Genomic DNA, 57,671 nt, shown 5'->3' with positions numbered 1-57,671 from the left:
GCTTCGGGCTGATGATAAGGATGGTCAGCGCTGCCACACACCGGGCACGGTTGATCGTCCTGCAACTGCCCGCGCAACTCTTCGACACTGGCGCTGCGGGCCAGACGCTGACGCTCCAGCAGTTCGCGGGTGACGCTCAGGGTCTGTTCGGCGACCGCCAATTCATTCTTGGCCTTGACACCGTCCTGCGTCAGGCGATCACGCGCCTGCTGGGCCGTGAGTTGGCGCTGGTGCAGTTCGGCGCTGCGCTTGTCCAGGTCTTGCTGACTGGCCCACAGCCTTGTCAGCTCCTCGAACGCACGGAGTTGTTTGCGGTTGTCCTGCAACAGGGTGCCGAGCAACTGGATCTGTTCGGCCACCGCTTCAGGCTCGGCACCGGCTTCTTTGTAGAGCACTTCCAGCTGTTGCTTTTGCGCGGTCAGTTCTTCGCTGGCGCGGGTAGCGTTTTGCTCCAGGGCGGTCAGTTCAGCCTGGCCTTTGTTCAAACGATTGCCGATCAACATCAGTTGTTGCAGGCGATCGCGGTAGGCATTCCACGCATCGCTCAACGGCGCCAGGTGAACGCTCTGTTCCAGCTCTCCGGCCATCCGTTGCAGGCGCACGGCCACTTGCTGCTGTTGCTCAAGCAGGCCTTGAATGGTGCTCTGCCCTTGAGCGCAGGCCTGTTCGGCGTGTTGCTTGAGGTCGGCGCTGGTGGCGGTTTCCTTGACCAGGCGGGCGAGGGTGCTCTGTTCTTCAAAGGCCTGTCGCAGCAACGGTGCATTGGCGGCGTGTTGGCTTTGCGCCTCGACCAGTGCAGCCTGCGCAGCGCCTCAGACTGGCCTCGAGTTGTGCTTGCCGTTCGTTCAGCGCGGTTTGCTGCTCGATGTGCTGCTGGATCTGCGCTGCCAGCGGCGTGAGCTGCGTGGTGAGTTCGGTTGTTCGTGCAAATTGATGGCGTTGCGGGGCCAGTTGTTCCAGACGCGTCAGCTTCAAGCGTTGGTCGGCAAGACCGTCCCAATGTTGCTGAGCACCGGTCAGCTGCTCGGCGGCGCTCTGCTGTACGTCCTGTAGTTGACGCAACTCCTTGAGCCAGGTGTGCTGCAACTCAAGTTGTTTGAGCTGCGCCTGTTGAGTCTTCAGCTGTTGCTGCGCCTCATTAAAGCGTTCATCCAGCTCGGCCCGGGCTTCGGGCGACAGTGGCGTTACGCCCGTGGCCTGGTCCTGCAACAGCTTGTGGGCTTCGCGTGCTTCTTTGGTCTTGTCGAACGCGCGGCGCCCGAGTTGGGTGTAGAGCGCGGTGTCGGTGAGCTTTTCCAGCAGTTCGCTGCGTTCGTTGTCATTGGCCTTGAGGAACGCACTGAATTCACTCTGGGCGAGCAACACGGCGCGGGTGAACTGCTCGAAGTTCAGGCCCAGTACGGCTTCGAGTTGGGTTTTGAACTCGACTTTCTGGCTCGCCAGCAGTTGGTCCTGATCGATGTCGCGCAAACTCTGACGACTGGCTTGCAGCTTGCCACCGGCCTTTTCCCGTGCGCGATTGGCTTCCCAGCGCGCACGGTAGCGGCGGCCATCGATGCCGACGAAATCAACTTCGGCATAGCCTTCACCCGTGCCGCGACGCAGCAGCGTGCGCGGGTCGCCGGTACTGATTTCACCGTCGGCGTCCGGCGCTTTAGCGGACACTTCGAGCATTGCTCAGGCGCGGCACGGCGCCAAACAGCGCCAGGCACAAGGCATCAAGCAGTGTGCTTTTGCCGGCACCGGTCGGCCCCGTAATCGCGAACAGACCGGCACTGGCCAATGGCTCAGCGGTGAAATCAATTTCAAACGGCCCGGCCAGGGAGGCGAGGTTTTTCAGGCGGATCGCGAGGATTTTCATGGCTGTTCGCTCTCCATCTGCACGTCTTGCAACAACTCGGCAAAGTCCTTCAGCGTTTGCTCATCGACCTCGCTGCCATAGCTGTCCTGCCACGCGCGGCTGAACAGCTCCTGCGGCGTGAGCTGATCGAGTTCGACCAGGGTGGTGCTGTCATCGACGCCATCGCGGCTGCCGTTTCCGGCGTATTCGGCGGCGATGCGCACCAGGCGCACGGCTTTGCCTTGCAGGGCAGTTTCAACCTGGTGGCGCAAGTCGGGTTGCGGTTCATCGAGACGCACCCGCACTTCCAGCCACGGCTGGCGCTGGATGTCGGCCAGCAGATCGATATTCGGCAGGTCGGCCAGTTGCAGGAGGATGTCCGCCAACGGCGCCGGGCCGATGCGTTGCAGGTTGACGGCGCGGGGAATCAGCTTGGGCTCGACGCTAACCAGGGTTTCGCCGTCGAGCGTGATGTCGAGGATCTGATGCTGATAGCCGATCTCGGAGAACGACAGCGGAATGGGCGAGCCGCTGTAGCGGATGCGCTCTTCGCCATTGACCTTCTGCGGCTTGTGCAGATGGCCAAGGGCAACGTAACTGATGCTCGGCCCGAACAGACTGGCGGGCAGGGCCTCGGCGTTGCCGATGATCAGGCTGCGTTCGGAATCCTCCGAGACCGAACCGCCGGCCATGTGCGCATGGCTGATGGCAATCAGCGCCTGGCCCGGCTTGCGTTTGGCGTTGGCTGCTTCGATCAGCCATTCATGCACCTGGCCGATGCCGCGCAAGTAGTTGTCGCCCAACTGTGCGCCGGTGACTTCAGCGGGGCGCAGGAACGGCAGCGCCAGGCACCAACCGGCAATTTCGCCGGAGGCGTCGGGCAGCGGCAGCAGCAGGCGTTCAGCGTCCAGTTGGCCGTCATCGAGCCACAGCACACGACCGAGGGCGTGAGTACGCAAACGCCGCATCAACGGCGCGGGCAGTTCGATCCGCGAGCCGGAATCGTGGTTGCCAGCGATCATCACGATGGTCAGCAAAGGTTGCTGCTCATGGGCGCTGACGATGAAATCGTAGAGGCGCTCCTGGGCTTTGACCGGCGGGTTGACGGTGTCAAAGATATCGCCGGCGATCAGCAGCACATCGGGCTGGTCCAGCTTCAGCTGGCGCAACAGCCATTCGAGGAAACAGGCGTGCTCAAAGTCGCGCTCCTGGCCGTGCAGGTTCTGCCCAAGGTGCCAGTCGGAGGTGTGAAACAGACGCAAGGCGTACTCCGTAGGAAATAAGGTGATGGCCGCGGGGGGAATGATGGCGGCTAAAGGGGAGGGAGTTTACTGGCAAACACAGCCGATGTGGCCAGCAACACGAAAACCCTGTAGCAGTTGGCGAAGCCGGCGTCCGAGTGCGCAGCAGTCGTAAATCCTGCAACGCGGATTGTCTGGCAAACCGCGTATGCAGACATTGCGACTGCTGCGCAGCCGGACGCAGCCTCGCGGGCTCGGCCGCTGCTACAGAGGGTGATTATTTGGGGTAAAGCGGCGGCAACCCACTATCACCCACCGGGTCGTGAACCCGTTCGGCAATCGGGATGGCCTTGATCGCGCGCCACAGTTCTTCGCCTTGCCAGTATTGGCCGGTTTCGCTGTAGAGCGCGCCGTTCAGGCCGTCGAGGGCATCGGACAGCGGCACGAAACGGGCGGCCATGTCGGCCAGGGTTTCCGGCTGTTGCCGGGCCCAGGCGTCGAGCGCCTGGCGGGTGGCGTGTGAGTCGTTGGCCTGGCAGGCGCGCTTGAGTTCGTCGAGGACGGTGCGCGGGCTCGGGCCGGTTTGTGTGGCGCGCAGGATCGCCGGTTGCCAGCGGGCACGCCACCAGAGGCCGAAGCCGAGCAGGGTGGTGCAGGCCAGGATCAGCGTGCTGAGTTTCCAGCGCCACAGGGTTTCGTTGTCGGCAGCGGAGCTGACTTGAGGCGTCCCGGCCGGCGCGTCGACCAGCATGCTTGGGTTGTTGGCGACTTGCAGGGTGCGCGCCGGCAGGCTGCTGTGTTCCAGATGATCTTCGAAGGTGTTCCACCAGACCACGTCCACCGTCGGCAGCTCGATGGCGCCGCTGCGGGCCGGAACCAGGGCTTCACGGTCTTCGCGAATGCCGATCAGGCCGCGCTCACTGTTCTCGTTGCTAAGCATCGGTTGATCGGGATAACGCCGCAAGCCGCTGACATCAGTGGCGGGCAAGGGCGGCAATTGCGAGCTGGCCTGGCCTTCTACCTTCAAGGTCAGGCTGCGGGTGAACGAATCGCCCACCTGTGCATGGTCCGGTTGCGGGTTCCAGCTTTCGCCCAGGCTCACGCTGCGGGCCGGCAACCAGGGCAGGTCCGCGGGGTAGAGTGATGGGTTTGGCCTTGACCGTCAGTAACGTTTGCGTGGAGCTGACACGCATCAGTTTCCCGGTTTTCGGCCCCTGTGCAGCGGCGTCCTGAGCGGGTTGAGTGTCGACCAGCGTGGCGCTGAATATCTGCGCTGGAATGGTCAGTTCGCCGCTGTGTTGCGGGTAGATCGCGTAGCGCATTTCGATCACGCCATGGCGCAGCCCGTTGATGACTTTTTCATAGGTGCGTGACTCGCCCAGTTGTTCGATACGCGCGTCGGGCACCTGCAACGGGGTCAGGCTGCTGTCGTCGTACAGCGACACCGAATGGTAGATGCGCAAGGTCAGGATCGCCTGCGCCTGTACGTACACACTGGTCTGGTCGAGGCTGACATCGATAAACACCGGCGCCAGTTTGCTCGCGGTGTCCTGGTTTTCGCTCTCGACCACTTGCACCGTAATGGGCTGGCTCTGCACCTCGCCCAGTTGCAAGGGTGGAATCGTCACGCTGCCGTTTTCCTTGGGCAGCAACGTGATAATCCAGCGCGTGGTCGCGCGGTTGTCGCCACTGAGGGTGTTCAACTGGTTGACCTGGCGGGTGTCGCGTACTTCGAACAGGGGTTCGAGCGGGGTCAGGTCCGGCTTGCCGAACTGTGTCACGTCGCTGGATTCCAGGGTCAGTTCGACCGTCTCGCCGGAGTTCAGGCGACTGCGATCGACACTGGCGACGAGCCCCGACGCCTGGGCCTGAAAGGTGCAGCACAACAAGGCAAGCATGAAGAGGGTGAAGCGGGTCATCGAGTTTTTCCCTGATCCTGATGTTGTTGCTGTTCGTACCAAAATTTGCGCCTGAGCAATTCACCCGGATCATCCGGGATCTTGCGTAACCATTGCTCCAGCGCCTGAAGCTGCTCGCCCTGGAGCGTGTCGCTGGTCGGGCGCGGTGGCGGTTTGGTGCTTTGCTCGTCGGCCAACTCGCTGCCCGGGACTTCATTGCCGCCGGGTTTCGGCGGCGTGGTGGTCTGTTGTTCGGTCTCCGCGGTGGCCGGTTGTGCGTCAGTTTGCGGTTCACCATTGCTCGTCGGTTGCGTGGCGGCGCCTGGCTGCTCCTGCTCGGCGTTTTGCGCCTCGCTGTCGTCGCTGGTTTCCGGCTCCACGGGCGCTGGGGTGTTTTTCTGCTTCAGCAGACTTTCCACCAACGCCTTGTTGGTCAAGGCCGGACGCAAATCCGGTTGAAGTTCCAGCGCCTGTTCGTAGGCATCCAGCGCGGCTTCCAGCTCACCGCTTTTGGCCAGGGCGTTGCCACGATTGTAGTGGGCATGGGCATCATTGCCTTGGGCGAACCGCTGGGCGGCGCCACTGTAGTCGCCGGCTTCATACAGCGCCACACCTTGCCACTGCGGGTCCTGAAAATACTGTGCCGCCCTGGCCGGGTGGTCTTGGTTGAGCAGGTGCAGACCCCGTTGATCCGGGCGCAACCACAAGTCCTGGAAGTCGAAGGCATAACTCGGTTGCGGCAGCATCAACAGCAATGGCAGGCAGAACAGCCAGCCGCGCCGTCCGGCACAGGCCGCCAACAGCAACAGTGGTAGCAACAGCCAGTAACCCTGGTCGGCCCAAGTGTCCAGTCGCAGCGTTTGCCCGTCGTTGCGCAGCGCACGCGGGCCATCGAGCAGGCCCAGTGCGCGCAGGTCTGAATCATCCAGACGCGCCTGGCGATACTCTCCGCCGAGATCGCTGGCAAAGGCTTTCAGGTTGGGGGTGTCCAGGCGTGGCACCAGAATCGCGCCGTCACTGTCCTTGAGGAAGCTGCCGTCCTCCTGAGCGACTGGTGCACCTTCGGCGGTGCCAATGCCCAGCATCAAAAACTGCGTCGAGTGCCCCGCCAGTGCCTGACGAATGCCTTGGCGTTCCTGTTCGGTCAGGGTCGAGCCGATCAGCAAAATCCGCCCGTCGCCCAAGGCGCCCTGGCTCAGCAATGCAAGGGCTTTGTTTACCGCGAGATCGGCGCGATGGCCGGCTTCGGGCATCAGTGAAGGTTTCAGCGCGTCCAGCAGGTTGCGGCTGGTCGACAGGTCATCCGACAACGGCACCAACGTGTGGGCGCTGCCGGCGTAGACGACGATGGCGGTCTGGGCGTCGCTGCGCACTTGCAGCAGGTCGAGCAGCTTGCGTCGTGCCTGTTCAAGCCGGTTCGGCGCAACGTCGGTGGCGAGCATTTCCGGGGTCAGTTCAAGCACCACCACCAGCGGGTCGGCAGGTTTCTGACTGGCTTGTTCGACCCGTTGCCAGCTCGGCCCCAGCAGTGCCAGTACGGTCAACATCCAGGCCAGTCCGAGGACCACCCATGGCAGTTTGCTGTCGCGTCCGTTGCCGCCACTGAGCAGGGCGGCATGGAAGGCCGGCGGCAGAATCATCTGCCAGCGCCCGGCACGTTTTTGCCGGTGCCAGAGTTGCCACAGCAACCAGCCCAATATCGGCAACAGCAACAGCCACCATGGGCGGAACCAGAAAGGCCAGAGCGCGCTCATCGGCGTCTCCGCGAGCGCAGGCGTTTGAGACGCTGACGCCAGTCAGGCAGTGGCGAGTGCAAGAACAGATCCTTGGTAAACAAGCGTAGAAACGGGTTATCCGGCCAGCGTTCGCGCACCACCAACAACATGCTCAACAGCAACGCCATCGCCAGCGGCCAGTGATACAACGCCTGCGCCGGACGGGCCTGGGTGGGTTGTTGCGTCACCGGTTCGAGTTTGTCCAGGGTGTCCTTGATGGCTTGCAGTTCGTTGCCGTCATGGGCACGGAAGTATTGACCGCCGGTGGCTTGGGCGATGGCTTGCAGGGCCGGTTCGTCGAGGTCCAGGCTCGGGTTGATGCCCAGAAAGCCCAGCGTGCCGCTTTCTTCCGGGTTGGCACCAATGCCGATCGGGTAGATTTTTACCCCTTCGTTTGCCGCCAGCCGCGCAGCAGTCAATGGGTCGATTTCGCCTCCGTTGTTGGCGCCGTCGGTGACCAGAATCAGCACACGGCTCTGTGCCGGACGTGTGCGCAGGCGTTTAAGGGCCAGGCCAATGGCGTCGCCGATGGCGGTGTTCTTGCCAGCGATGCCGATGCGCGCTTCGTCGAGCCAGACCCGCACGGTGTGCCGGTCGAAGGTCAGCGGGGCTTGCAGGTAGGCCTGGCTGCCAAACAGAATCAGTCCGACCCGATCGCCATCGCGGCTTTCCAGGAAATCACCGAGTAAATGTTGCACGAGGCTCAAACGGCTGACGTCTTCCTCCTGCCACTGCATGTCGGGGAAATCCATCGAGCCGGACACGTCCACCGCCACCAGCAAGTCGCGGCCACTGGCCGCAATCGGCAGCGGTTCGCCGAGCCATTGCGGGCGCGCGGCGGCGATCAGCAGCAACAACCACAGCAGCATGAACGGTGCCTGTTGACGCCAGGCCGGCAGATTCGCCCGGGCGCGGCGTCGAGCGAGGCCTTCGAGGTCGCTCAGGAAACTGACTTTAAGTGCCGGCTCGCCGCTGTCGGCGACCGGCAGCAACACTCGCATGAGCCACGGCAGGGGCAGCAAGGCAAAATCCACGGCCAGGCGAACTCAAACATGCTTGCGAATCCAGGTGTCGACGGCTTGGGTCAGGCCGGCGATGGCCTTGTCGTCGAGTTTGCATTCGGGTTTGTAGGCACCTTCGACCAGGACCATCCAGCGCGTCAGGCCGGCAGCCGGGCAGCGGTTGTCGAGAAACGCCAGCCATTTGCGCCCGTTGAGGGTGTGGCTCTGGCTGTAGGGGTAATGGTTGCGGCACAGGCGCTTGAGCAAGCCATTGAGTTGCTGTAGCCAGGCTCCGGCCGGCGCACCGTCGTAGGGTTTGGGCATCAGTGCCAGTTCGGCCAGCGCAGCGACACGCACCGGGTCCAGTGGCTGTTCGGCGCGAACGACGGGCTGTTTGCGCGCAAACACGTGTCGCAACCGCCACAGGCCAACGCCGATCAGCGGCAGCAATAAAAGTAATAACCACCAGCCCGGCGCGGGTGGCCAGAACTCGATGGGTGGCGGGGTAATCAGCGGTTGCAGTTGATCGAGACTGCTCATCGACCTTTCCCCGGTTTTTGTGGGTTCAGGTATTCGCGCAGTTGCTCGACCATCTCGGTCTGGGTGCTCAAGGGCATCAACAAGACGCGCAGTTTTTGTGCAAGCAGTTCCCAGCGAGCGATGCGCGCTTCGGCTTGTGCGCGATAGGTCTGGCGCAGGTCGTAATTGAGCGTGTCGAGCTCCAGTTGCGCGCCACGTTCGGCAAAACGCAGCAAGCCTGCGGCAGGCAGGGCATGGTCCAGTGGATCGGACAAAGGCAGCAGCAACAGGTCGCAATGGCGCGACAGCAGGCTCAGTTGTTGTTCCGAGCCTTCGGTCAGGGCGCGCTCGTCGCAGATGACGATAACCAGACTGCCGGGGCGCAACACTTCCCGCGCCCGACGCAGTGCCATGTTCAAAGAATCACGGTTCTGCTCGGTTTCGGCGTGCAGCGATTGATTGACCCGCACCAGCCGGTTGAGCAATTGCAGCAGGCTTTGTTTGCTGCGCCGGGGTTTGATTTCGTAGTGCTCGTTGTCGCCGAACACCAGTCCGCCCACCCGGTCGTTATGGCCCAGTGCGGCCCACCCGATCAGGCTGGCGGCCTGGGCGGCAAGGACCGATTTGAACATCAGGCCCGAGCTGAAGAACAGCCGGCAGCTTTGCTCGACCATGATGAAAATCGGCCGTTCGCGTTCTTCATGGAACAGCTTGGTGTGGGGCTCCTGAGTGCGTGCCGTCACGCGCCAGTCAATGGTGCGCACATCGTCGCCGGCCTGATAAACCCGCACCTGGTCGAAATCCACACCGCGTCCACGAAACTTGGAGTGGTGCAGGCCGATCAGCGGGCTGCGTTGGCTCGGCGTGGAAAACAACTGCACTTCACGCACGCGATGGCGCATCTCGATCAGCTCGGCGAGGCTGACGCGGATGCCCGGCTCGGGCGGCGCAAGGGCGTTCATCGGGGTCAAGCGACAGCTACGACGTCGAGAATCCGCTGGACCACCCGGTCCTGGTCGATGCCAGCAGCTTCGGCTTCAAAGGACAGGATGATGCGATGGCGCAACACGTCAAACAGCACGGCCTGGATGTCTTCAGGGCTGACGAAGTCGCGCCCGGCCAGCCACGCGTGAGCCCGTGCGCAACGGTCCAGCGCGATAGATCCACGAGGGCTGGCGCCGTAGGCGATCCAGTCGGCCATCTCCGGGTCGAACTTGCCAGGGTTGCGCGTGGCCATGACCAGTTGCACCAGGTATTCCTCCACGGCGTCGGCCATGTACAAACCGAGGATTTCCTTGCGCGCGGCGAAGATCGCCTGCTGGCTGACCCGGCGTTCCGGTTTGGTTTCGCCGTTCAGGGCTTCACCACGGGCCTGCTGCAGGATCTTGCGTTCCACCGTTGCGTCCGGGAAACCGATTTTTACGTGCATCAGGAAGCGGTCGAGCTGGGCTTCGGGCAGCGGGTAGGTGCCTTCCTGCTCAATCGGGTTTTGCGTCGCCATCACCAGAAACAGCGGCGAGAGCTCATACGTGCTGCGCCCGACACTGACCTGACGTTCGGCCATGGCTTCGAGCAGCGCCGATTGAACCTTGGCCGGGGCGCGGTTGATTTCGTCCGCCAGTACCAGGTTGTGGAAGATCGGGCCTTGCTGGAACACAAAGCTGCCGGTTTCCGGGCGATAGATTTCCGTGCCGGTAATGTCGGCAGGCAACAAGTCAGGGGTGAACTGGATGCGGTGGAACTGGGCTTCGATACCTTCGGCAAGCTCTTTGATGGCCTTGGTCTTGGCCAGGCCCGGGGCGCCCTCGACCAGCATGTGGCCGTCGGCAAGCAAAGCGATGAGCAAGCGCTCGATGAGTTTTTCCTGGCCGAGAATCTGCGTTGAAAGAAAGGTTCGCAGCGCGAGCAGCGCTTCACGATGTTCCATCGATGACTGTTCCTGGAAAGGGTGACCGAAGACGTCTGAATAACGCCAGGGCTGGGGGCGTTACTTTAATCCATCGCGGGGGGCGGCGACTAACGGCATTTTGTGCAAAGTGCGGGAAATGATTGGCGAAGGGTTGGAAGTTTTCAGGCTCGCAGGCTGGTGGCGTTCTTTCGGACGCTATCGCGGGCAAGCCCGGCTCCCACAAGTATCGGCGGTGCGCTTGCGATGCTTGCAACACCTCCGAACCTGTGGGAGCCGGGCTTGCCCGCGATGAGGCCCGCTCAGGCGCTATCAAAGCTCGCTTATATAAGTACCAGTCCCGTCAAGAATGTTACGCAGTGTTTCTTCTACTTCAGCCAGATCACTGGCATCGGTGTTGTGAATGATTTCCAGCGAGTCATCCCCATTCAGGGCATCCGCATCCGCCGCCGCGATTTCGATCAGCAGGCGGGTAGGGCTCAGAGTGACTTTGACCCCGTCCAGCGTCGAAGGCTCGCCATCGAGAGTAATTTCCAGTTCGTCTTCATCCGGGTAGCGGGTCATCAGGAACATATCGCCCTGAGTGCTGTGGCAGGCGAGCATGGCCATGTTGTCTTCCTCGTCATCGCAAGGGTTCACAATCAAGAGGTCGGTGGTCATTTGCATGGGCAATTCCTGGCTCGGCGAGCATGGTGAAGACGAACAAAGCGCAATTGTGCCAGTGGAAGGGAATTTCTGCTCGGTCGAGTGTCAGAGGAGGGGCGTGGACACTTGAAGTGTTGCTGGTCATTTCTGGTACGCGAGTGCCGTAAAACCGGGGATAAAACGCCCGTTTTCGGCCACGGCTGCTAGTGTTGTTCGAGGCGTGGGCCATTAGCTGCGTACCGATGACCGAATATGTCGCAGCACCGCAAGCACGGGCCTTGCCGCACTCGTTAAGCTGCGCAACGGATGAGCACCTGTAAAGACATTGCGCTGCATGCAGTCCAGTCGTTTTTGCAGATGCCCATTCATGGAAGGTGAATGTGACCTGAGTGTCTCGTCCAGCTTCACCCACCTGTCGCCCTGTTTCCTCTGCCCGAGAATCAGGAACCGGGTGACGGACCACCCCGAAAGGGGTTTTGCACGCGACGCTTCCATCAATAACAAGCCCAAGCGGAGTACCACAGATGGCGTTCTTCACCGCAGCCAGCAAAGCCGACTTCCAGCACCAACTGCAAGCGGCACTGGCACAGCACATCAGTGAACAGGCACTGCCACAAGTGGCGCTGTTCGCCGAACAATTCTTTGGCATCATTTCCCTGGACGAGCTGACCCAGCGTCGGTTGTCCGACCTCGCCGGCTGCACCCTTTCTGCGTGGCGCCTGCTTGAGCGCTTCGATCACGCTCAACCGCAAGTGCGCGTCTACAACCCTGACTACGAGCGCCACGGCTGGCAGTCGACCCACACCGCGGTCGAAGTGCTGCACCACGACCTGCCATTCCTGGTGGACTCGGTGCGTACCGAGCTGAACCGTCGCGGCTACAGCATTCATACCCTGCAAACCACTGTGCTGAGCGTGCGTCGCGGCAGCAAGGGCGAATTGCTGGAAATCCTGCCCAAAGGCACCCAGGGCGAAGGCATTCTTCAAGAATCGCTGATGTACCTGGAAATCGACCGTTGCGCCAACACCGCCGAGCTCAATGTCCTGAGCAAAGAGCTGGAGCAGGTGCTCGGTGAAGTCCGCGTCGCGGTCGCCGATTTCGAGCCGATGAAAGCCAAGGTCCAGGAAATCCTGACCGGCCTGGACAACAGCCAGTTCGCTGTCGACCCGGAAGAAAAAGGCGAAATCAAAAGCTTCCTGGAATGGCTGGTGGGCAACCACTTCACGTTCCTGGGCTACGAGGAGTTCGTGGTGCGCGATGAAGCCGACGGCGGCCACATCGTCTACGACCAGGACTCTTTCCTGGGCTTGACCAAACTGCTGCGTACCGGCCTGACCTACGATGACCTGCGCATCGAAGACTACGCCGTGAACTACCTGCGCGAACCGACCCTGCTGTCCTTCGCCAAGGCCGCGCACCCAAGCCGTGTGCACCGTCCGGCTTACCCCGATTACGTGTCGATCCGCGAAATCGACGCCGACGGCAATGTCATCAAGGAATGCCGTTTCATGGGCCTGTACACCTCCTCGGTGTATGGCGAGAGCGTGCGGGTCATTCCGTACATCCGTCGCAAGGTCGAGGAAATCGAACGCCGTTCCGGCTTCCAGGCCAAGGCCCACCTGGGCAAGGAACTGGCGCAGGTGGTCGAAGTACTGCCGCGCGATGACCTGTTCCAGACGCCGGTCGACGAACTGTTCAGCACCGTGATGTCGATCGTGCAGATCCAGGAACGCAACAAGATTCGCGTGTTCCTGCGCAAAGACCCGTACGGCCGTTTCTGCTACTGCCTGGCTTACGTGCCACGCGACATCTATTCCACCGAAGTGCGCCAGAAGATCCAGCAAGTGCTGATGGATCGCCTGAAAGCCTCGGACTGCGAATTCTGGACGTTCTTCTCCGAATCCGTGCTGGCTCGTGTACAGCTGATCCTGCGTGTCGACCCGAAAAACCGCATCGACATCGACCCGTTGCTGCTGGAAAAAGAAGTGGTGCAAGCCTGCCGCAGCTGGCAGGACGACTACGCCGCACTGACCGTTGAAAGCTTCGGCGAAGCCCACGGCACCAACGTGCTGGCCGACTTCCCGAAAGGCTTCCCGGCCGGTTATCGCGAGCGGTTTGCCGCTCACTCGGCTGTGGTCGACATGCAACACCTGCTGAGCCTGAGCGAAAAAAATCCACTGGTCATGAGCTTCTATCAGCCGCTGGGTCAGGTCTCCGGCCAGCGCATGCTGCATTGCAAGCTGTATCACGCCGATACGCCACTGGCGCTGTCCGACGTGCTGCCGATCCTGGAAAACCTCGGCCTGCGCGTGCTGGGTGAATTCCCGTATCGCCTGCGTCACACCAACGGTCGCGAGTTCTGGATTCACGACTTCGCGTTCACCGCTGCCGAAGGCCTGGAACTCGACATCCAGCAACTCAACGACACCTTGCAGGACGCGTTCGTCCACATCGTGCGTGGCGATGCCGAGAACGATGCGTTCAACCGTCTGGTACTGACCGCCGGCCTGCCGTGGCGCGATGTGGCGCTGCTGCGTGCTTACGCTCGCTACATGAAGCAGATCCGTCTGGGCTTCGACCTGGGCTACATCGCCAGCACCCTGAACAACCACACCGACATCGCTCGCGAGTTGACCCGGTTGTTCAAAACCCGTTTCTACCTGGCACGCAAGCTGTCCGGTGATGATCTGGAAGACAAGCAACAACGTCTGGAACACGCGATTCTGAGCGCACTGGACGACGTCCAGGTGCTGAACGAAGACCGCATCCTGCGTCGTTACCTGGACCTGGTCAAAGCTACTCTGCGCACCAACTTCTACCAGACTGACGCCAACGGCCATAACAAGTCGTACTTCAGCTTCAAGTTCAATCCGCACCAGATTCCAGAGCTGCCAAAGCCAGTACCGAAGTTCGAAATCTTCGTTTACTCGCCTCGCGTCGAAGGCGTGCACCTGCGCTTCGGCAACGTCGCTCGTGGTGGTCTGCGCTGGTCTGACCGTGAAGAAGACTTCCGCACCGAAGTCCTGGGCCTGGTAAAAGCCCAGCAAGTGAAGAACTCGGTCATCGTGCCGGTCGGCGCGAAGGGCGGCTTCCTGCCGCGTCGCCTGCCACTGGGCGGCAGCCGTGACGAGATCGCGGCCGAGGGTATCGCCTGCTACCGCATCTTCATTTCGGGTCTGTTGGACATCACCGACAATCTGAAGGACGGCGCGCTGGTTCCGCCGGCCAACGTCGTGCGTCATGACGACGATGACCCGTACCTGGTAGTCGCTGCGGACAAGGGCACCGCGACCTTCTCCGACATCGCCAACGGTATTGCCATCGACTACGGCTTCTGGCTCGGCGATGCATTCGCCTCGGGCGGCTCGGCCGGTTACGACCACAAGAAAATGGGCATCACCGCCAAGGGCGCGTGGGTTGGCGTGCAACGTCACTTCCGCGAACGCGGCATCAATGTTCAGAAAGACAGCATCACCGTGGTCGGTGTCGGCGACATGGCCGGTGACGTATTCGGTAACGGCCTGTTGATGTCCGAGACCCTGCAACTGGTGGCCGCATTCAACCACTTGCACATCTTCATCGACCCGAACCCGGAGCCTGCCAGCAGCTTCGCCGAGCGTCAGCGCCTGTTCGACCTGCCGCGTTCGGCCTGGTCGGATTACGACACCAGCATCATGTCCGAAGGCGGCGGGATCTTCTCCCGTAGCGCGAAGAGCATCGCGATCTCCCCGCAGATGCAAGAGCGTTTCGACATTCAGGCCGACAAGCTGACCCCGACCGAACTGCTCAATGCCTTGCTCAAGGCCCCGGTAGACCTGTTGTGGAACGGCGGCATCGGTACGTACGTCAAGGCCAGCAGCGAAAGCCACGCCGATGTCGGCGACAAGGCCAACGATGCACTGCGCGTGAACGGCAACGAACTGCGCTGCAAAGTTGTGGGCGAGGGCGGTAACCTGGGCATGACCCAACTGGGTCGTGTCGAGTTCGGCCTCAATGGCGGCGGTTCCAACACCGACTTCATCGACAACGCCGGTGGCGTGGATTGCTCCGACCACGAAGTGAACATCAAGATCCTGCTGAACGAAGTGGTTCAAGCCGGCGACATGACCGACAAGCAACGTAACCTGTTGCTGGCGAGCATGACCGACGAAGTTGGTGGCCTGGTGTTGGGCAACAACTACAAGCAGACTCAGGCCCTGTCCCTGGCGGCGCGTCGTGCCTTGCCGCGGATCGCTGAATACAAGCGTCTGATGAACGATCTGGAAGGTCGCGGCAAGCTGGATCGCGCCATCGAGTTCCTGCCGACTGAAGAGGCCATCAACGAGCGCGTTGCGGCAGGCCACGGCCTGACCCGTGCCGAGCTGTCGGTGCTAATTTCGTATAGCAAGATCGACCTCAAGGAGCAGCTGCTGGGCTCCCTGGTGCCGGATGACGACTACCTGACCCGCGACATGGAAACCGCTTTCCCGCCAACGCTGGTGAGCAAGTTCTCCGAAGCCATGCGCCGTCACCGTCTGAAGCGCGAAATCGTCAGCACCCAGATCGCCAACGACCTGGTCAACCACATGGGCATCACCTTCGTTCAACGACTCAAAGAGTCGACCGGCATGAGCCCGGCGAACGTGGCCGGCGCCTACGTGATCGTGCGTGACATTTTCCACCTCCCGCACTGGTTCCGTCAGATCGAAGCTCTGGACTACCAGGTGTCGGCCGACGTTCAACTGGAGCTGATGGACGAGCTGATGCGTCTGGGCCGTCGCGCCACACGCTGGTTCCTGCGCAGCCGTCGCAACGAGCAGAATGCCGCTCGTGACGTCGCGCACTTCGGTCCACATCTGGCAGCGCTGGGCCTCAAGCTCGACGAACTGCTGGAAGGCCCGACCCGCGAAGGCTGGCAGACCCGCTATCAGGCGTACGTCGCCGCTGGCGTTCCGGAGTTGTTGGCGCGCATGGTTGCAGGCACCACTCACCTGTACACCCTGTTGCCAATTATCGAAGCGTCGGATGTGACCGGTCAGAACGCAGCAGACGTGGCGAAGGCTTACTTCGCCGTCGGCAGCGCGCTGGACATCACCTGGTACCTGCAACAGATCAGCGCTTTGCCGGTTGAAAACAACTGGCAAGCCCTGGCCCGTGAAGCGTTCCGCGACGACGTCGACTGGCAGCAACGTGCGATCACCATCTCCGTCCTGCAACAGGGCGACGGCACTCAGGATGTGGAAACACGCCTGGCGCTGTGGATGGCAGCGCACGAAGGCATGATCGAACGCTGGCGCGCCATGCTGGTTGAAATTCGTGCCGCCAGCGGCACGGACTACGCCATGTATGCGGTGGCCAACCGTGAGTTGCTGGACCTGGCGTTGAGCGGGCAAGCGGTGGTGACTACCACTGCGGTTGCTAGCGAAGAGCTGGAACCGGCGGCCTGATCAGGCGCTGAATGAAAAAGCCCGCATGGAGACATGCGGGTTTTTTTTGCCTGATGGTTACAAGGTGTCAGTTCAGGTCTGATCGCGGGCAAGCCCGCTCCCACAATTACAATGCATTCCAATGTGGGGGCGGGCTTGCCCGCGACAAGGCCACTAGCCTTAATATAATTTTTGGCTAGAAGTGTTATCTAGCATGGATACTTTATCTGTCGGCTTGGTCAATAAATTACTGAGCGACTGGTCAAACTTCTGCAATGCCCGAACTTGAACATTCTGTTGTTCGTTAATGTCCGCGACTATCTCTTCAGTGCGTTTGAAGTCGGCCCAAACCGGAGTCAGTGCTTTAGCATCATGCCCTTGTGCCGTGCCAATGTAGTTGAAGTTAGCGTCATAGAAATCGGCACTGACATTGGCCTCTATATCCGAACTGCGTGAGGTAATCAACTGACTGCGGCTGTCGACAATGGCGATCACATCCGGTTTCGCCGCCCTCAGGCTTTGCATGTCCGGGTACACCGTGACCGAGCCAAACTGCCGCCCCAGGGATGCCTTGACCCAATCCACAGCCAGGTCGGGTTGGGAGGTGCTGACGTAGGCGTCGTGAATCGGTTGAACCAGCAGGCTCTGGCCGAAACCGGTGCCGGCGTTGGCCTGATAGTCTTGAAGGTAGGAGCGGTTGGCCTGGGTGTTTTGGCTGTAGACAACGCCGAGCGCAACGTTATGGCCATTGTTTACTTGCGTGGCGTTGCTGCGACCCACGGGCTCAGGCAAGAGACCGTCCAGGTAAGATACGGAAGTTGGCGCCGTGGGGATCGAGCAGCCAGATAAAAGAGCAGTCATCGTCAATGCACTGACAAGCACACGTTTCATGGTGTATCTCCAGTGAAACAACTTGAGTCGGAAAGTTTAAGTTGCCGAGTAGTGTCGGCGGTGCTTCCAGACTAAACCTGTCGTTGCAAAAGAAACTAGCCAGTAGATGAGCTTATGAGTACGGCAATAGTTTTGTTTGGTTTAAAAGCGTTCAGTTAATGACGCCTGGAAATAAAAAGGCCCGAATGTCTCATTTTGGCCTGTTTATTTATGGCTGGCGTTACAGCTATCAGTTTTCCAACGGGATCAAAACTTTCTCATCGGGTGCCAATACCATGAACACCAAGAGTTTGGCAGGCTGGGTGGCACTGGCATTCTTCGACACCAAATGTTCCGAACCGGCCGCTTCATACCAATACTCACCGGCCTTGTAGGTTTTCGGCTGCTCACCTTTCACTTGAGAAACTATCTCCCCCGATATCACGTAAGCCATGGCGGTGCCTTCGTGCTTGTGGGCGATGGAAGACTGGCCTGGCTCGTAGTCCACTTCAATCATCAGCGCCTTTTTATTGGGCACGTTCTTGAGCATTTGGTCCTGCAATACCGTGACCTTTTCAGACGGGCCTTCGTGAGCAAGGGCGGCGGCCGAAACAGTCAGGGCGAAGGCAGAAAGGGGGCAGCAAGGAAACGCAAAGCTTTCATGGTTTATCACCTGCGGTGGTTATCGTCTGGAGCAACGATAGTCCGCAGGGCAGGGCAATCAAACAGCCAATATTCGCGAAGGCGAGGGGACCAATCCAACGAAAACCTGTAGCAGCTGCCGAGCAGCGCGAGGCTGCGTTCGGCTGCGCAGCAGTCGTAAAACCTGAACATGTGATATTCCTGAAACACCGCATCGCCAAATCTCACGACTGCTGCACAGCCGAACGCCGCCTCGCGCAGCTCGACGGCTGCTACGAGGCGGGTGCAGTGGCTACTTGGTGTTTTAGCGGATCGGAAAGCTGTTGAAATCCACGGCATTTGCCAATTGGTTGTCAATCAGACCGATAAAGCCCTGAACTTCGGGGCAGTTGAAATGCGAGTGCATGGCCGCTTCCGATTGCCAGCGAGCGCTGACGGTCCAGCGGTTGGTGTCCTCGGGGCAGCGGTCGACCATATAGGAGTCGCAGCCCGGTAGTTCACGCAGGGTTTCGACAATCTTTTGCAGTTGCTTGCCCAGTTCATCCGAGCGGCCAGCGACGGCCTGCACCTGTACGGTATTGATCACTTCTTGGGACATTGCTCACACTCCTGAATCAGGCCGGACGAATCCTGCTCATTGAGGGATAACGCTTATGCAGGATAGGCCTGCTGCTGCGGACCACCAATAGCCAATCGCCCGGTAAAGGCGCAGACCAATCTGTCAGGCAACCTGCTGCAAAATGTCGCGCAAACGGGTCCAGGGCCGTATCGATGTCCAGGGTTTCAATGGCGCCAAAACCCAGCAACAGCCCGGCCTGCGGCGTCTGTTGGAAGTAAAAGGCCTCGATGGAGTAGAGCCCGACTTCGACTTTTTTTGCCAGTTCTATCACTAATGGAAGATCGATAGGCACTTTGCACATCACCACCATGTGGAACCCGGCCGTGGTGGGCACCGGCTCCAGCCACGGCGACAGGTCGCCTGCCATGCGTGCCAGAATCCGTTCGCGACGCCCGGCATAAATCGTATGGCAGCGCCGGATATGCTTGAGCAGGCAGCCCTCGGCGATGAATTTGGCCAGCGCCCACTGTGGCAACGTGGACGTGTGCAGGTCGGTGAGTTGCTTGGCGCGGATCACCGCTTCGAGAATCGCCGGCGGTAAAATCGCATAACCGAGCCGCAATTCCGGCAGCAAGGTTTTCGAGAAGGTGCCGACGTAAGCGACGATCCCGCGCTCATCCATGCTTTGCAGCGAATCCGTGGGCGGCCCTCGTAGCGAAACTCGCTGTCGTAATCGTCTTCGATAATGATCGCGCCCAGTTCATAAGCCCGTTCCAGCAGCGCCACCCGACGCTCCTGGCTCATCGGCAAACCGAGCGGGAATTGATGCGACGGCGTGACGTAAATCAGCCGTGTGCCGAGGGGGATTTTATCCACCTGAATGCCTTCGGCATCCACCGGCACACCGATCACCGTGGCACCGTGCGAGCCGAACAACAGGCGGGCCGGCGGGTAGCCCGGATCTTCCATGGCGACAATGCTGCCGGGGCGCGTCATCACCCGGGAAATCAGGTCCAGCGCTTGTTGCGCGCCATTGCACACCACCACGTCTTCGTCCTGACAATTGACCCCGCGCGAGAACGCGATGTGCCGGGCAATGGCATTGCGCAGCGCCGGCAGGCCTTCGGGCAGGCTGTAGAAACCTTTGGAGCCGGCAATCTGGCGCAAGGCGTGGGAGGTGCAGCGTCGCCAGTCATCCTGCGGAAACTGGCCCTTGCTGGTGGCACCGCCAATGAAGTCGTAACGCAACGACCCTTCCAGCGTGGGGTGACGCAGGAACACCGGCAGATTGCGCCAGGATTCGATGACGTCGTAACTCGCCAGCTCGGTATGGCTTTGTTTGCGGGCGATTTTTGCCGGTCGGGCATTCACGTAGGTGCCTTTGCCAATCACCCCGGTGAGGAAGTTTTCATAAGTCAGCTGCGCGTACGTGTCGGAAATGGTCTTGCGCGAAATCCCCAGCTGTTCGGCCAGCAAACGACTGGGCGGCAGCTGCGTCCCGGCGGCCAGGCGTCCGGATTCGATGGCACTGCGCAGCTGGTTGTACAACTGGCCTGCCAGGTCCTTGCGGCCGTTGATGACAACGTGAAGTTCCATACCGTTGGGGCTCCTGGGGCAAATTGAGGCGCGTGTGCGTCGCGCCAGATTACCCGCATGGGCGGCTGCGCAGAAGTTGCGCAGTTGAAAAACCGGGGATTGGTCTGGTGCCGAGTGGTGCGGGGGGTATTTCGCAGAATTGGATCTGTCACACCGCGGCCTCGACGACTACCGTGAAAAAACATCATCGCTTCACGAGGTCGCCTCATGAGTTCCCGCCTGGATTACTACAGCGCATCGCCCAAAGCGATGAAAGCGATGATTGCCATGGAAGCCTTGACCAGCAACCTCAGTATCGAACCCGCACTGCTGCACCTGATCAAAATCCGCGCCTCGCAACTCAACGGCTGCGCCTTTTGCACCGACATGCATTCAGTGGATGCACGGCGCCTGGGCGAGACCGATCGTCGCCTGTATTCGATCGTGGTCTGGCGCGACAGCGGCTTTTTCAACCCCAGGGAACGCGCAGCACTGGCCTGGACCGAGGCCGTTACCTTGCCGTCTGAAAGCCATGTGCCCGACGACGTCTACGCCTTGGCGCGCGAGCAGTTCAATGAAGGCGAGATGGTCGACCTGACGATTGCCGTCACCACCATCAACAGCTGGAACCGCCTCGCCGTGAGTTTTCGGCAAACTCCCGGCGGCTGAATCGATTTTCCCTCCCCGGTGTCACATCAGGTTCATAAACGCTGCGCAGGATGAGGTTTTCAAGGATCGATCGACAAGGAGTCATTGATGTCATTCATGGAGTCCACTCGCGCTGCCGGCATCGACCCGGTGCTGGCGCAGTCTTTCAGGGTCAGCGCCCGTTGCGGGTGCTTCATGGCAGGCCGCCCGCAGCCTCAATATCAAATCCACCCAGTTACGCAAACATCTGGTGCAGCTTGAAGCGCAGTTGCAGTGCACGCTGTTCAATCATCAGGACAGTGGCCTGGCCCTGAGTCGTGACGGGTTGGCGCTGCAGGCACAGTTGATCGCCCTGGCCCACGAGCGCGATGCGCCGGTGATAGAGCAACCGTTGATTCGCCTGGCGGTGGCGGAGTCGATTCTGCACGACATTCTCGGCCGCGATCTGGTCGCTTTGTTGCGACGAAATGCCAGTGTGCGTCTGGACATCATCACCCTCGACAGCGAATTGGCCCTGCAAGCGGTCAGCGCGGACGTGGTGCTGTGGCTGGCCGGCCCGGATCTCGCCGCTGCCCGGTCCGAGTTTCGCCGTCAGCGAGCCCCGGCGGCTGGCGCGTCTTGAGTACCTGCCGCACATCGCCAAGCGCTATTCGCGCGTCGCGGCGCGGCCTGACAGCCTCGATGACCTGGCCGACTTCCTGCTGGTGCAATGGCAGCATGACCGTCAGGTCGAGAGTTTTCGGCCGTGGGAACAGCGTGGTCGATCAGCGTCTGGCCGGCGTGGTGCACTTGCATTCTTATGAGCTGATGCTGGAGATGATCCGATGCAGCGCTTGCATCGGCTTGCTGCCGCGCTACATGAGCCAGTTTGACCGTGGACTGATTGCATTGCCGGGGTTGTTCGAACAGCCGATGCAACGTCAGGTGTGGATGGCGGCCAACACCGAAACACAGGGAGAGGGCGACGTGCAGATGATTGTCGAGTTGATCCACAACACCTTCAATGAGCGCCGGGAGTGGTTCGACAGCTGAACGCGGTCAAAATGTGGGAGCGGGCTTGCTCGCGAAGGCGGTGTGTCATTAAACATCAAAGGTGACTGAAACACCGTCTTCGCGAGCAAGTCGAATCGTCGCACCGCCGCTCCCACATTGATTCTCGCAATGCCTGAAGGATGCGTTGTAGAGTTGGCGGCCATGTCTGCATCAAGGATGAATCACCCATGCCCGCCACCGAACCGGTTATCACCCTCGAACGTTTCAGCGAATCTCATATTGAGGGCGTCACCGCGCTCTACAACGACCCGGCCATTACCCGTCAGATCCTGCAAATGCCATTTCAATCCACCGAGATCTGGCGCCAACGCCTGGCCTCGGATAACGAGCGTCTGGTGAAACTGGTCGCGCTGCATCAGGGCGCGGTCATCGGCAACATTGGCCTGGAGCAGTTTTGCGGATCCGCCGCAGCCATGCCGGCAGTATCGGCATGGGCGTCGCGGTGGCATGGCAGGGTAAAGGCGTGGGCTCGAAGCTGTTGGCGGCGGTGCTGGACATCGCCGACAACTGGATGAATCTGCAACGGGTCGAGCTTTCGGTGTACGCCGACAACGAAGCCGCCATCGGTCTGTACCGAAAGTTCGGTTTCGAGACCGAAGGCCTGTTCCGTGACTACGCCGTGCGTGACGGCCGACTGGTCGACACCTTGAGCATGGCGCGTCTGCGTCGCACGCTTAACGCCGATTGACTCAGTCGCCGAGTGCGAACGCCACCGCCGCCTGCGCATGCAGTTCGGTGGTGTCGAGCAGGGGCAGGGCGCTGTGTTCGGGTTTGATCAGCAGGCCGATTTCGGTGCAACCGAGGATGATCGCCTGTGCTCCGCGCTGGGTCAGCGACTCAATCACCTGCTGATAGACCTCGCGCGATGTGTCGCTGATCACGCCGACGCACAATTCGTCGTAGATGATCCGGTGCACCGCCTGGCGTTCCTCGGCTTCTGGCACCAGCACTGTCAGCCCCATTGCGCTCAGGCGATCCTTGAGAAAGTCCTGTTCCATGGTGAACGCGGTCCCCAGCAATCCGACCTTCAACGTACCGGCATCGACCGCCGCCTGACCGGTCGGGTCGGCGATGTGCAGGAACGGAATGTTGATCGCGGCCTGAATCTGCGCGGCGACCTTGTGCATGGTGTTGGTACACAGCACCACACACTCGGCACCGCCCGCTTGCAGCCGTTGTGCGGCATCCACCAGAATCGCCGCCGCATCGTCCCAACGCCCGGCGTGCTGGGCCTGTTCGACCGGGCCGAAGTCGACGCTGTACATCAGCAATTGCGCCGAACGTAGTGGCCCGAGCCGGTCGCGGACCTGTTGGTTGATGAGGCGATAATATTCGGCGCTGGACTCCCAGCTCATGCCGCCGATAAGGCCGATGGTGCGCATTGGATCTCCTCAAGCGATGATCTGTGTCGGAAAGTCACCCGAGGATCGAGTGTCCCTAGGTTCGTGGGCGGATTCCAGCGGAAAACAACTGTACCGCCGATCTTTCAGTGAAGTGTCATGGTGTCTTTTCTGGCGCGAGTTCGGGCGGCGCAAGAGGCCGGTGGACTTTTACGTACGTCCTCGGCGTGGATCTGCCATGCTCAATGTCCGCAGCACCGCTCCAACGAAAGGAACACCGCAATGGACGACGTACAGCAACTGGGCGAGATGCTTCGCCACTACGCAGAAAGTGAAGCGCACAAGAAGCAACTGTTTGAATCGCAATCGGCGGTTTGGGCGACGCGTATCGGTGAGTTGTTCGATCAGATCCAGCAGTGGCTGGAACCGGTCCAGGCGCCCAATCTGTTGGAAGTGAGTCGTGAGGTGTATGTCGCTTCAGGGCCGAGCGTGCCGGTCGAGACGTCGATGTTCAAGACTGAGAAGCTGTCAATTGTCATCGCCGGCAAGCCGGTGGAGTTCGTGCCGGATGTAATGGGTGCTGGCGGTCAGATTTCATTGGCGGTGATGGGGCTGACGGCTGCGCGCTATGGCAGCGTGTCGCTGGTGTGCCTGCCGCCGTCGACCAGTTGGCAGTGGCGCAAGACCAACGGCTTGAAAGACCCGGACACGTTTGCGTTCGATGCAAACTTTCTGGCGCAGCAGTTGCAGCTCCTGATTCCGCGCGATCGCGGCCAGGTCCTCCCTGACTGACCCAATCCCCCGTGTAGGAGCCGAGCTTGCTCGCGATGACGGACTGACAGGCAACATTGATGTTGGCTGGAATGGCCGCATCGCGAGCAAGCTCGGCTCCTACAACGGACAGGTGGTGGGTCAGATGTCGAGGTTGATCCAACCGGGCTTCACCTCTTCCGGCGCCACTGCATTCACAACCTTCCCGGTGGCCAGTTCCACCCGCCGCGCCACCTCGGGGTCGTCGGCAAATGGAATCAGGCTGGCATCCTCCAGACTCTGCGGCGTCTGCCGCTTGAGGCTGTACTCAACCCCCAGCCAAAGCACTAATACGACCATCGCATTCAACAGAACTTCATACATGTATGGCTCCTTGCCTCAGGCAAACTGCGCTTCACGTTCAGCCATCGTCACGTCCGCCACCCGCACCGTGCGCCAGGTGTTGTAGGCCATCAACAGCATGCCGCTGAGGAAGAACACGCCACCGATAAAGCGCACCACATACCCCGGATGGCTGGCCTGCAAGGCTTCGACGAACGAATAGGTCAGCGTGCCGTCGTCGTTGATTGCACGCCACATCAAGCCCTGGGTAATGCCGTTGACCCACATCGACGCGATGTACAGCACGGTGCCGATGGTGGCGAGCCAGAAGTGCGCGTTGATCAGGCCGATGCTGTGCATCTGCTCGCGGCCGAAGACTTTCGGCACCATGTGGTACACCGCGCCGAACGTGATCATCGCCACCCAGCCCAGTGCCCCGGCGTGCACATGGCCGATGGTCCAGTCGGTGTAGTGGGAGAGGGCGTTGACCGTTTTAATCGCCATCATCGGGCCTTCGAACGTCGACATGCCGTAGAACGCCAGCGACAGCACCAGAAACCGCAGGATCGGGTCGGTGCGCAATTTATGCCAGGCGCCCGAGAGCGTCATCATGCCGTTGATCATCCCGCCCCAGCTCGGCGCCAGCAGGATCAGCGACATCGCCATGCCCAGCGACTGCGCCCAGTCCGGCAATGCGGTGTAGTGCAAGTGGTGCGGACCGGCCCAGATGTACAGGGTGATCAGCGCCCAGAAATGCACGATGGACAGGCGATAGGAATACACCGGGCGCCCGACCTGTTTGGGCACAAAGTAATACATCATCCCGAGGAAACCGGTGGTCAGGAAAAAACCCACCGCGTTGTGCCCGTACCACCACTGCACCATGGCGTCGGTCGCCCCGGAATACACCGGATAGGACTTGAACCAGTCCACCGGAATCGACAGGTGATTGACCACGTGCAACATCGCAATGACCACGATGAACGCGCCGAAGAACCAGTTGCCGACGTAGATATGTTTGGTCTTGCGCTGCACCACGGTGGTGAAAAACACGATGGCGTAAGCGACCCAGACCACGGTCATCCACACCGCGCCGCTAAACTCGATCTCGGCGTATTCCTTGGTGGTGGTATAGCCCAGCGGCAGGGTGACCAGCATGATCACGATCACCGATTGCCACCCCCAAAAAGTGAATGCGGCCAGGGTGTCGGAGTACAGCCGCACCTGGCAGGTGCGCTGTACGGCGTAGTAACTGGCGGCAAATTGCGCGCTACCGGCAAAACCGAAAATCACCAGGCTGGTGTGCAACGGGCGCAAGCGGCCGAAGGTGGTCCACGGCAGGTCGAGGTTCATCTCGGGCCATACCAGTTGCGAGGCGATCCACACCCCCATCGCCATCCCTATGACACCCCATACGATGGTTGCCACGACGAATTGGCGCACGACCTTGTAGTTATAGGCCTGTCCGATTGTTGCTGTGCTCATGGTCAATGCTTCCACGGTTGCAAAGTCTTGCCAGGCCACCCGGCCTGGCAGGTTGTCGACTGTAGAAACCCTGCCTCAAACAAAACAGACTCAGAAAAACCAAAGTTATGCGGATCAGATGCGAGGTTTGCCTGCGGTCATCTGCTGCGATCTGATACGGTTTTTTAGTGTTTACCTGAATCTGTAACGCACTGCGCCGCAGGTCCATAGTCGACCCACAAACACCGCCACCCCCCCTGTAGCAGCTGTCGAGCACCGCGAGGCAGCGTCCGGCTGCGCAGCAGTCGTAAATCCTGTGCACGCAGTTCAACTGACAGACCGAGTCGCATGGTTTGACGACTGCTGCGCAGCCGGACGCTGCCTCGCGGTGCTCGACAGCTGCTACAGGTGCAGAGCGTGCAACAACCCTGATGAGGTCGCCACATGTATCAATACGATGACTATGACCGGGCCCTGGTCTTCGAACGGGTTGCGCAGTTTCGCGATCAGGTCGAACGCTTCATGGCCGGCGAGCTGAGCGAAGAAGAGTTCCTGCCGTTGCGTTTACAGAACGGCCTGTACATGCAAAAGCACGCTTACATGCTGCGCGTGGCGATTCCCTACGGCACGCTCAGTGCCGGCCAGATGCGTACGCTGGCGAGCATCGCCCGGGATTACGATCGCGGTTATGGCCACTTCACCACCCGGCAGAACATGCAGTTCAACTGGATCGAGCTGGCTCAGGTGCCGGACATTCTCGAACGCCTGGCGCAGGTGCAAATGCATGCGATCCAGACGTCTGGCAACTGCGTGCGCAACATCACCACCGAAGCGTTCGCCGGTGTGGCGGCGGACGAGCTGATGGACCCACGTCCGCTGGCGGAAATCTTGCGTCAATGGTCGACCATCAACCCGGAATTCCTGTTCCTGCTGCGCAAGTTCAAGATCGCCATCTGTTCGGCGGAGCAGGACCGCGCCGCCATCATGATGCATGACATCGGTCTTTATCTTTATCGCGATGACCATGGGCAAAAGCTGTTGCGGGTCATTGTGGGTGGCGGGTTGGGGCGCACGCCGATCCTTGGCTTGCAGATCCGCGAGGGTTTGCCGTGGCAGCATTTGCTGTCCTATGTCGAAGCGGTGCTGCGGGTTTACAACCGCCACGGTCGGCGGGACAACAAGTACAAGGCGCGGATCAAGATACTGGTCAAAGCCCTGGGGATCGAAGCGTTCGCCAAGGAAGTGGAGGAGGAGTGGCAGTACCTCAAGGACGGGCCGGCGCAGTTGACCAGCACCGAGTATGAGCGTGTCGCCAGTGCTTTCGTGGCCCCCGACTACCGTTCACTGCCCGACATTGACCTGGAATTTGGCACACGCCTGGCCGAGAACCCGGCGTTCGCGCGCTGGGTCACCCGCAATGTTCAACCGCACAAGGTCGCGGGTTACACCAGCGTGGTGCTGTCGACGAAACCCGGGATCGCCTCGCCACCGGGGATGTGACGACCGAGCAAATGCAGGCCGTGGCCGAATGGTCCGAGCAATTCGGTTTCGGTGAAATCCGCATCGCCCATGAACAGAATATCGTGCTGCCGGATGTGCCCAAGGCGGATCTCCATACGCTGTGGTGCCTGGCCTGCGAGCAGGGGCTGGGTTGCGCCAACGTCGGTTTGCTGACCGACATCATCGCTTGCCCCGGCGGCGACTTCTGCGCACTGGCCAATGCCAAATCGATCCCGATTGCCCAGGCCATTCAGGCACGTTTCGAGGACCTGGATTACCTTCACGACCTGGGCGACATCAGCCTCAACATTTCGGGTTGCATGAATGCCTGCGGCCACCACCACATCGGCAACATCGGCATTCTGGGCGTTCGACAAGAACGGCAGCGAGTGGTACCAGATCACCCTCGGCGGCAGCCAGGGCAAGAACAGTGCGCTGGGCAAGGTCATCGGCCCGTCCTTCAGCGCCACCGAAGTACCCGAGGTAATCGAGCGGATCATCGACACGTTTGTCGATTACCGCGAGAGCGAAGAACTGTTCGTTGACACCCTGCTACGCATCGGTCTTGAGCCGTTCAAGGAGCAGGTGTATCCGAAGGTACTGGAGGTGACGGCATGAACAATCTGCTGCGACTGGAGGAGGGTGTGGCGCGGATTGTGGCTGACGATCCGTGGGTGCTGGTCAGGGACGAGGAGGGTGAAATGCCTGCCGGGTCACTGATTTTGCCGTTGAATCGCTGGCTGCTCAATCCTGCACCGCACGCGGTGTGGCTGGGGCCGGATGATGAGGTGGAACGCCTTAAACCATGGTTCGAGACGCTGCCGTTGATTGCCCTGGATTTTCCGAGCTTTCGTGACGGTCGCGGTTACAGCCAGGCGTACTTGCTGCGCACCCGCATGGGATGGACCGGTGAGCTGCGCGCGATCGGTGATGTGCTGCGCGATCAACTCAGCCATATGCGCCAATGCGGGTTCGACAGCTTCGCGGTGCGCGAAGACAAATCGGCCGAGGATGCGCTGAAGGGGTTGGCCGGGATGAGCGTGTTGTACGGCCGTTCGGTGATTGAGCCTCGGCCGTTGTTCAGACGACGCTGACAACACCATTTTTTAGCAGCTGACGAGCCTGCGAGGCTGCGTTCGGCGACGCAGTCGTCGTAAACCCTTCGAATGCGGTTTTCCTGTCACACCGCAGAGCCTGATTTCACGGCGACTGCGTCGCCGAACGCAGCCTCGCAGGCTCGGCAGCTGCTACAGGGCGTGTTTTTGCTTGGGCCAGTGGTGGCATTTTGGTAGAGTCCGCGCATTCTCAAAAAGGAGTCGGGTATGCGCAGGATGTTCGCAGCAGGGTTGGTGACATTGATGTTGGCCGGTTGTGGTGGTCCGAAACTGGACGGCACTAGCGATGAGAGCCTCACTTCATCGCTGGATAAAGTCACGGCAGACCTGCCGCAAGACAAGAAAGCCTCAACTCCTGGAAGATTTGAAACTCATCACCTTCAGCAATATCGGCGAGGCCTTGAGTGGCCAGATATCGGCGGAGCAGGCCAAAAATAACGTGCGCACCACGCTCAACGGAAAAACCGCTGAAGACGTCGCCGTCATCGCCGCCAATCTGCGCACCGAACGCGCATTGAAGGAAAAGCAGCAAGCCCTGGCCGAGATCAAGCAACTGCAGGATATCCAGCAGGCGGCCCAGATTGCCAAGGCTGAGATGGCCAAGTTCCAGATTCTCAAGTCGGAATTTTATTTCACGGAGAAGAACAAGAATTCGGCGGCGCCGCACGGTCAACCGGTGGTGGTGGCCAAGGTCAAGAACGGCACGACGTTTTCCATCGCCCGTGTCGGTTTCAAAGGCACCGTGGCCAGTCCGGGCCGCGCCACGCCATGGTTCGTGGGCACCGTCGAGTTGCCGATTCCTGGTGGTATCGAGCCGGGCGAGTCTCCTACCTGGGAAATTACACCGAACCAGTTCAGCGAATGGGGCAAGCTTGATGCGCCCGCAGAAGCATTGTTCAACCTGGAAATCATCAAACTCGTTGGGGCTGATGGCGCCGTGCTGTTCGATGCCAGTGGCCTGACCCCGCAACAAACCGAGCGCTTGCAAGCGCTGCAAAACAAATACGCCGTTAACTAATCACTGGCATTTTCGGAACCCGCGTCAGCGGGTTTTCGGCTGCATGGAAGAAACAGAGAAAGGAGTCTGGCCGTGAGTGTGGGCAAGAAGGTGTTGGGGCTGATCGCGCTGTTGCTGATGCTGGCCTTGTGGGGCAGTTACTTTTATCTGTTTCAAGAGGACCGCGAGGGCCAGCTCGCGGGGGCGCGAGACAGTTACGCCTGGTGCGGCACACCGCCGGCCAGCGATGCCGCCACCCTGGGCAAGGATCGCCTGACGTTGCGCATTACTAACAATGTGCATGGTGAGTTCGCACTCGCGGGCACAGTCATCGTCTCTGAGCGAACGTTTGATCGCTATGACCTGGGCCGCAACGAACTGCGGCTGCGCCTGGAACCGTTGCAGTGGTCTTACGGCGTCACCCCGGTGTTTCTGGAGCAGGTCAAAATCAAGCCCCTGAGCCGCAACCTGTCGTCGCTCAACAAGAGTGCCTATGCCGAACTCGAACCCCGAACGATCGGCGTTCAGGGGAGGGCGACGGACTTCCCGTTCGACACTTACCGCTACGGTTACAAACCGGTGCTGTATTACCTCAAGGGCAACGAGCGCATCGACCTGAATTTCAAGCACATCACCACCAGCATGGAAATGTCGAACACCTTTACGCCGATTCAAAAGTACAACCGCGCGGAGTACATCAACGAGAAAAACTCGCTGGCGCGCGAGGAAGACTACAAACCGTATGCCGCCAATGAGTGTGCGTTCAGTGTCGAGCGCAAGGGCTCATTCAAGGTGATTGTCCTGCTGTTGCTGCTGGTGATCTGCCTGCCGCTGCTGCACGTGTTTTATCGCGACGAGCCGGGTATCGACTTTCTGGCGACGCTGGTCAGCGTCGGGGCACATACGGGTGTTTTTGGTGGGGCCGCTGAATGACTTCCAGCTGTACAAAATCGACTTTTTGTTTGCAGCGGCGATTTTGCTGGTGGGGACGGTGTCGCTGATCAAGGCGATGCGAGCCAACAGTCGGCGGGAATTGGCGTTGAAGAGTGGTTCTTCGTGGTAGTCCCACGACCCGTGTAGCAGCTGCCGAGCCCGCGAGGCTGCGTTCGGCGACGCAGTCGTCGTGAAATCAAACGATGCGGTTTTTCAGGAAACCGCGTTCGCCGGGTTTACGACGACTGCGTCGCCGAACGCAGCCTCGCGGGCTCGGCAGCTGCTACAAACGGGGTGGATAAAGGGTTATTTCAACGCCGGATCGCCCATGTTCATTTTCTTCCAGCCCTGCAACAACACCTGTGCCTTGGGCTCTTGTCCATTGGCCAGGTAGTACTGGATCAACGACAGCCGCGCATTGCGGTTGGCCGGCTGCACTTTCAACAATTGCTCCAGCACTTCGCAGGCCTCTTCAACCTTGCCTTTGTCGTGTAACGCCACGGCCAGCACGTAGCCGTATTGGGCGTTCTGCGGTTCCAGTTGTGCGGCTTTGCGTAACGCTGGCATGGCCTGGTCCGATTTGCCTGCCCGCACCAGCGACAGGCCTTGGGTGTATTGCAACAGCGCTGCGTCCGGGTGGTCTTTCAAGGCTTGTGCCAGCAGCGTCTGAGCCTCCTGGCTGCGGCCGTTGGCTTCCAGCCATTGCACCAGCGTCACCAGCGCCGGGTAGAAATCCGGATCGCGTTCGAGGGCCGTGCGCAGGTATTTTTCGACCTTGTCATTGCGGCCGCTGGCCTGATAGAGCATCGCCAGGTTGAGATTGGCTTCGGCCCGTTCCAGCAGGCTCATCTGTACCGCTTCGTACTCCGCAATGGCCGCATTCCAGTTCGCTTGGGCATTGCCCAATCCGTTACTGGCCAGACCCAGCAAATCGCGGGCCGCGGCGATGCGCACCGCCTTCACCGGGTCTGCCAGCAGCGGCGACAACAGCGGCGCACGTTCGGGCGGCGGCAAGAATGCGCTGATGGCCCGCACGGCGCTTTCACGCACCAGGGGGGCCGGGTTGCTCAAGTCCTTGGTGGCCAGTTTCAGCGCCTGTTCACTCGGGTACATCGGCAATTCGGCGAGCAAGGTTGCCCGTTGAATCGCCGGCAAATTGCTCCGTTGCAATTGCTCGTACAAGCTTGCGCCGCACCGGGCTGGCCGTTGCGAATCAGCCACAGGCTTTCGTCATAACGCGGGGCCTGCGCGGTTGGCGCGCTGTTCCAGAGTTTGAATTGCTCAGTGACCTTGTCGCCGTCCTTACCCTGGTGGCAAGTGAGGCAGGCATCCGGTGTTCCCAGTTTTTTCGCCCGCTCCGGGTTGGGGATACTGAAGCTGTGGTCATGCCGGAAGTCATTGCCCATATAGAATTTGCCAGGCATGTGGCAATCCACGCACTGCGAGCCCGGTTGGCCCATGGTGTGGCGGGTGTGTTCGATGGAATCGTAGTTTTTCGCTTGCAGGCCTTTACCGTCGACGCCTTCCACCGACGTCTTGCCCGCCGTGTTGTGGCATTGCAGGCAAACACCGTTGCCCGGCGCCTTCAGCTCGCTGCTGTGCGGGTTGTGGCAGTTGCTGTAACGCACGCCTTTGTCGAACATCTTGCTTTGGGCGAAGGAGCCATGTTCGAACACCTCGTCCTTGATCTTGCCGTCCAGTGCATACAACTCGCGGGTCAGGGCGCTTGGCAGGTAGTCATCCATCAGGCGTTTGCCAACGGTGTAGCCATCACTCAGCGGGGCGCGGCGCGAATGGCAGCGGGCACAGGTTTCAATCTCGACGGTCGCGTTCTTGTCCTTGAGGTCAACGGCAAAACCGGCGTGAATCAAATCACCTTTTTTCGCCGTCCATTCCAGGTGATTGGAGGCCGGGCCGTGGGCACGCCTGGCAGCCGACACCGAGGCTGTTCCACTGACTGTCAAAGGTGTTTTTGGCGGCATCGAAATTGCGTTTGTAGCCTGTGGTATGGCACTCGACGCACATGAAGTTGGCGTTCTGGCTTGGCTTGCTCCAGTGCAACGGATTCTTGAAGTTCACACCCTGGCCGGGATAGAGGTGGAACCAGCGGTGTTTTTCGGTATCCCAGGCCACGCCCAAGGGTTGCAAACGTCCTTCGCCGACCTCGATCAGGTATTGCTGCAACGGCGCGATACCAAAGGTATAAGCCACCTTGAAATCGGCATTCTTGCCATCAATGCCTGGTGTATTGACCCAGAATCCATCGTCCTTGCGTGAGAACACGGTGGTTTCGTTCTCGGCCTTGAACGTGACGTTATTGAAGTCGCCCAGCATCGTTTCGGCATTGGCCGGTTGCATCGCCAATTGGTGATGGGAGCCTTGCCAGTCCTTGACCTGCTCGCTGTGGCAACCCTGGCACTGTTGTTCATCGACCATCTTCGCCGGGGCCATCGCGACCGGTTGCGGTTTCGGCCTGTTGCGCGACAGGGGCGCTGACGGGAACAGGCTTGAGCGGTGCCGGTGAACTGCTGAACAGAAACCAGCCGATGGCGATGACCGCCAGCAGCAATGTGCCGATGGTTACAGGAAAAAGGTAGCGATTGATCAGGTTCGGTTGCGAATCAGGGTTTGGATTTGCTGCTTTATTTTTATGTTTCGGCATTGCGACTTCCATAGTCCAGGTGCGTTTGCCCTTGGGCGCGCGATCAAGCTTGATGCAGCTTTGCCGGATGCCGGGCATCTGTCAAATGACGCGGGTGATACGGCCCGCTACGCAAGTTGAAACGTGTGGTTTGCATTCGCGGGTTCGGCAATGGGTCTTATGTCCCGTCACCGACAAACCAGCGGTAATACGGATTGCCGCCATCACCCATCATCACTTCACGGATGTCCCTGGCCCAGGCGTCGCGGTCACCGTCATAGGCGTGCAGGCTCGCCCGATAGAACTGCATCAGGCGCTGCTGATGGGCATTCAGTACGCTCGATGAAACCGGCATCGGCATTGAGCAGCGGCGGTGGCAGGCGCAAATCCAGCAACGCTGGCAGCACGCGGCTGATTTCCTTGGCGCGCACCCAGGAGGCGTATTCGATCCGTGGTTGATCATCGGTCACCGTCAGGGCATCGCCTGCGAAGCCTTCGAGCCCGGCGCGATCGGTCACCCAGGTCGCCATCAAGGCCGGCGCCGAACCGATGCCCACGTCTTGCAACGTACTGCGCACGGTGTCCTGCTGGAAGCGCTGGCTGATTTTCGCAGCGTCCAGTTCGATCGGCTCCATCGAGCCCACCAGCAACATTTCGTGGAATTCGCTGGTCCACAGCGTGGCGTAGGGGAGGCATCGAGAAAGCTGCGCACCAGCGAACGCGAATCGTCGATGTTCTGCGTCGGCAGCGGCAGCCATTGCGCGACCAGGCCTTGTTCCTCAAGGCGACTGGCGGCCAACTGGTAGAAGTCGCGCGAACACAGGTTCACGACGCCGGCGGCGGAGGGCGGTGGCGGTTCGAGGGTGATCAGGTCGTAGCGCTGCGGGCTGCGCAGCAGTTCCTGGCGGCCGTCGCGTAGGCGCACATCGACCGTCGGATCGGCGGCGGCATTGAAGTTGCCCTTGAACAACGGCGCGGCTTCGACCACCGACGGTAGCAACTCCGGCGACCACTCGGTGATCAGGGCCCGGATAGCGGGTCAGGGCGCCTGCCGCCGATGCCAGTGCCGAAACCGATCACCAGCGCCGAGCGCGGTTCGCCGTTATGGATCAGCAGTGGCAGCAGCGCCTGAATCCGCATGTAGCGCAGCGATGGCATGGCGTCACCGGTGTTCGACACGCCCTGGATATACAAGCGCTGAAAGCTCTTCTGACCCTTGCCCTGCGTGACCACGGCCACGGTGCCGCCACGTCCTTCTTCATAGAACGCCAACGCGCCGTTGCGGGCGCCGGGCAGCAGGCTGGCGAGTTTGTCGACCGGGATAAAAATCGCCACCACCACGGACAGCAAACTGATGGCGACCACCGCCTGACGCCGGCCTTTCTTGACGTGATGGCCCTTGCGCACGGCGAAATAGCCGATCCCTGCTGCCACAATCGCCAACAGTCCCAAGGTTCGCACCAGCCCCAGCAGCGGAATCAGCAAGAACCCGCAGAGCATCACGCCGACGATCCCGCCCAGGGTGTTGAACGCCACCACGGCGCCCACATCCCGACCGACGCGCTCAGGGCCGACACCAATCGCAGCGCCAAAGGAAACGCCGCCCCAACAGCAAGGTCGGGACAAACACGATGCTCAGCGCGGCCATGGCAGAACCGTGCGCTCATGCTCCAGCAACTCGCTGCCGCCCATCGCCAGCGCAGCGGTTTCGGCCTGGGATTGCAAGAGCACCAGCCAGCGCCCGAGAAAGGCCACTTCCAACAGTGCGATCAGGCCGGCCCCGGCGATCAGCAAGCCAAGATCACGCCCCACGGATCGCGAATACGATCAACCCGACGGGCCAGCAGCGCGCTGCCGATGAACAACCCCGTGAGGTACGTCGCCAACACCACGGCAAAGGCGTAGGTGCGGGTGCTCATGAATTGCACGATGGATTGCGACCAGACCACTTCGTAACCCAGTGCCACACCGCCTGCGATGGAATACAGCCACAGGGCCAGGCGATCCGGCGCTTTGTAGTTCGTGATGCCGGGTCGGCTCCTGGACCACCGCCGGGCGCTGGCGTTGAAACCAAAGGGCACCGGCGGCGGCCAGCAGGTTCAGCATGGCGGCGGCGAGGGCACTGCCGCGCACGCCGAGGGTGGCGATCAACACGAAGGCAGCAAGCAAGGTGCCGGCAATCGCGCCCGCGGTATTCGCTGCATAGGAGTTGTCCGCCAGCCTTGCCCAAATGGTGCGGGTCGCTGGCCAACGAGCGCACCAGCACCGGCAGCGTGCCGCCCATCAACAGCGCGGGAATGCCCACCAGCGCAAAGGGCAACACCCAGGCCAGCAATCCGATGTGCTGTTCCAGCCAGGCAAAAGGACTGGCCGCCATGCTCATGGCGAAGGTCGCGCCAACGCCCAGTACCGCCACCAGCACTTCAAGCCCGGCATACAACAACACCGGTTGCTGCAAGCGATCAGCCCAGCGCCCGAACAGCAATCCCCCCAGCGCCAGCCCGGCAAAAAAGGCGCTGATGCCGGTGGTGATGGCGTACACCTCAACGCCGACGACCAACGACAGTTGCTTGATCCACAGCACCTGGTACACCAGCGCCGCCGCGCCCGAGACGAACAGCAGCAATGCTGGAATCAGCAGGGCCGGGGAGGTGGCGGTTTGCGGGGCAGGTATGGCCGACGACTTGCTGGCGACACGTGAGGACATTGCGGATTGCCTTGTGCAAAACATCTTCCGACGATGAACACAACACCCCGTAGCAGCTGCCGAAGGCGGCGTCCCGCTGCGCAGCGGTGGTAATCCGGACCACTCGGTGTGTCAGATAGGCCGAGGCGCATGTTTGACGAGGACTTCGTCCTCGAACGCAGCCTTCGGCAGCTGCTACAGGGTTGTGTTCACACAAATAGGGCCGCTCGCCGGTAAAGGCGAGCGGCAGTCACGCGGTTCTACTGTGCAGCCGGTGCAGCTTTCATTTTTTTCAGCGATTTTGGCATCTACCGCAGCACGAATCTGGTCAACGCTGAAGCTGGCCGGTTTCTGGCTTGGCGGATAGTCGATAAAGGTCTGGAGGAACACCGCCGCTTTACCCGTGGCCACGGCCGCCAGATAGACGTTTTTGGTCAGCCAATCGTAATACTGATCGGAAACCACATCGGCGCGTTCATACGGGTCCATTCTCAGGTTGAAGATTTTTGGCACCCGCAGGCACACAAACGGCTCACTCCACACCTTGAAACCGCCTGGTGCACGTTGTTCGCAGAACACCGCTTTCCAGTTGTCGAAACGCATCGACACCAGCAAACCGTCGTCGTTGAAGTAGTAGAACTCCTTGCGCTCGCCCTTAGGCTGTTGGCCGGTCAGGTAAGGCAGTTGGTTGTAGCCGTCCAGGTGCACCTTGAAGTTGGTGCCACCCGCCACCGGCGCCCAGCCTTTGAGCAGCTTGTCTTTTACGCTGTCTTCACCGGCGACTGCCAGCAGGGTCGGGAACCAGTCCAGGCCCGAGAACATCTCGTTGGAGACTTCACCGGCCTTGATCTTGCCTGGCCAGCGAACAATCGCCGGCACCCGGTAGGCGCCTTCCCAGTTGGAGTTCTTCTCGTTACGGAACGGTGTGGTCGCCGCATCCGGCCAGGAGAACTGGTTCGGGCCGTTGTCGGTGGTATAGACGACGATGGTGTTGTCGGTGACTTTCAGGTCATCGAGGGTTTTCAGCAGTTTGCCGACGTCGCCGTCGTGCTCAAGCATGCCGTCCGCATAGTCGTTGCCGGGCATGCCGCTCTGGCCCTTCATCGACTCGCGCACGTGGGTGAACAAGTGCATGCGGGTGGTGTTCATCCAGACGAAGAACGGTTTGTCTGCCTTGACCTGTTTCTCGATGAACGCTTGGGCGGCGGCGGTGGTCTCGTCGTCGATGGTTTCCATGCGCTTGGTGGTCAATGCGCCGGTGTCTTCGATCTTGCCGTCGGCAAAGCTGTGGATCACACCACGCGGAGCGTATGACTTGAGGAACGCAGGGTCGTCCTTGGGCCAATACGGGCGTTCAGGTTCTTCTTCGGCATTGAGGTGGTACAGGTTGCCGAAGAATTCATCGAAACCGTGGTTGGTCGGCAGGTATTCGTCCTTGTCGCCCAAGTGGTTCTTGCCGAACTGGCCGGTCGCATAACCTTGGGACTTGAGTGCCTGGGCGATGGTGATGTCGCGTTTTTGCAGGCCCACGGGTGCACCCGGCGCGCCAACTTTCGACAGACCGGTACGCAGCGGCGTCTGACCCGTGATAAAGGATGACCGTCCTGCCGTGCAGCTGTTCTCCGCATAGTAGTCGGTGAACATCATGCCTTCTTTGGCAATGCGGTCGATATTGGGAGTCTTGTACCCGACCACACCCATGGAATAGGCGCTGATGTTGGTCTGGCCGATGTCATCGCCAAAGATCACCAGGATGTTGGGTTTTTCAGCGGCCCCGGCTGTTGCCGAAATCGCCATCACCGAGGCTGCCACGAGGGCGAGTTTCGGTAGCCACTTGTGTATGCGAGTCATCTGACTTGCTCCTTTTTCTGACTTGCGCCGCCTAATGCGACAAACGTTTATTGCAGTCCTGCGTCACGCTTTTTATTGCACTTGCTCTGGGGTGGCGGACTCGTACGGGTAGATCCGGCGCCACTCGGCGGCCATGTCCACGACAGTCCAGCCACGGGATTTTGCTTCGTCCAGGGCCTTGTCCAGACGCCCGATTTTGGAGTCACGGTCGTACGCCCATTCACGCTTGGCGTCGGTGTGATGCACTAACCCCATGAATCGTTTGCCCGACCCGGCGGCGGTCCACTGCAACATTTGCTGGTCGCCGTCAGAGTTGCCGAAGGCCAGAATTGGCCGGCGTCCGATCACCGCGTTGATGCTTTCGGGCTTGCCCGGCCCGTCATCGTTGTGTGCCAGTTTTGGCGTGCGCAGGATCGAGGCCTTGCCGTCCTTGTACTCAAACGCTGTGACAAACGTCGTACCGATCACTTGCTCCGGCGGGACGCCATAGGACTTCTCGGCGAAGGCGCGCATGAACCCGGTGTCGCCGCCGGACACGATGTAGGTTTTGAAGTCCTGGCTGCGCAGGTAGTCGAGCAATTCCAGCATCGGCTGGAAGACCATCTCGGTATACAGCTTGCCGGTCTTTGGATGTTTGGCCTGGGCCAGCCAGGTCTTGGCGTAGTCGTCGAACGCTTCGGTGGTCATGCCGGTGTGGGTCGCCCCGACGATCTTCAACAGCCCGTCCATACCGGCCGCTGCCAGCGCCTTGTGATCGTTTTCCAGTACTGCCTTGAACGGTTGCGTGGTTTTCCACTCCGGGTGCTGCGGCGCGGTGCGCTTGACCTCTTCCAGGGAAAACAGCAGCTCGAAATACATTGGCTGCTCGCTCCACAGGGTGCCGTCGTTGTCGAACACCGCAATGCGCTCCTCGGGTTTGACGAAGTCTTTGTTGCTCTGATCGGTGACGGTCTGGACGAACTCGATGATGCTCTTCTTGGACGGGCCATCATTCCAGGAGGGCAACGGCTCTGCGGCCTGAACCAGCAACGGCAGGCTCAGGGCCAATGCCAGCCAAAACTTGAACCCGTGAAGTTGGCGCAGTGATATCGGACTCGTCATGGGAATTCCTTCTCGTGAACGGGGTTGAGTGGCCGTAATGCCGGCGCGGCAGGTGTCTTGTTGGGCGCAGCCTGACTGTTCAGCGTAGTCAAGGATTGCTTGAGTTGGTGCAACGCCTGATCTTTGGCCGATTCACCGCCATAACAGGCGCGCAAAAAGTCCTGCAGGCGCGGTCCTAGAGCGCTCAGCTTCAGACCCATGCGCCGACGCCTGGCCCACAGGTACAGCGCGCTCAATTGGGCGGGGTGGCCTTCGATCTGCGCCGGAATCTGCCGCCAGGCATAGTCGGCGGACGCCAGCCAAACGGCGTGCCGGGTACGGCGCCGGGCCTGGACATCAAGGTAGGCACGGTGGACGAGCGGGCGGGTAAACCAGCCGAGCACGGCAATGGCCAGCAGCAGTGCAATCAATGCCAGCCAATGCCCGGAGAGGTACAGGCGACTGGGCTGACCGAGTTTTTTCAGGTCTGCGGTAATTGAAAACACCGGGCGATAAGCGCTGTTGGCGGTGGCCTGGAAGGTGACCGCCGGGACTTGGGCGGTACGGGCCTGGCGGGTGCCGGCATCCCACCATTTCAAAGAGATCGACGGCAAGCTGTGCGAGCCATCGGTGTCGATCCGGTAGGTCACGGTGTCGATTCGCTGGCCACCGCTGAAATTGCCCCGACCGTCACCGAGGTTGCTGATCTGCGGGGCTTTCGGGTAACGGCTCAGACCGTTGACATCACTCAGTGATGGCGTCGGCAAGGACATCGCCAGGGCGCCATCGGCTTGCAACGTCAATTCCCGGGTAACGCTGTCGCCGACTTTGAGGGGCGTCGCCGAGTTGACGATTTTTTGCGTAAAGCGCAGCCCTTGCGCGACCAATACCGGTTCGCCGGGTTCAAACCCTGGCGGTTGCGCGGCGTCGAAGTGCAAGGGCTGGCTTTGGGCGCTGAGCTCAGTGGTGGCCTGACCGGGTGTGGCGCGCACGGTCAGCGCGGGTATGTCGAAGCCCTGAGCGAGATTGGGGGTGATCCGGTAGCGGTAGCGCATGCCGCTCAATGACTTGCCGTCGAGCGTCTGATTGAGGTGTTCGGCATGACCGTCCGGCGGCATGACCAGTGCGCCGGACAGCTTCAGGTCGGGCAGGGTGGGGGTTTCGGTGAACCAGCTGTCGGTGTAGACGTCGAGTTGCAGTTCGACGAGGCTGCCGACCATGACGTCTTTTGTGGGCTGCAGCGACACCTGGACTTTCAGCTCGGGTTCAGCGGCCACTGCTGCGGTGGTGAACAGGCAAAGGAGCAGGGCCACGACACGGTCTATCGAAAGACTCATGGTTTGCCCCCCGCCTGATCTTGCAAACTGAACTTCTGCTTCAGGAATTTCGCCGGTGAAGTGCTCAGGTTTTCCAGCCACTGTGCATCGGACGCCGCTTGCTCGGTCTGCACGGCTTTGCTCTGGCCCTTGCCCGGCGCCTTGTCCATTTTGATTTCGTCCGGTTTGACCTCGGGTGCATTCTGCGCGGCGCTGTCGGTGTCTTTCTGCAAGGCAATCGCCAACGCCAGATTGGCCGTGGCCTCCGGGAACTGCGGTTGCAACTTCAGCGCCTGGGTGTACGCGGCAATCGCCTGGTCAAATTTGAAACGACGCACGTAAATATTGCCCAGGTAGAAATACGCTTGCGGCGTTTCCAGTCGCGCAAAACTGGCCAGTGCCAGGTCGAAATCCGCCGCGTTGTAGGCAGCGATACCTTTCCAGTAGGGGTCGACAAAATGCGCGGCGGCTTGCGGGAAATGTTCATGCTCGAACGCCCAGCGACCTTGCTGGTCGGGGGTGAAAAACGCATCGGACAACGCGTTGGCTTCGGCGGGAGCCGGTTGCCAGCCAATGCCCAGTGCCAATAACAGGCCTGCCATCCAGTTCAGGCTCCAGCCCCGGCGCACGCTGAACAACCCGATCAGCAGCAACGGCCAGCACAACCAATAACCGGCGTCTTTCCAGTGCAGTTCGCGCTGTTCATCGCTGGCGGCCTGGAAATGCTGCTGGGCGTGCAGCTCAATCCATTGCAGGTCATCGTCATTGATCGTCAGGCTGCCCAACGGGGCGTCGACTGCGGAAGCCAGCTTTTCGAGCGCCGCCTGATCAAAACTGCCCAACACCGGGCGACCATTGCTGTCGGTGCGCGGTTGGCCACTGGCGTCATGGATGATCGCGCCGTCTGCACTGCCGACGGCCAGAATCAGCACTTGCAGTTGGCTGTCGCTCAGTTGCTTATCGAGACCGCTAAGCTGCGACGTGTCGGCGCCGTCTGTGACCAACAACAGCGTGCCCGGGCTTTTCTCGGCAGCCAGCAGCCGTTTGGCTTGCTCGATGACCGCGCCGACGTCTTTGCCCTGTTTGGCGATCAGGTCCGTACTCAGGGCTAGGATGAAGGTGTCGAGCAGTTCGGGGTCGTCGGTCGGCGGCAGCACCAGATGGGCGCTGCCGGCATACGCGATCAAACCACTGCGTGACCCCGCTCGGCGCTGGATCAGGTCGTGCAGTTTGTGTTTGGCCGCTTCCAGTCGACTGGGCTGCACATCCGTGGCGTCCATGGAGGGCGACAGGTCGATGGCGATGATCAGCGGCGCGCGGTTTTCCAGAAAGTCCGGACGGTCCTGCTCCCAGGTGGGGCCGGCCGCCGCGAGGGCACCCAGCACCAACACCGCGCACACCAGATGCACGGGGCGCAAACGTTGTTGGTCCTGTGGCGTTATCAGCAAGTGCGGCAGCAAGTGTTCGGCAATATTGCTGCGCAAGCGTCGCTGTACGTCACGGCTGCGCCGCCAGAGCCAGGGCAACAAGGCGCCGAACGGCACCAGCAACAGCCACAGTGGACGCAGGAAATGGAAGTCGCTGAGGTTTATATCCACTTACCCCTCCTGCCGCTGACGCGCGAGCATCAAATGAGGCCGGAGCAGGGCGCCCAAATGGTAGAGCGCGAGCAAACCGATAGCGGCCCCCAGTGGCCACCAGAACAAATCCTTTTTCGGCTGATGACTGAGGGTTTTAACCTGGTGTGGGGTCAGTTTGTCGAGGGTGCTGTACACCTGATTCAATGCATTGCGATCCTCGGCGCGAAAGAACTTGCCACCCGTGGCTTCGGCGATTTGCTGCAAACCTTGCAGGTTGACCTTGGCTTCTCCGGAGGCGTTCGGGTCACCGATACCGATGGTGTGAATCACCACGCCTTTGGCGGCTGCCATGGCCGCGGCGTGGTCCGGGGTAATCGCGCTGCTGGTGTCGTTGCCGTCGGTCAGCAGGATCAGCACTTTCTCGGGTTCATGCGCCTGCTCAAGCAATTTCAAGCTCAAGCCGATCGCATCGCCAATCGCGGTGTTCGGGCCAGCCATGCCAATGCCGGTGTCATCGAGCAACAGCGACAGACTGGCGTGATCCAGCGTCAGCGGTGCCTGCGGATAGGCGCCGCTGCCAAACACGATCAGGCCTAGGCGATCGTCTTTACGTTTGTCGATAAAGCTGTGGACCACTTCCTTGACCGCCGCCAGGCGATTGATTTTTTGCCCGTTGGCGTCGGTGAAATCGTTGGTTTCCATCGATTGGGAAATGTCGATGGCCAGCATCAGGTCGCGCACCGGTTGTTGGCGTTCGATGGGTTTTTCGACCAGTTCCGGTCGAGCCGCCGCCAGCAACAACAATGCCCAGACCATCAGGTTCAAGACCAGTTGCCAGCGATTGCTGCGTGTCCCGGCCTGGCTCGGTGCCTGACCGACCGCGCGGCTCATGGCGCTGAAAAAAGGCACGCGCACGGCGCTGCGGGCTTCGCGGTAATCAGGCAGGAAGCGGTAGGCCAACCATGGCAGTGGCAAAAGGATCAGCAGCCAAGGGTAATCAAACTGCCACATGATGCTGCTCCACCCAACGTTTGCTGGTGTTGAACAGCCGCTCGCGCTGTTCTTCCTTGAGCGTCAGCAGTGTGCTGTCCGGCGCATAGGCCAACTGCGCGAGTTGCTGGCTGAAATCTGCCGGCAGGGGCTGCGGACTGTGGCGCACCAAAAACCCCTGCCAGTCCTCACCCCCAAGTGCTGCCACAGGGTATGTAGTGGGCATGGACAGGGCGACGCGTTTGAGCAGTTCCGGGAGTTCGCGCAGGGCCCTCAGTTGATCGTCACTGCTTTGCAGTTCAGCCAGTCGCACCAGCGCTTCACGCCGATAACGATCACGGCGCCATTGCCAATACCGCCGTGCGCTGACCAGCAACACGGCAAGCACCAACACACTGAGCAGCGCCCACCAACCCCACGTCTGCGGCGCATAACTGACCGGCGCCGGCAGTGCGATTTCCTTCAGTTGGTCGATGCTCGGGATGTTCGGATTCATCGCCGGCCTCTGCCGAGTTCGGCTCGCAGCTGTTCCTGCGCATCGGTCGCGGTACTGAACATCATCAGCGGCACCTGGCTACGACGCAGCAACGTCGCGACATCCTTGAGCCGACCGCTGAGAAAATCCCCCAGCGGCTGATGCACGCTGCGTTGCTCAACCGCCAGTTCCACCTGCAATTGGCCTTGGGTCACCAGTAAACGGCCGTTTTTCGGCAGGTTCAGCGCCAAGGGGTCATACACCTGCATCGCGATCACATCGTTGTGCGCCGCCAATTGCCGCATTAATTGCAAGGTGCGTTCACCGGCGCCGGCAAAGTCGCTGACGATGCAGATCAAATGATCATGGCCGGCCACCGCCAGGCAATGTTGCAAGACCTTGTCGAGTTGGTCCTCACCTTCGGCATCCGGGTTGGCGGCATTGAGCAGCTGATTCTGCTCGGCGATACGACTGCAAAAGGCCTCGATGCGTTTGCGACTGCGTAGCGGGGCGATGCTGTCAATGCGCTGGTCGTTGAACACCAGGCCGCCGACCCGGTCACCGGCGTTGAAGGTCATCCACGCCGCCAGCGCGCCGAGTTCGGCGGCAATCGCCGATTTAAAGCTGCGTTGCGAGCCGAAGAACATCGACATGCGCTGGTCGACCAGAATCAACGCGGGGCGATCACGCTCTTCGGTGAACGTGCGTACCACCGGTTTGCCGGTGCGCAGTGACGCTCGCCAGTCCAGATGACGCAAATCGTCGCCCGGTTGATAGCGGCGCAGTTCGTCGAAATTCAACCCGCGACCGCGCAGCCGCGAAGCATGGTTGCCGGCGAGGAGGCTGCCCTGGGGCTGGCGCGCCAGAAAACTCAAGTCACGGGCCTTGAACTCCAGCGCCATCAATTGCGCCAGAGAGACATAGACCAGGCCGTCCGTGCTTTTCATTTTCAACCTCAGGCCGGTATTGCAACTTTGTCGAGCAAGCGGTCGAGCACCTGGTCGGCCGTTACGCCATCCGCCACCGCGTCGTAACTCAGTTGCAAGCGATGACGCAGCACCGGGTGGACCACGGCGCGCACATTGTCCGGCGAAACGAAATCTTGCCCTTGTAGCCAGGCATCGGCGCGGGCACAGCGGTCAAGGCCGATACCGCCCCGAGGACTGGCGCCGATAGCGATCCAGCGGCCGAGATCGGCGTCATAGTCCGCCGGGTGGCGGGTGGCGTTGATCAGGTCGATCAGGTAGCGGTCGATGGCCGGCGAGACGTGAACGGCGCTGACTTCGCGACGGGCCGCGAAAACCACCTCCTGAGACAGTGCAAAACCTTGGGTCGGGGCCGTTTTAGCGCCTGCCGCAAATTCTTCTTCGCGCAGCAATCGCAACACCTGGCTCTCGTTTTCCGCGGTCGGGTAATCCAGCAACACCTTCATCAGAAACCGGTCCATCTGCGCTTCCGGCAGGGGGTAGGTGCCTTCCTGTTCAATCGGGTTTTGCGTGGCGACCACGATGAACAGCTCCGGCAGCACATGGCTGTTGCCGGCCACGGTGATTTGCCGTTCTTCCATGGCTTCCAGCAGCGCCGCCTGGACCTTGGCCGGGGCACGGTTGATTTCGTCGGCGAGGATCAGGTTGCCGAACAGCGGGCCGGGCTGGAACTGGATCTGGTTCTGGCCATCGACCTGATGCAGCACTTCGGCGCCGGTGATGTCCGACGGCAGCAGGTCAGGGGTGAACTGGATGCGGCTCATCTTCGCGTCCAGGTGCCGGGCCAGTGCCTTGACCGTGCGGGTCTTGGCCAGGCCGGGCAAGCTTTCCAGGAGCAAATGACCGTTGGCCAACAGCCCCAGCAGAATCTGGCGGATTACCTGATCCTGCCCAAGTACGCTTTCGGCGATGCTGGCTTGCAGGGCGTTGAGGTCATTGAGTGCGGTCATGGGCGTTTCCTTTACCAGGCGTATTGCAAGCGTAAGGTCCAGGTGTTGACGTCAGGGGAGCCAGTGCGCTCGGAGACGGTGTCCGAATAGGCGATCAACCCGCCAAACTGGGGCGACAGCATGAAGCCGACCGTGGCACCCAACAGGCTGCTTTCCTGTTTGTTGTCCTGCCAGTCACCATTGATTTTGGTCTCGCCGCCTCGGTTGTAGGTGCCATCGATCGAGGCCCACAGCGCGCGGTTGAAGGTGTAGCTGTAGTGACCTTCGATGGAATACAGCGCTTTTTGCTCAAGTGTGCCGTCGCCGTGGTAATCGTCGTTGTCGCCGTACAGCGAGACGTAGGTGTTGAGTTCAAGCCAGGTCGGGCCAATCGGCGTGCCAAAGGCAATTTCCGGCTTGAACGCCCAGCGGTTGGCGCCGATGTTGATGACCCGGTCCTTGTCGTAATCACCGGTGGGCGCGGTGATCCACAACGCCCCCGTCAGAAAGGTCTCGGGTGTCCAGGTGGCGAATTCTTGCGGGGTCAGCGCCGGGCCACCAAAAATGTTGTGCACCAGCACCACCTGCGTATCGCCCAGGCCACCGTTGTGCTTGGTGCCATTGAAGAACTGGCCATTATCGAACGAGGCGGAAACGTCGGCGTAAGGTTGCAGGACCTGAACCGCACTGTTACGCCCGTCGATGGCAAACGAGCGGGCAAAACGGGCGATGTACAGGTCCGCGTTCAGGGACAAGCCATCAAGCGGCAATGACGTATCGATCGGCGTGTTGCTATTAACGAGGTTGTAATAGCCGAACACCATGTTCAGGTCGGTCGGCAGGTTCTGCCAGTCACGCGCGTTGTCCGCTTGGCCCGCCAGTGGCGTCATGGATAGCGTGAGTGCGGTGAATGCGGCTTTCCTTGTCGTCTTCAGTCCCATCACGGTGCTCCTGCAGGTTTTGGGTGCGTGGTTCATGGCTTTGCGCCCACGAGTGTCAGTGGCGGCATTATCCATTGACCGCGGGTGTGCTTTCGGACTTGAAATGTCGAACAGGTTCGGGGCGCCGAGGCAGGTGACGCTGGCGTTATGGGGAGCGAGGCGAGTGCCGGATGACTGGGCGGCGCTGAGCGAAAGGTTCCGTGTAGGGTTAATTTTGTTGAGTGCGTCGGCGTTATTGGCCTGCACGTAAACGGCGGGCGAAAAGCGTGCTGCCGCCAACAACAAAGCGTTATTTTTTTTATGCTGAAACATCATTCCCGATTCCCTTCTGGCTCATTGGGTTACTCGGCACTTCCTGGCCGTTAATACGTAATCAATTTCCCACCAAGCCCGTAGGACAAATCTGACGCTAGCAGCTAGTCACGACTTTTCCAGTCAAAAGGATTAAATCTTTGATTTTGTGCACAGAACTTCGTTATTTGTGTGTACTAAAAAGTTAATACCAAATCATGGGGTTACCGCCGATCCTGGTGTTCAGGTGACGCCGGATTCACCTGATACACCGCGTAAAACAATCACGCGTGCACCCGGCAAACCCGGCCTGAAAATGTTCAGCGTTTTTTGGCCTCGGCGCGCAGTCGTTCTTCCTGCTCGCGCAGTTCCGGGGTGAACTCGGCACCGAAATCCTCAGCTTCGAACACCTGGCGAATCTCGATCTCGGCCTCGGTGCCCGGCATTGGGTTCGGGCAGCGCTTGACCCAATCGATCGCCTCCTGTTTCGACTGCACCTGCCATATCCAGTAGCCGGCAATCAGCTCCTTGGTTTCGGCGAACGGGCCGTCGATGACGGTGCGTTTGTCCCCTGAAAAGCGAACACGTGTGCCTTTGCTGCTGGGTTGCAGGCCTTCGCCTTCGACGAAGATGCCTGCCTTGACCAGTTCTTCGTTGTAGTTGCCCATGGCGGTCAGCAGTTCTTCGCTGGGCATGATGCCGGCTTCGGAATCCTGGCTGGCTTTGACAATGATCATGAATCGCATGGCTGTATCTCCGCTGGATTTGACTGGACTCGCTGACTAGTCGAATGAACGTCGTTTAAATCGACAGTGCTGCCAAATTAAAGACCAGTGATTGAGCCCGTGGGTTTTCGGTTGCCTTTCGTCAAGAACACCAAGTGGTGGCCGGGGAGGGCTGTACGCTATAGAGCAACCCGGGCTGCGTGCCTGCGGCCATGCGGGGTTTGGAAGGGTTGTATCCAGTTTCGCCAGCAAGACTTCACGATTTGTATCTGGGCATAGGTCGTCGGGCCATTTCGTGGTTAACTTCGGCCTCTTCAAAATTCTCCACCACAACGTTCAGAAGGACTCAGTTCATGGCTCAAGTCACTCTTAAAGGCAACCCGGTTCAAGTCAACGGCCAACTGCCACAAGCCGGTTCCAAGGCGCCAGCCTTTTCCTGGTTGCCGGCAATCTGTCCGACGTCACCCTGAAAGACTTTGCCGGCAAGCGCAAAGTGCTGAACATCTTCCCAAGCGTCGACACCCCGACCTGCGCCACTTCGGTACGCAAGTTCACTGCCCAGGCCAACGATGTCGCCAACACCGTTGTGCTGTGCATCTCCGCTGACCTGCCGTTCGCCCAGGCACGCTTCTGCGGCGCCGAAGGCCTGGAAAACGTGCAAAACCTGTCGACCCTGCGTGGTGCCGAGTTCATCGAGAACTACGGCGTTGCCATCGCAGACGGCCCGCTCAAAGGCCTGACCGCCCGTGCGGTCGTGGTTCTGGATGAAAACGACAACGTCCTGCACAGCGAACTGGTCAAGGAAATCGCTGAAGAACCGAACTACGAAGCTGCACTCGCCGTTCTGAAATAAGCGACAGCTTTACAATTGTTAACGGCCTGGCCCTGTCCAGGCCGTTTTCATTTGTGATTCAGTGTCTTGGCCAAACAACCTGTTACGTAAGCCGAAGGTAAATTGCCGGTAAAGCCGCTTTGCTTAATAGCCGCCAGTGCTTATCGTTCAGCCTCATGTAGAAGAAGCCCACGCGCCCAATGGTTGATCATTCAATGCAATCCTCCGCTTCCCGTAGTCCTCGTCGCTGGGCTGTTCGGCCTGCTTGTCCTGTTGGTCATCGCAGGCGTGTGCTGGAAATTCTGGCCCACCAGTGCGACTCACAAGGAGGGCACAGGGCAGAAAGCCGTGGCCGGCCATACCGGCAAGTCCGGTGGCATGCGCCCGGGCTTCGGCGGGGCGACCGGCCTCGGTGCCCGTGCGTGTGGCCCCTGCGGTCAAGGGTGATTTCCCGCTGTACTACAAAGCGCTCGGCACTGTCACTGCACTCAACACCATCAATGTGCGCAGCCGTGTGGGCGGGGAGCTGATCAAGATTTCCTTCGAAGAAGGGCAGATGGTCAAGGCCGGTGACCTGCTGGCAGAAATCGACCCACGCCCGTACCAGAACGCCTTGCTCCAGGCTGAAGGCACGTTGCTGCAAAACCAGGCGCAATTGAAGAACGCCCAGGTCGATGTCGAGCGTTATCGCGGCCTGTACCGTGAAGACAGTATCGCCAAGCAAACCCTGGACACCGCCGAGGCCCTCGTCGGTCAGTACCAAGGCACCGTCAAGACCAACCAGGCGGCGGTCAACGACGCCAAACTCAATCTCGAATTCACCAAGATCCGCGCACCGATTACCGGGCGTGTAGGCCTGCGTCAGCTGGACGTCGGCAACCTCGTCGCCGCCAACGACACCACGGCGCTGGCGATCATCACCCAGACCCAGCCGATCAGCGTTGCTTTCACCTTGCCGGAAAACAGCCTCGACGTTGTACTGGCACGCTATCGCACCGGGGCCAAACTGCCCGCCGAAGCCTGGGATCGTGGCGACACCCAATTGCAGGCCACCGGTGTGCTGCAAAGCCTGGACAACCAGATCGACGTCACCACCGGTACGCTGAAGTTCAAGGCACGCTACGAGAACCGCGATCAAGCGCTGTTCCCCAATCAGTTCGTCAACGTCCACTTGCTGGCCGACACCCTCAAAGGGGTGGTGCTCGCGCCGTCGGCGGCGATTCAGTTTGGCACCAACGGCACCTTCGTCTATGCCCTGGACGGCGACAAAAAAGTCACCATTCGCGCGTTGAAAGTCGGCGCCAGCGACGGGCTCAATACCGTGGTCACCGAAGGCCTGGCCCCCGGGGATCGCGTAGTGCTTGAAGGCACCGACCGCTTGAAGGAAGGCAGCGAAGTCGAAGTGGTCAATAACCCCCAGGAAGTGCCGGCCACCCCGACCGAACACCTGCAAGGCAAATCGGCGGCGGAGACGACTGAGCCGGTAGCCGCCGACAAGGCGAAAAAGGGCGGCGCATGAACATCTCGCGGCTGTTCATCCTTCGCCCGGTCGCCACGACCCTGAGCATGCTGGCCATTGTGCTGGCCGGTTTGATTGCCTATCGGTTGCTGCCAGTGTCGGCGTTGCCACAAGTCGACTACCCGACGATTCGCGTGATGACGCTCTATCCCGGTGCCAGTCCCGACGTCATGACCAGCGCGGTCACGGCGCCACTGGAGCGTCAGTTCGGGCAAATGCCGGGCCTGACCCAGATGGCGTCGACCAGTTCGGGCGGCGCCTCGGTGTTGACGCTGCGCTTCAGTCTCGACATCAACATGGATGTCGCTGAACAGCAGGTGCAAGCCGCGATCAACGCCGCCACCAATTTGCTGCCCAAGGACCTGCCGGCACCGCCGGTGTACAACAAGGTCAACCCGGCGGACACCCCGGTGCTGACCCTGGCCATTACCTCCAAAACCATGCTGTTGCCCAAGCTCAATGACCTGGTTGACACGCGCATGGCGCAGAAAATCGCCCAGATCAGCGGCGTCGGCATGGTCAGCATTGCCGGGGGCAGCGCCAGGCGGTGCGGATCAAGGTCAACCCGGAGGCTCTGGCGGCCAACGGTCTGAACTTGTCGGATGTGCGCACGCTGATCGGCGCCTCCAACGTCAACCAACCCAAAGGCAACTTCGACGGCCCGACCCGGGTGTCGATGCTCGATGCCAACGATCAGCTGACCTCGCCCAAGGATTACGCCAACCTCATTCCTGGCCTACGCCAACGGTGCGCCGTTGCGGCTCAAGGATGTCGCGGAAATCGTCGACGGTGCCGAAAACGAACGCCTCGCGGCGTGGGCCAATGAGAACCAGGCCGTACTGCTCAACATTCAGCGCCAGCCCGGTGCCAACGTCATTGAAGTGGTCGACCGGATCAAGGCTTTGCTGCCAAGCATCACCGACAACCTGCCGGCCGGCCTCGACGTCACGGTACTGACCGACCGCACCCAAACCATTCGCGCCTCGGTCAAGGACGTGCAGCATGAATTGCTGATCGCCATCGCATTGGTGGTGATGGTTACGTTCCTGTTTCTACGCCGCGCCAGTGCCACGATCATTCCTTCGATTGCCGTGCCGCTGTCGTTGATCGGCACGTTCGGCGTGATGTACCTCGCCGGTTTCTCGGTGAATAACCTGACCCTGATGGCACTGACCATCGCCACCGGTTTTGTGGTGGACGATGCGATCGTGATGCTGGAGAACATTTCCCGGTTTATAGAAGAGGGCGACAGCCCGCTGAATGCAGCGCTCAAGGGCGCGAAGCAAATCGGTTTCACCCTGATTTCCCTGACGCTGTCGCTGATCGCGGTACTGATTCCGCTGCTGTTCATGGCTGACGTGGTGGGGCGCCTGTTCCGGGAGTTTGCGATCACCCTGGCGGTGGCAATCCTGATTTCGCTGGTGGTGTCCCTGACCCTGACGCCAATGATGTGCGCGCGTTTGCTCAAGCGTGAACCCAAGGAAGAAGAGCAGGGCCGTTTCTACCGGGCCAGCGGCGCGGCGATTGACTGGATGATCGCCGCTTATGGGCGCAAATTGCAGTGGGTGCTCAAGCACCAGCCGCTGACGTTGATGGTGGCCGTCGGCACCCTGGCGTTGACCGTATTCCTTTACATGGTGGTGCCCAAAGGCTTCTTCCCGGTGCAGGACACCGGGGTGATCCAGGGGATTTCCGAGGCGCCGCAGTCGATTTCCTTCGCGGCCATGAGTGACCGTCAGCAAGCGCTGGCCAAGGTGATCCTTGCCGACCCGGCGGTTGAAAGCTCTGTCGTCCTACATTGGCGTGGACGGTGACAACTCGACGCTGAACAGCGGTCGCCTGCTGATCAACCTCAAGTCCCACAGCAATCGCGATGTAAGCGCAACCGAAGTGATTGCACGCCTGCAACCTGAAGTGAACAAGCTGGTGGGCATTCGCCTGTTCATGCAGCCGGTGCAGGACTTGACCATCGAAGACCGCGTCAGCCGCACCCAATACCAGTTCAGCATGTCTTCGCCAGATGCAGAGCTGCTGAGCCTGTGGAGCGGGCGCCTCGTCGAAGCGCTGGCCCAACGACCCGAGCTGACCGACGTTGCCAGCGACTTGCAGGACAAGGGTTTGCAGGTCTATCTGGTGATCGACCGTGATGCCGCTTCGCGGGTCGGGGTGTCGGTGTCGAACATCACCGATGCGCTGTACGACGCTTTTGGCCAGCGGCAGATTTCGACCATCTATACCCAGGCCAGCCAGTACCGCGTGGTGCTGCAATCGCAATCCGGGGAGAAGATCGGCCCGGATGCGCTGAATCAGATTCACGTGAAAACCACCGACGGCGGGCAAGTCCGCCTGTCCAGCCTCGCGCACATCGAAGAGCGTCAGGCGCAACTGGCAATCACCCACATCGGCCAGTTCCCCGCGGTGATGATGTCGTTCAACCTGGCACCGGGCGTGGCGCTGGGGCATGCCGTCGAGATCATCGACCAGGTGCAGAAAGACATCGGCATGCCGATTGGCGTGCAGACGCAGTTCCAGGGTGCGGCCGAGGCGTTCCAGGCCTCGCTGTCGAGCACCTTGCTGCTGATTCTGGCGGCGGTGGTGACCATGTACATCGTGCTCGGCGTGTTGTACGAGAGCTACATCCACCCGATCACCATTCTCTCGACCTTGCCTTCGGCGGCGGTCGGCGCGTTGCTGGCCTTGATCCTGAGCGGCAATGACCTGGGCATGATCGCGATCATCGGCATCATTTTGCTGATCGGCATCGTGAAGAAAAACGCGATCATGATGATCGACTTCGCCCTCGATGCAGAGCGCAATCAGGGCATCGACCCGGAAACCGCGATCTATCAAGCCGCGTTGCTTCGTTTCCGGCCCATTCTGATGACCACCCTTGCGGCGTTGTTCGGCGCCGTGCCGCTGATGCTGGCCACTGGTTCCGGCGCGGAATTGCGTCAACCGCTGGGGTTGGTGATGGTCGGTGGTTTGCTGCTGAGTCAGGTGCTGACCTTGTTCACCACGCCCGTCATCTACTTGTACTTCGATCGCCTCGGTCGGCGCTGGGGCCGTAAGTCTGAAGCCGTGGAAGCGGTAGAGCAGCCATGAACCTTTCCGGACCTTTCATCAAGCGCCCGGTCGCGACGATGTTGCTGAGCCTGGCGATCATGTTGCTGGGCGGCGTGAGTTTCGGCCTGTTGCCGGTGTCACCGCTGCCTCAGATGGATTTCCCGGTGATCGTGGTGCAGGCCAGTCTGCCCGGCGCGAGTCCCGAGGTCATGGCCTCGACCGTGGCTACGCCTCTGGAGCGGTCCTTTGGCACCATCGCCGGGGTCAACACCATGAGCAGCCGCTCCAGTCAGGGTTCGACCCGGGTGATCCTGCAATTTGACCTCGACCGCGACATCAACGGTGCGGCCCGGGAAGTGCAAGCCGCGATCAACGCCTCGCGCAACCTGCTGCCGAGCGGGATGCGCAGCATGCCGACCTACAAAAAGGTCAACCCGTCCCAGGCACCGATCATGGTGTTGTCGCTGACGTCGGACGTGCTGGAAAAGGGCCAACTCTACGATCTGGCCTCGACGATCCTGTCCCAGAGCCTGTCGCAAGTGCAGGGCGTGGGCGAAGTGCAGATCGGCGGCAGTTCGTTGCCGGCGGTGCGTATCGAACTCGAGCCGCAGGCGCTCAATCAGTACGGCGTGGCACTGGATGATGTGCGCAACACCATCGCCAATGCCAACGTGCGTCGGCCCAAGGGCTCGGTCGAAGACGGCGAGCGGTTGTGGCAGGTGCAGGCCAACGATCAGCTGGAAAAAGCCAAGGATTACGAGTCGCTCATCATCCACTACAACGGCGGTGCAGCCTTGCGTCTGAAGGATGTGGCCAAGGTCAGCGACGGCGTCGAGGACCGCTACAACAGCGGCTTCTTCAACGACGACGCGGCGGTGTTGCTGGTGATCAACCGTCAGGCGGGGGCCAACATCATCGAGACGGTCAACGAGATCAAGGCGCAGCTGCCGGCGTTGCAGGCGGTGCTGCCGGCCAGCGTCAAGCTGAACCTGGCGATGGACCGTTCGCCGGTGATCAAGGCGACCCTGCACGAAGCGGAAATGACCCTGCTGATCGCGGTGACGCTGGTGATTCTGGTGGTCTTCCTGTTCCTCGGTAACTTCCGTGCCTCGCTGATTCCGACACTGGCGGTCCTGGTGTCGCTGGTGGGCACCTTTGCGGTGATGTACCTCTATGGCTTCTCGCTGAATAACCTGTCGCTGATGGCGCTGATCCTGGCCACCGGTCTGGTGGTCGACGACGCCATCGTTGTACTGGAGAACATCTCCCGGCACATCGACGAAGGCGGTGCCACCGATGAAAGCCGCGTACCTGGGCGCTCCAGGAAGTCGGCTTTACCTTGCTGTCGATGAACGTTTCATTGGTCGCGGTGTTCCTGTCGATCCTGTTCATGGGCGGCATCATTGAAAGCCTGTTCCGTGAGTTTTCCATCACCCTGGCAGCGTCCATCGTCGTGTCGCTGGTGGTTTCGCTGACGCTGACGCCGATGCTCTGCGCCCGCTGGCTGAAGCCGCATACGCCGGGCCAGGAAAACCGTTTGCAGCGCTGGAGCCAGCGCGCCAACGAATGGATGGTCGGCAAATACGCGACGAGCCTCGACTGGGTATTGCGCCACCGCCGATTGACCTTGCTCAGCCTGTTTGTGACGATCGGAGTGAATATCGCGTTGTACGTGGTGGTGCCCAAGACGTTTTTGCCGCAGCAGGATACCGGTCAGCTCATCGGTTTCGTGCGCGGTGACGACGGTCTGTCGTTCAGCGTGATGCAGCCGAAAATGGAAACCTTCCGCCGTGCCGTGCTCAAGGACGATGCGGTGGAAAGCGTCGCCGGGTTCATTGGCGGCAGCAACGGCACCAATAACGCGTTCATGCTGGTGCGCCTGAAACCGATCAAGGAACGCAACATTTCCGCGCAAAAAGTCATCGAGCGCCTGGCGCAGAAATGTCGCAGGTCCTGGCGCACAGTTGATGCTGATGGCGGACCAGGACCTGCAATTTGGCGGCGGTCGCGAACAGACGTCGTCGCAGTATTCCTACATCCTGCAAAGCGGTGATCTGGGCGCGTTACGCGAGTGGTATCCAAAGTCGTCACCGCGCTCAAGGCGCTGCCGGAGTTGACGGCGATTGACGCTCGGGAAGGCCGTGGTGCGCAACAGGTCACGCTGATTGTCGATCGCGATCAGGCCAAGCGCCTGGGCGTCGACATGGACATGGTCACCTCGGTGCTTAACAACGCCTATAGCCAGCGGCAAATCTCGACGATTTACGACAGCCTCAACCAATATCAGGTGGTGATGGAGGTCAATCCGAGATGCACAGGACCCGATCACCCTCAAACAGGTGCAGGTGATTACAGCCGATGGCGCACGGATTCCGTTGTCGACCATCGCCCATTACGAAAGAAGCCTGGAAAACGACCGGGTCAGCCACGAAGGCCAGTTTGCCTCCGAAAGCCTGTCGTTCGACATGGCCGAAGGCGTGACGGTGGAGCAGGGCGCCGCAGCCATCGAAAGGGCGATTGCCACGCTCGGACTTCCCGAAGACGTGATCGCGAAAATGGCGGGCACCGCCGATGCGTTCGCCGCGACCCAGAAGAGCCAGCCGTGGATGATTCTCGGCGCGCTGTTGGCGGTCTATCTGGTGTTGGGTGTGCTGTATGAAAGCTACATTCATCCGCTGACGATTCTGTCGACCTTGCCGTCGGCCGGGGTCGGTGCATTGCTCTCGATCTACGCGCTGGGCGGCGAGTTCAGTTTGATTTCGCTGCTGGGCCTGTTCCTGCTGATTGGCGTGGTGAAGAAAAACGCCATCCTGATGATCGACCTCGCGCTGCAACTTGAACGCCATCAAGGCCTGGCACCGCTGGAGTCGATTCGCAGTGCTTGCCTGCAACGCCTGCGACCGATCCTGATGACCACGCTGGCGGCGATCCTCGGTGCCGTGCCGTTGCTGCTGAGCCGTGCCGAAGGTGCGGAAATGCGCCAGCCACTGGGCCTGACCATCATCGGCGGGCTGATTTTCAGCCAGGTGCTGACCCTTTACACCACGCCTGTGGTTTACCTCTATCTCGACAAACTGCGCCATCGCTTCAATAAATGGCGTGGGGTACGTACCGATGCTTTCGCTTTGGAAACTCCGCTATGACTGACCGTTCGCTTATCCATCTGGCCGCCCCGCTGGCCGCTGCCCGAGGCTCGCGTTTGCTTGAGCCTGGCGCTGTGCGCGGCAATGCTCAGCGCATGTGCCGTGGGTCCGGATTATCAGCGCCCGCAAGCGGCCGCGCCGGTGCAGTACAATGGAAGCGGCGGGGTGGCGTCAGGCCAGCCCCAGCGATTCCCTGGCACGCGGTGCCTGGTGGGAGTTGTATGGCGATCAGCAGCTCAATGGCCTGATCGAAAAACTCAACAGCTCCAACCAGACCGTGGCCCAGTCCGAGGCGCAATACCGCCAGGCACAAGCCTTGGTGCGCAGTGCCCGCGGGGCGTTTTTCCGACGGTTGATTTGACCGTCGGTAAAAACCGCTCCAGCCAGGGCACCGGCAGCAGCAATTCGAGCCTGACCAGCTCCTCCAGCGGTATTCGTGACACCTACACCGCCCAGGCCGGTGTCAGTTGGGAAGCGGACGCGTGGGGCAAATTACGCCGAGGCCTTGAAGCCGACACCGCCAACGCCCAGGCAGAGCTGGCGCCGACCTGGCTGCCATGCGTCTGAGTCAGCAGTCGGAGCTGGTGCAGAACTACCTGCAATTGCGCGTGATCGATGAACAGAAGCGCTTGCTTGAAGCGACGGTCGAGGCTTATCAGCGTTCGCTGACAATGACCGAAAACCAATACCGCGCCGGTGTGTCCGGGCGACGCGGTGGCGCAGGCGCAGACTCAACTCAAAAGCACGCAGGCAGACATGGTTGACCTGATCCGGCAGCGCGCCCAGTTCGAGAACGCCATCGCTGTATTGATCGGGCTGCCCTGGCCGAGTTTAGTCTGGCGGAAACCACCACCATTCCGACCTTGCCCGAAGTGCCGGTGGACCGCTTTCGCAATTGCTGGAACGTCGCCCGGACATCGCTTCCGCCGAGCGTCGTGATGGCGGACACAACGCCAACATCGGCGTGGCCAAGGCAGCCTATTACCCGGATTTCACCTTGAGCATGAACGGCGGGTATAGCAGAGCACCTATTCCAACTGGATCAGCGTACCCAATCGCTTCTGGTCGGTCTTACCGCAGTTGGCAATGACCTTGTTTGATGGCGGCCAGCGTCTGGCCGAAGTCGATCGCAGCGAAGCCGCCTACGACGAGACGGTACGGTACCGGCCATGACCGCGCTCGATGGTTTCCAGTGAAGCGGAAAACTACCTGGTGCAGCTCAAGGCGCTGAGCAGGAAGTCGGCGTGCGCCAGGAAGCGCTGGAGGCGGCGCGTATCTCGTTGCGCCTGACCCAGAATCAGTACAAGGCCGGTTTGATTGCTTATCTGGATGTGGTGGTGGTTCAGGCCACGGCACTGAGCAACGAACGCAACGTGCTGGATTTATTGCAGAGCTGGCTGATTGCCAGCGTGCAATTGATTGCCGCGCTGGTGGCGTGTTGGACGGGGCGTTGCAGGTCAGCGAAAACCAGTAGACTCCTGTAGCCGCTGCCGAGCCCCGCGTTTGCTCGTAGCAGCTGTCGAGCAGCGCGAGCTGCGTTAGCTTGTAGCAGCTTACCGTAGAGGGAGCACGTCGGCTGCGAAGCGTCGTGAAACCAGGCGACGCGGTGTTTCGTGGAAACCGCGCGTGGTGGATTTACGACTGCTTCGCAGCCGAACGCAGCCTCGCGGGCATCAAACAGGCGTTTCATCGGGTTGATGGCTATTTGGCTATTTTGTAAGTGCGTTCTTTACGCACTCAGTACAATCGCCGGCATTTGCCCCCAGAGTAAAACCTCTACGCCGGGCGCTCGCGGAGAAGTCTCATGCTGATCGGTAGCTATTCCCACGCTGGTTATCATTTCGCTCTGTGGCGATTCTGCGTCCTATACCGCGCTCGACCTGACCGGGCGTATCGCTACGGCCAGAGGCCGTGGCGGTATTTGTGGACGGCGGGTGGAGCCTTCGCCATGGGCATCGGGGTGTGGTTGTCGATGCACTTCATCGGCATGCTCGCGTTCAATTTGCCGATCGACCTGGGCTACGACTTCACCATCACATTGCTGTCGCCGCTGACCGCGATCCTTTCTTGCGGATTTGCCCTGCGGCTGGTCAGCCAGCCTCGGTTGCCGGCCTGGCAGCTGGCGTTTGGCGCGCTGGTGATGGGCGCCGGGATCAGTGCGATGCACTACACCGGCATGGCCGCGATGCGCATGCAACCGGTCATCGACTACAACCCGACACTGTTTGGCACCTTGCGCTATTGATCGCCGTTGGCGCCTCGGGCGGTTTCGATCGCCTTCCGGCTGCGACAGCACACCCTGCATGTCAGTGGGCTGTTCCGTGGCGGCGGCGGTGGTCATGGGCCTCGCCATCGTCGGCATGCACTACACCGGCATGGCGGCAGCGCGTTTCCTGGGGGCAGCTTCTATGGCTGCTGCCAGCGGCTTGAATGGCAAGGTCTTCGACAATCTGGTGCTGATCACCACGCTGGCGGTGTTGAGCATCGCCTTATTGACGTCAGCGCGCCGATGCGCGACTGGAAGTACGCACCGCTGACCTGGCGCGCTCACTGACCGAGGCCAACCGCGAACTGACCCAACTGGTCTTGCACGACCCCCTGACCG

33 protein-coding genes and 17 pseudogenes (1 of these 50 running past the window's edge) are annotated in these 57,671 nt (G+C 60.5%); 22 read left to right on the top strand and 28 right to left on the bottom strand.

The features are described 5' to 3' along the window. The 9 genes and pseudogenes from AB4N76_RS00250 to AB4N76_RS00210 form a co-directional block, all read right to left on the bottom strand. A pseudogene (locus AB4N76_RS00250) lies at positions 1–1,861 on the bottom strand (AAA family ATPase); it reaches 1,784 nt to the left of the window's first position. Next, entirely contained in the window at positions 1,858–3,102 is a 1,245-nt protein-coding gene (locus AB4N76_RS00245; RefSeq protein ID WP_460163959.1) for an exonuclease SbcCD subunit D C-terminal domain-containing protein, read from the bottom strand. Before AB4N76_RS00245 ends, AB4N76_RS00250 begins: the two are co-directional and overlap by 4 nt. A gap of 256 nt (positions 3,103–3,358) precedes the next feature. Further along, positions 3,359–5,000: pseudogene (locus tag AB4N76_RS00240) on the bottom strand (BatD family protein). Next, entirely contained in the window at positions 4,997–6,733 is a 1,737-nt protein-coding gene (locus tag AB4N76_RS00235) for a tetratricopeptide repeat protein (RefSeq protein ID WP_046032149.1), read from the bottom strand. Before AB4N76_RS00235 ends, AB4N76_RS00240 begins: the two are co-directional and overlap by 4 nt. Beyond that, positions 6,730–7,808, bottom strand: a pseudogene (locus tag AB4N76_RS00230) (vWA domain-containing protein). Before AB4N76_RS00230 ends, AB4N76_RS00235 begins: the two are co-directional and overlap by 4 nt. Further along, entirely contained in the window at positions 7,801–8,295 is a 495-nt protein-coding gene (locus tag AB4N76_RS00225; RefSeq protein ID WP_460163958.1) for a DUF4381 domain-containing protein, read from the bottom strand. Before AB4N76_RS00225 ends, AB4N76_RS00230 begins: the two are co-directional and overlap by 8 nt. Next, positions 8,292–9,236 (bottom strand): DUF58 domain-containing protein, encoded by a 945-nt coding sequence (locus AB4N76_RS00220; protein WP_046032152.1) that lies wholly within the window; start codon positions 9,234–9,236, stop codon positions 8,292–8,294. Before AB4N76_RS00220 ends, AB4N76_RS00225 begins: the two co-directional genes overlap by 4 nt. 5 nt (positions 9,237–9,241) lie before the next feature. Beyond that, entirely contained in the window at positions 9,242–10,201 is a 960-nt protein-coding gene (locus AB4N76_RS00215) for an AAA family ATPase (protein ID WP_046032153.1), read from the bottom strand. A 291-nt stretch (positions 10,202–10,492) separates the two neighbouring features. Then, positions 10,493–10,846, bottom strand: a complete 354-nt coding sequence (locus AB4N76_RS00210) for a hypothetical protein (RefSeq protein ID WP_109786523.1) — start codon at positions 10,844–10,846, stop codon at positions 10,493–10,495. A gap of 503 nt (positions 10,847–11,349) precedes the next feature. On the opposite strand from AB4N76_RS00210, the gene AB4N76_RS00205 reads away from it, so the two are divergent. Then, a complete protein-coding gene (locus tag AB4N76_RS00205) occupies positions 11,350–16,251 on the top strand; it encodes an NAD-glutamate dehydrogenase (protein ID WP_046032155.1) in 4,902 nt (1,633 codons plus the stop codon). 159 nt (positions 16,252–16,410) lie between these two features. On the opposite strand, the gene AB4N76_RS00200 is transcribed toward AB4N76_RS00205, so the two are convergent. The 4 genes and pseudogenes from AB4N76_RS00200 to pdxR form a co-directional block, all read right to left on the bottom strand. Beyond that, positions 16,411–17,121, bottom strand: coding sequence for a hypothetical protein (locus AB4N76_RS00200; protein WP_046032156.1), 711 nt, complete (start codon positions 17,119–17,121; stop codon positions 16,411–16,413). Positions 17,122–17,350: 229 nt separating this feature from the next. Then, positions 17,351–17,763 (bottom strand): annotated as a pseudogene (locus tag AB4N76_RS00195) (cupin domain-containing protein). Positions 17,764–18,046: 283 nt separating this feature from the next. Further along, the gene (locus tag AB4N76_RS00190; protein ID WP_046032158.1) at positions 18,047–18,340 is read right to left on the bottom strand and encodes an antibiotic biosynthesis monooxygenase family protein; all 294 of its coding nucleotides are present in this window, start codon (positions 18,338–18,340) and stop codon (positions 18,047–18,049) included. Positions 18,341–18,463: 123 nt separating this feature from the next. Then, a pseudogene (gene pdxR / locus AB4N76_RS00185) lies at positions 18,464–19,897 on the bottom strand (MocR-like pyridoxine biosynthesis transcription factor PdxR). A gap of 207 nt (positions 19,898–20,104) precedes the next feature. Here pdxR and AB4N76_RS00180 point away from each other — a divergent pair. From AB4N76_RS00180 to AB4N76_RS00170, 3 genes and pseudogenes are all read left to right on the top strand, one after another. Further along, a complete protein-coding gene (locus AB4N76_RS00180; protein WP_460163957.1) occupies positions 20,105–20,545 on the top strand; it encodes a carboxymuconolactone decarboxylase family protein in 441 nt (146 codons plus the stop codon). 129 nt (positions 20,546–20,674) lie between these two features. Beyond that, positions 20,675–21,556, top strand: a pseudogene (locus tag AB4N76_RS00175) (LysR substrate-binding domain-containing protein). 188 nt (positions 21,557–21,744) lie between these two features. After that, positions 21,745–22,265: pseudogene (locus AB4N76_RS00170) on the top strand (GNAT family N-acetyltransferase). Between the two features lies 1 nt (position 22,266). On the opposite strand, the gene AB4N76_RS00165 reads toward AB4N76_RS00170, so the two are convergent. Then, positions 22,267–22,959 (bottom strand): aspartate/glutamate racemase family protein, encoded by a 693-nt coding sequence (locus AB4N76_RS00165; RefSeq protein WP_077432086.1) that lies wholly within the window; start codon positions 22,957–22,959, stop codon positions 22,267–22,269. Positions 22,960–23,199: 240 nt separating this feature from the next. Between AB4N76_RS00165 and AB4N76_RS00160 the strand changes: the two genes are divergently transcribed. After that, entirely contained in the window at positions 23,200–23,709 is a 510-nt protein-coding gene (locus AB4N76_RS00160; RefSeq protein ID WP_460163956.1) for a hypothetical protein, read from the top strand. 120 nt (positions 23,710–23,829) lie between these two features. Here AB4N76_RS00160 and AB4N76_RS00155 read toward each other — a convergent pair whose 3' ends face one another. Next, positions 23,830–24,051, bottom strand: coding sequence for a hypothetical protein (locus tag AB4N76_RS00155; RefSeq protein ID WP_046032165.1), 222 nt, complete (start codon positions 24,049–24,051; stop codon positions 23,830–23,832). A gap of 15 nt (positions 24,052–24,066) precedes the next feature. Next, a complete protein-coding gene (gene ccoN / locus AB4N76_RS00150) occupies positions 24,067–25,494 on the bottom strand; it encodes a cytochrome-c oxidase, cbb3-type subunit I (RefSeq protein WP_046032166.1) in 1,428 nt (475 codons plus the stop codon). Between the two features lie 423 nt (positions 25,495–25,917). Between ccoN and AB4N76_RS00145 the strand changes: the two are divergent. The 5 genes and pseudogenes from AB4N76_RS00145 to AB4N76_RS00125 all read left to right on the top strand — a co-directional run bounded on the left by AB4N76_RS00145 (position 25,918) and on the right by AB4N76_RS00125 (position 30,148). Further along, positions 25,918–27,591: pseudogene (locus tag AB4N76_RS00145) on the top strand (nitrite/sulfite reductase). Continuing rightward, positions 27,588–28,067: a DUF934 domain-containing protein gene (locus tag AB4N76_RS00140; RefSeq protein ID WP_460163955.1), complete on the top strand. Its 480-nt coding sequence runs from the start codon at positions 27,588–27,590 to the stop codon at positions 28,065–28,067. The pseudogene AB4N76_RS00145 and the gene AB4N76_RS00140 overlap by 4 nt, the downstream one beginning before the upstream one ends. 228 nt (positions 28,068–28,295) lie before the next feature. Then, positions 28,296–28,526 (top strand): DUF6694 family lipoprotein, encoded by a 231-nt coding sequence (locus AB4N76_RS00135; RefSeq protein WP_460163954.1) that lies wholly within the window; start codon positions 28,296–28,298, stop codon positions 28,524–28,526. Further along, positions 28,453–29,106, top strand: a complete 654-nt coding sequence (locus AB4N76_RS00130) for a DUF6694 family lipoprotein (protein WP_460163953.1) — start codon at positions 28,453–28,455, stop codon at positions 29,104–29,106. The genes AB4N76_RS00135 and AB4N76_RS00130 overlap by 74 nt, the downstream gene beginning before the upstream one ends. A 72-nt stretch (positions 29,107–29,178) precedes the next feature. Beyond that, positions 29,179–30,148 (top strand): annotated as a pseudogene (locus AB4N76_RS00125) (hypothetical protein). Positions 30,149–30,324: 176 nt separating this feature from the next. On the opposite strand, the pseudogene AB4N76_RS00120 reads toward AB4N76_RS00125, so the two are convergent. From AB4N76_RS00120 to AB4N76_RS00070, 11 genes and pseudogenes are all read right to left on the bottom strand, one after another. Next, positions 30,325–32,680, bottom strand: a pseudogene (locus tag AB4N76_RS00120) (tetratricopeptide repeat protein). A 157-nt stretch (positions 32,681–32,837) separates the two neighbouring features. Further along, positions 32,838–35,366, bottom strand: a pseudogene (locus tag AB4N76_RS00115) (spermidine synthase). A 239-nt stretch (positions 35,367–35,605) separates the two neighbouring features. Further along, positions 35,606–37,196 (bottom strand): annotated as a pseudogene (locus tag AB4N76_RS00110) (arylsulfatase). 72 nt (positions 37,197–37,268) lie between these two features. Then, positions 37,269–38,297: an HAD family hydrolase gene (locus AB4N76_RS00105; RefSeq protein ID WP_046032174.1), complete on the bottom strand. Its 1,029-nt coding sequence runs from the start codon at positions 38,295–38,297 to the stop codon at positions 37,269–37,271. Then, positions 38,294–39,613, bottom strand: a complete 1,320-nt coding sequence (locus AB4N76_RS00100) for a hypothetical protein (protein WP_460163952.1) — start codon at positions 39,611–39,613, stop codon at positions 38,294–38,296. The genes AB4N76_RS00105 and AB4N76_RS00100 overlap by 4 nt, the downstream gene beginning before the upstream one ends. Next, on the bottom strand, positions 39,610–41,190 hold the full coding sequence (locus AB4N76_RS00095) for a VWA domain-containing protein (protein WP_460163951.1): 1,581 nt from the start codon (positions 41,188–41,190) through the stop codon (positions 39,610–39,612). Before AB4N76_RS00095 ends, AB4N76_RS00100 begins: the two co-directional genes overlap by 4 nt. Then, positions 41,191–42,183 (bottom strand): vWA domain-containing protein, encoded by a 993-nt coding sequence (locus AB4N76_RS00090; protein ID WP_046032177.1) that lies wholly within the window; start codon positions 42,181–42,183, stop codon positions 41,191–41,193. Next, on the bottom strand, positions 42,170–42,658 hold the full coding sequence (locus AB4N76_RS00085; RefSeq protein ID WP_046032178.1) for a DUF4381 domain-containing protein: 489 nt from the start codon (positions 42,656–42,658) through the stop codon (positions 42,170–42,172). The genes AB4N76_RS00090 and AB4N76_RS00085 overlap by 14 nt, the downstream gene beginning before the upstream one ends. Next, positions 42,655–43,584, bottom strand: a complete 930-nt coding sequence (locus AB4N76_RS00080; protein ID WP_046032179.1) for a DUF58 domain-containing protein — start codon at positions 43,582–43,584, stop codon at positions 42,655–42,657. The genes AB4N76_RS00085 and AB4N76_RS00080 overlap by 4 nt, the downstream gene beginning before the upstream one ends. A gap of 8 nt (positions 43,585–43,592) precedes the next feature. Beyond that, positions 43,593–44,573: an AAA family ATPase gene (locus AB4N76_RS00075; RefSeq protein WP_077432092.1), complete on the bottom strand. Its 981-nt coding sequence runs from the start codon at positions 44,571–44,573 to the stop codon at positions 43,593–43,595. Positions 44,574–44,584: 11 nt separating this feature from the next. After that, positions 44,585–45,493: a transporter gene (locus tag AB4N76_RS00070; protein WP_046032209.1), complete on the bottom strand. Its 909-nt coding sequence runs from the start codon at positions 45,491–45,493 to the stop codon at positions 44,585–44,587. Here AB4N76_RS00070 and AB4N76_RS00065 point away from each other — a divergent pair. Further along, complete coding sequence (locus tag AB4N76_RS00065) at positions 45,463–45,630, top strand: SWIM zinc finger family protein (protein ID WP_371916712.1); 168 nt, start codon at positions 45,463–45,465, stop codon at positions 45,628–45,630. The two genes, AB4N76_RS00070 and AB4N76_RS00065, sit on opposite strands and share 31 nt — an antisense overlap. A 474-nt stretch (positions 45,631–46,104) precedes the next feature. Here the strand turns inward: AB4N76_RS00065 and AB4N76_RS00060 are convergent, their stop codons facing one another. Beyond that, on the bottom strand, positions 46,105–46,530 hold the full coding sequence (locus AB4N76_RS00060) for a YciI family protein (protein WP_046032181.1): 426 nt from the start codon (positions 46,528–46,530) through the stop codon (positions 46,105–46,107). A gap of 332 nt (positions 46,531–46,862) precedes the next feature. On the opposite strand from AB4N76_RS00060, the pseudogene tpx reads away from it, so the two are divergent. The 11 genes and pseudogenes from tpx to AB4N76_RS00005 all read left to right on the top strand — a co-directional run. Next, a pseudogene (gene tpx, locus AB4N76_RS00055) lies at positions 46,863–47,362 on the top strand (thiol peroxidase). A gap of 179 nt (positions 47,363–47,541) precedes the next feature. Further along, positions 47,542–48,860 (top strand): annotated as a pseudogene (locus AB4N76_RS00050) (MdtA/MuxA family multidrug efflux RND transporter periplasmic adaptor subunit). Then, positions 48,857–49,453, top strand: coding sequence for an efflux RND transporter permease subunit (locus tag AB4N76_RS00045; protein WP_460163950.1), 597 nt, complete (start codon positions 48,857–48,859; stop codon positions 49,451–49,453). Before AB4N76_RS00050 ends, AB4N76_RS00045 begins: the two are co-directional and overlap by 4 nt. After that, the gene (locus AB4N76_RS00040; protein ID WP_460163949.1) at positions 49,408–49,686 is read left to right on the top strand and encodes an efflux RND transporter permease subunit; all 279 of its coding nucleotides are present in this window, start codon (positions 49,408–49,410) and stop codon (positions 49,684–49,686) included. Before AB4N76_RS00045 ends, AB4N76_RS00040 begins: the two co-directional genes overlap by 46 nt. After that, the gene (locus AB4N76_RS00035) at positions 49,616–50,674 is read left to right on the top strand and encodes an efflux RND transporter permease subunit (protein WP_460163948.1); all 1,059 of its coding nucleotides are present in this window, start codon (positions 49,616–49,618) and stop codon (positions 50,672–50,674) included. Before AB4N76_RS00040 ends, AB4N76_RS00035 begins: the two co-directional genes overlap by 71 nt. After that, the gene (locus AB4N76_RS00030; protein ID WP_460164656.1) at positions 50,664–51,962 is read left to right on the top strand and encodes an efflux RND transporter permease subunit; all 1,299 of its coding nucleotides are present in this window, start codon (positions 50,664–50,666) and stop codon (positions 51,960–51,962) included. The genes AB4N76_RS00035 and AB4N76_RS00030 overlap by 11 nt, the downstream gene beginning before the upstream one ends. After that, positions 51,959–53,275: an efflux RND transporter permease subunit gene (locus AB4N76_RS00025; protein ID WP_460163947.1), complete on the top strand. Its 1,317-nt coding sequence runs from the start codon at positions 51,959–51,961 to the stop codon at positions 53,273–53,275. The genes AB4N76_RS00030 and AB4N76_RS00025 overlap by 4 nt, the downstream gene beginning before the upstream one ends. Then, positions 53,272–54,174: pseudogene (locus tag AB4N76_RS00020) on the top strand (efflux RND transporter permease subunit); the annotation flags it as partial. The gene AB4N76_RS00025 and the pseudogene AB4N76_RS00020, both read left to right, overlap by 4 nt. 94 nt (positions 54,175–54,268) lie before the next feature. Beyond that, the gene (locus AB4N76_RS00015; protein WP_460163946.1) at positions 54,269–55,066 is read left to right on the top strand and encodes an efflux RND transporter permease subunit; all 798 of its coding nucleotides are present in this window, start codon (positions 54,269–54,271) and stop codon (positions 55,064–55,066) included. Beyond that, positions 55,063–56,550 (top strand): annotated as a pseudogene (locus tag AB4N76_RS00010) (efflux transporter outer membrane subunit). The gene AB4N76_RS00015 and the pseudogene AB4N76_RS00010 overlap by 4 nt, the downstream one beginning before the upstream one ends. A gap of 320 nt (positions 56,551–56,870) precedes the next feature. Then, positions 56,871–57,671, top strand: a pseudogene (locus AB4N76_RS00005) (MHYT domain-containing protein); the annotation flags it as partial.

This window comes from Pseudomonas sp. S2_F03, assembly GCF_054668335.1.
Note: the sequence above shows the minus strand (reverse complement) of the source record. Positions and strands in the feature narration are given on the sequence as shown.

Excerpts from the sequence above, each read along its gene's own strand:
- AB4N76_RS00155 (WP_046032165.1), bottom strand. The coding sequence starts at position 24,051 with ATGTATGAAGTTCTGTTGAATGCGATGGTCGTATTAGTGCTTTGGCTG.
- AB4N76_RS00180 (WP_460163957.1), top strand. The coding sequence starts at position 20,105 with ATGAGTTCCCGCCTGGATTACTACAGCGCATCGCCCAAAGCGATGAAA.
- AB4N76_RS00090 (WP_046032177.1), bottom strand. The coding sequence starts at position 42,183 with ATGTGGCAGTTTGATTACCCTTGGCTGCTGATCCTTTTGCCACTGCCA.
- AB4N76_RS00105 (WP_046032174.1), bottom strand. The coding sequence starts at position 38,297 with ATGACGAGTCCGATATCACTGCGCCAACTTCACGGGTTCAAGTTTTGG.
- AB4N76_RS00160 (WP_460163956.1), top strand. The coding sequence starts at position 23,200 with ATGGACGACGTACAGCAACTGGGCGAGATGCTTCGCCACTACGCAGAA.
- AB4N76_RS00070 (WP_046032209.1), bottom strand. The coding sequence starts at position 45,493 with ATGGGACTGAAGACGACAAGGAAAGCCGCATTCACCGCACTCACGCTA.
- AB4N76_RS00210 (WP_109786523.1), bottom strand. The coding sequence starts at position 10,846 with ATGCAAATGACCACCGACCTCTTGATTGTGAACCCTTGCGATGACGAG.
- AB4N76_RS00225 (WP_460163958.1), bottom strand. The coding sequence starts at position 8,295 with ATGAGCAGTCTCGATCAACTGCAACCGCTGATTACCCCGCCACCCATC.
- AB4N76_RS00045 (WP_460163950.1), top strand. The coding sequence starts at position 48,857 with ATGAACATCTCGCGGCTGTTCATCCTTCGCCCGGTCGCCACGACCCTG.
- AB4N76_RS00100 (WP_460163952.1), bottom strand. The coding sequence starts at position 39,613 with ATGAGTCTTTCGATAGACCGTGTCGTGGCCCTGCTCCTTTGCCTGTTC.
- AB4N76_RS00075 (WP_077432092.1), bottom strand. The coding sequence starts at position 44,573 with ATGACCGCACTCAATGACCTCAACGCCCTGCAAGCCAGCATCGCCGAA.
- AB4N76_RS00085 (WP_046032178.1), bottom strand. The coding sequence starts at position 42,658 with ATGAATCCGAACATCCCGAGCATCGACCAACTGAAGGAAATCGCACTG.
- AB4N76_RS00165 (WP_077432086.1), bottom strand. The coding sequence starts at position 22,959 with ATGCGCACCATCGGCCTTATCGGCGGCATGAGCTGGGAGTCCAGCGCC.
- AB4N76_RS00235 (WP_046032149.1), bottom strand. The coding sequence starts at position 6,733 with ATGAGCGCGCTCTGGCCTTTCTGGTTCCGCCCATGGTGGCTGTTGCTG.
- ccoN (WP_046032166.1), bottom strand. The coding sequence starts at position 25,494 with ATGAGCACAGCAACAATCGGACAGGCCTATAACTACAAGGTCGTGCGC.
- AB4N76_RS00190 (WP_046032158.1), bottom strand. The coding sequence starts at position 18,340 with ATGTCCCAAGAAGTGATCAATACCGTACAGGTGCAGGCCGTCGCTGGC.
- AB4N76_RS00220 (WP_046032152.1), bottom strand. The coding sequence starts at position 9,236 with ATGAACGCCCTTGCGCCGCCCGAGCCGGGCATCCGCGTCAGCCTCGCC.
- AB4N76_RS00205 (WP_046032155.1), top strand. The coding sequence starts at position 11,350 with ATGGCGTTCTTCACCGCAGCCAGCAAAGCCGACTTCCAGCACCAACTG.
- AB4N76_RS00065 (WP_371916712.1), top strand. The coding sequence starts at position 45,463 with ATGCGGCTTTCCTTGTCGTCTTCAGTCCCATCACGGTGCTCCTGCAGG.
- AB4N76_RS00135 (WP_460163954.1), top strand. The coding sequence starts at position 28,296 with ATGCGCAGGATGTTCGCAGCAGGGTTGGTGACATTGATGTTGGCCGGT.
- AB4N76_RS00140 (WP_460163955.1), top strand. The coding sequence starts at position 27,588 with ATGAACAATCTGCTGCGACTGGAGGAGGGTGTGGCGCGGATTGTGGCT.
- AB4N76_RS00215 (WP_046032153.1), bottom strand. The coding sequence starts at position 10,201 with ATGGAACATCGTGAAGCGCTGCTCGCGCTGCGAACCTTTCTTTCAACG.
- AB4N76_RS00080 (WP_046032179.1), bottom strand. The coding sequence starts at position 43,584 with ATGAAAAGCACGGACGGCCTGGTCTATGTCTCTCTGGCGCAATTGATG.
- AB4N76_RS00060 (WP_046032181.1), bottom strand. The coding sequence starts at position 46,530 with ATGCGATTCATGATCATTGTCAAAGCCAGCCAGGATTCCGAAGCCGGC.
- AB4N76_RS00025 (WP_460163947.1), top strand. The coding sequence starts at position 51,959 with ATGAACCTTTCCGGACCTTTCATCAAGCGCCCGGTCGCGACGATGTTG.
- AB4N76_RS00200 (WP_046032156.1), bottom strand. The coding sequence starts at position 17,121 with ATGAAACGTGTGCTTGTCAGTGCATTGACGATGACTGCTCTTTTATCT.